This window comes from Maribellus maritimus (assembly GCF_022267315.1).
Classification (GTDB): Bacteria; Bacteroidota; Bacteroidia; order Bacteroidales; family Prolixibacteraceae; genus Draconibacterium; species Draconibacterium maritimum.
The window spans coordinates 1-57671 of sequence record NZ_JAIKLE010000031.1 but is presented as its reverse complement, the minus strand read 5'-3'; the positions used below and the strand labels follow the sequence as shown (position 1 = coordinate 57671).

The window sequence follows — 57671 nt, the reverse complement described above, 5'->3', positions numbered from 1 at the left end:
TTTTTCCGTTTAACGAGGCCCGGAAACTTTTACACCAACCAGGGATTCTCAGTTTTAGATTAAAAGGAACTGACGTTTCCGGGTCAATGGAAATGGCAATTTCTCCATCCCACGGGTAATTGGTTTTTTGGGTAAGATGAACATTTGTTTTTGCCAGTTCAACGTTTACTTCGTTTCCGATGTAGAGATTTACAAACACCTCGTTATCATTTTTCAGATAAATGTAACTTCCAATGGAAGGAACAAAACGTGAAATATTGCTCGGGCAACAAGCACACCCAAACCACCGTTGACGATGATGATCTCCATCTGATTCCAAGGGATTGACATAGAAAAACAAATTCCCTTCGAGGTTTACACCTGATAACACGCCGTTGTAAAGGGAACGCTCCAGTATATCAACATATTTGGCATCTTTTGATAGCAGGTTCATCCGGTTATTCCAGAAAACCATACCGATTGAAGCACATGTTTCACAGTAAGCCGTTTTGTTTGGCAGGTCATAATCCTCTGTGAATCCTTCATTTGACCTTGAACTCCCAATTCCTCCGGTAACATACATGTTCCTTTGGGTAACATCTTCCCAAACACGTTTTAATGCATCCACATACTCCGGAATATTCATCTCGGAAGCGACATCAGCCATACCTGTAAACAAGTACATCGCCCTGACTGCGTGTCCTTTAATGTCGGCTATTTCTGAAACCGGCACATCATCCTGACAATAAGCAGGTCCCCATTCTGATTCCCAAATACCTCCCTTGCCGTGACCATGTCCTCTTTCTTCGAGTAACCAATGAGCCAGATTGAGGTATTCTTTACTTCCGGTTGTGTGATATAATTTAACGAGAGCCAGTTCAATTTCTTCATGTCCGGCCACCCAGTGTCGTTTGCCGGGGCCAAACGTATTATCGAGATAATCTGCGAATTTTATAGCTACATCCAAAAAACTTTTCTTCCCTGTTGCCTGATAATGAGCAATTGCAGCTTCAATCATGTGGCCACCACAATACATTTCATGTTTTTCCATGTCTGTCCATCGCTCGTCGGGGTGGTTTAGCGTGTAAAAGGTATTCAGGTAACCATCTGCTTGTTGCGATTTTGCGATGTAACTGATCCAGTCGTCAAGCAGTTTCTCGTATTCAGGATTTGGATTATTTATAAGCGAGTAGGCGATTCCTTCCATCGCTTTATACACGTCAGAGTCGTCGAAATAAATACCCTGGTGTTGGCCTTCGAGTAATCCTGCCGCTTTTTTGAAGTTGTTTATTCTTTCCGTAGAATCTCTGGTTTGGTGTATGCAGGTTTGTAAAGTATTCAAAGAGTGCGATTTTAACCGGGGTGACCAAAAATCATCATCAATGCTCACCTGGTTAAAGGGGATGGGCTGAACCTGATACGACTGGGCAACTACTAATGAAGCACTTGTAATGCCAAATATTTGGAAAATAAGTAAAATGTATTTTTTCATCTGTTTAAATTTTTGTTACGCCTGTTTTTTGGCGAGATAAAACTTCGGTCATACTTGTTTGAACTACTATCTTATATCTCAGTCGTAGGCTGTTTTATTTTTTTAATTTGAATCGTTATTTTTTCTACTTTTTTTGAATTATGTTTTAGCTCTCCGTTAACAAAAATAGAAAATCCCTGTCCTTTCATATATTTTTGTCCGTTTTTATCCCAAATAATGGTGATTTCTTTGTCGTGATATTTTACTCTGTCGAGACAAAACCAATCCCAGTAATTATCAGGAACTAGCGGGTTTACGGTGAGCGTATTATCCATTGAGGGTTGGATGCCAATCAGATCAGAAATAATGATGTCACAGAATTCAGAATGGTTGTAATCTTTACCTCTTTCCTCGGGCTCATGTCCTCTTGCTTTTAACATTGTTCGCGAAATCCAGTCGCCGGTAAAAGGGTTGAGGTTCTCATCTATCCAGCAAAGTTTTTCTCCACGTTCATTTATTCTTCTGTGGCTATTGGAATATGTTAGCAATTGATTCACAAAATCATTTTTCGAAATTACCGACTGATTATAGTCTCTTAGGAGATTTCCCATTGCTTTCAAGGTTATAGAAGTTGCAAAAGGCCAACTCGGACCATTCCACTGGCAGGCGTGTCCTTCATAAACTACTTTGAATTCCGGGTGTTTTTGCTCGGCAGTTGTTGGTCCATAGGGAGCCTTAAATCCTTCGTCGCTTGCAAGGAATTTCCATGCCACAGAGTGTTTATCGTCAGGAATACTAAAATACCAAGGAGTATAGCCGTGAAGTTCTCTAATATCAACCAGGCTAAGCGAGTCTTTTTTTATTAGTGAAAAAGAATCGGAATATCTTTTATCAACCAATTTATTATACTCTTCAGGCGTTAATGGCAAAGTTTTAAAAAATTGGGCATCAGCATCCCATAATTTTGATAATAGCAATTCTTTTAGTGTTGAGCCTTTCCGGGAAAATGTTTCTTCAAGTACCTTGTTCCCGGCCATTCGAGCTATTTCAGCAATGGCTGCTGCGTCTCCAATCATGTATGAATTGATGGTTGCTCTTTTCCCTGAACCTCCAACCGATACTTCCATACCGTCCCGGTTATCAAATTGCCAGAATAAACCATCCTCAGCTAATCTTTCGTTTTCCCATCCGTCATAATTTTCAACAAAAAAGGGAAGCAATTCTGTAACTAATTTTTTATTTTGATGAACCGACGCAAATGCCAGTATGGAATTAGGAGCCCAAAAACTGTAAGAACGTAAACTGCCTCCTCCTTTAAACCAAAAATTAGCATAGTCAACCAAGTAGTTTTGGTTTCGCAACCACCTCCCTTCGTAAAAATGGTGCCCTGCAGGACAATTAATCGTATTGTATTTTCCGGCCCAGGAAACATCCGGAAGAAATTCGGTTATAACAAATCCGTCTGCTGTATTTTTTATATGTTTCCTGAATGTCCACCAACGGAAATAATAGGTTTTTTCCAATTCTTTGTCCGGACAATTAAAATAAGGGATATTGTTTTTTAAAAACTCTTCGGCCTTATCATTTGGAAAATATTGAGTGTACAGTTCAACGTCATTCTTATTAAATTCCTGAATATAGGGGCTAAAATCTTTCCAGACTAAAGTGTTCTTTTTTTCTTCTTTTACGATATTTTCTTTAGGTTTTTTTTTGCATCCACCTAAAAATGCAGGAAGTAAAAGGATTATAACCAGCGCTCTATACATGTTTTTTGAATTCATCGATTTATGGTTATGATGAGTACAAAGAGCGAGCAGTTATCTTGAAATAGATAACTGATCGCTAATAATTTATTCGTAGTTAGGGTTTTGAGCAAGATTGGGATTTGCATCTATTACTGTTTGCGGAATAGGAAATACCTCCGCTTTTTCGCCCTGAGGTTTGTGAGAGAGCCAGCTTTTTGTGGAATAGGTGCCAAATCGAATCATATCTCTTCTTCTTGCCCATTCACAAGCAAATTCGTATCCCAGTTCGTCATAGAATCCACCGAATTCTACAGGAGAAGTATCTCCATTTTCAACAATTTCATAATTTTCAACGTAGCCAAAATTGTACTTGCTGTTTGCGGTCAATTGAGTTCCGGAAACTGTAGCTTTTGCCGGAGCATCTTTGAAAGCTCTTTCTCTTACCTCTGTTACTATTGTTGCAGCTTCATCTGCCTGACCTTTTCGTAACAGACATTCGGCTTTCATCATTAACACCTGGGCGTAGCGAAAAAATGGCACGTCATTATTCATGTTGTATTGTGCACCCATTTCAGGCAGGAATTTTTTTATTCTGTATCCCTCGTCTTCGGTGGTATACATCCCGTCAGGCAGGTCTTTTGAATAATTAAGTTGTTCTCCGGCCCTGTCATAAGTACATAAAAGCGGTGTAACTCCGTCTGCCGCATATTGCAGCCCATGCTCCCATGTGTCGTCGAGGCGCGAATCATCCGGATCATAGGTGTCTATAAACTGGGAAACAGCTTTTGCACATCCGGCTCCCCAAGGTGTAGTGCCAAGATTGTATTTGTATCTCGATGAAGCGTGGAAGGTATAATTACTGTATAAACCACTGCCGTTTATTTCGTCATAAGGGATGGCAAAAATTGTTTCTGTTGAATTTTCATTATATGCAGTAAAACAATCAGCATAATTTTGTTCCAACTTGTATTTACTGGAACTAATAATATCGTTGCATTCTGAAATACATTTATCCCATTCAGCCGTGCCTGTGTATACTTCGGCATTTAAATACAGGTTTGCCAGCAGAGTTTTTGCTGACCACCTGTTAAAACGTCCATACATCAAAGTACTGTTCTCGTCGCTTAATTGAGATAAAGAAGTTGTAATATCACTAACTATCGATTGAAATATATCTTCGCGGGGTGTTGAAGAAGGCAATTCCTGCGATGTTGTTGTTACAAAAGGAACATTTCCAAAATTGTCAATTAACAACCAGTAATAAAATGCTCTGGCAACCTTCATTTCCGCAATTAAAGATTCTTTACTTAAATCTGACGGTACAGGAACAACATCTCCCTCTAACTGCTCAATTATTCTATTGGCATGTAAGACTCCTGGATATAATTTTGCCCAAAGATTCTTTACCTGAGGAGCTTCTGAGTTCCAGGTATGAAGATGCATCTTTTTGTATATCCCTCCGTCGTCCCATCCTGAGGCATTAGCCGGCATAACCAGTATATCGGTTGTCGATTCCTGCATTATTGAAAACCCGGAGTGGGAATGCAATCCTCTTAAGTTTTGGTAAACCGGGCCTATTACACTGTAAATTTCATCAGAGGTGTAATTATATCCATCTTCTGTTAATTCGGAATAGACAGTTTCAGTTAAATCGTTACATGAAAAATGACTAACCAATATAAGCGTCGCTATAATTATTTTTAATAAATTTTTCATTTTTACTTGTTTTAAAATTTCATTGAAAATCCGAACGTAAAGGTTCTGGTTGAAGGATATCTGTCTCTGTTATCCAGTCCGGGATCTAATCCTATACTATTTACCTCTGGATCTATTCCGCTGTATCCGGTAATTGTAAACATATTTGAGCCCGATAAATACAATCTCAGATTCTTAACTAAACTCCCTTTTAGATTGAGAGTGTAGCCCAGCGTAATATTATCGATTTTCCAGTAATCACCGTCCTCAATAAAGTAACTTACATACTGAAGTTCCTGATAATCATTAAGAGGTCTTTTTCCATAAATATTATCATAAGTGCTTGCCACTACGTTTCCACGGGTAAGACTAACCGGAACAGCATAAAACATCTTTGTCATATTTAATATTTGATAGGCAAAAGCACCGCGCATTGTTACGTTTAAATCAAATTGTTTGTAACGAATTGTATTGTCCCAGCTGAGGTAGTGTTTTGGTAAACCATTTCCCAAAACTTTTTTGTCATCTGGTTGCTGTTCCGCAATGGGTTTTGGGTTTCCGTCTTTCCCTTCAATAATCCAGTAGCCGTCTTCGTCAATGTCGATTGATTTAAAACCATAGAAATTTCCGATTGCCTCACCTTCTTCTACTCTGTGCGTAGTCGATTGTATTGGTTCTCCGGTAGAACCGGTATAAAAATATCCGCTTTGAAGTTGGAATTTATCGTTTGACAAGGATAGCAATTTATTACTGTTTGTAGAATAGTTTACCTTTGTAGTCCAGTTAATATCCTTTGTTTCCACTGGAATTGCGGTGATTTGAATTTCAAGTCCTTTGTTTTCCATTGAACCTGCATTTGCAAGTACACTGCTATAAAGATACGGAGGTGTTGAAACATTGTAGTTCCAGAGTAAATCTTTTGTTGTGCGTTTATAAGCATCTATAGCTCCGGAGATTCGGTTGTTAAAGAGTCCAAAATCCAGACCGATATTAACTTCCTCTTTTGTTTCCCATCTTAAGTCGGGGTTGGCATTGGAAGAAGGATATATTACAGGGATCCATTGACCGTTTAACAGATACTTATTTCCGTAGGTTAATCTGCTTAACGATTGGTATGTATTAGAAGGAGCTGTTCCCGTAATACCATATCCTACTCTTAGCTTTAATTGAGACACTGAATTTTGGAGGTTTTTCATAAAATCCTCCTTCATCAGGTTCCAACCGGCTGAAACGGCCGGAAATGCCCCCCACTTATGGTCTTTCCCAAATTTTGAGGAGCCCTCGTACCTTAAACTGGCCATAAGCAAATATTTGTTCTTGAAACTGTAATTCACCCTGCCAAAATAACTTACCAGTCTCGATGAGGTTTTGTTGGAATCCATTCCGGCTCTACCTTCTGTGAGAGCAGCTCCGTCTGACATATTATTGTATGAATATTTATCGCTTGGAAAGTCAAAGTTGTTCATCCAGTAGAATTCATACGTATCCTGTTGGAAACTGTAACCTGCCAGGGCGTTAATGTTGTGGTTGTCAAATGATTTTGAATACGTTGAAGTTAGTTCCAGCAAGTCATTTACATTTCTTGTTGTACCTTTGGATGCGAATCCGGTTCTTTTTTCTCTGATACTGTTCAAGTGGTTAAACGATTCAGAGTATCCGGCTGTTTTGTTGTAAATGTCTCTTGATGCCAGCGCCTTGAGCGTTAGTCCTTCGAGAGGATAAAAAGTTACTGTTCCAAAAGGTTTAAAATTTGTAATTGCAATTTCTCCTTCTGTTTCTTTAATTAAAGCCAGCGGGTTGGCATAGTTGTTCATTTCAGGATGTTCTGTCCAGTTTCCGTCTTGGTCTTTAACCGGATCGGTCGGATTGTAAATCAGCGCATTTCTGTATACATCGCCTCTCCAACTGTAACCATCACCTCCGGAGAAATATTTTTGATCGTAGCCAATAATATTACCATTAAGTTTTAACTTCCCGTCAAACATTGTATGGTTGGCTTCAATTCGGGTAGTCAACACATTATTATCAGAGCGCAACATCAATCCCTGAAGCTGTTTGTAATTGATGTTCATTATGTAGTTTGTGCTGGAGTTTCCTCCTTTCATACTAAAATTATGATTCTGGGAAATTGGAGTTCTGAAAATTTGGTCGATCCATTTTGTCGTGGCACCATAATCAATTGCTCCCGGTTTTTCTTGTGCAACCAGGTTTCGGTACTGATCTGCATTCATAAAGTCAATTGTTTTGGTAATAGTCTGTGTTGTTACGTAGCTATTCCATTCTATAGTTGCAGGAGTTTCGCCCTTAACTTTTTTCGTGGTTATAAGCACAACGCCGTTGGTGCCGCGGGTACCATAAATTGCTGCGGCAGAACCATCTTTAAGTACATCAATGGTTTCGATATCTTCCGGAGCAACATCGGTCAGAGAACCGGGAACTCCGTCAATTACTATTAATGGCTGAGTTCCGGCAGCTAATGTTGTTACTCCGCGTAAAACAATTTGTGAAGTTCCGGTTGGATCTGCGTCGGGATTTATAATGTTAACACCCGCAATTTGCCCTCTTATAAGCTGCGCTGCATCTTTTACAGAACCTTTTACAAAGTCTTCCGAGTTTACACTTGACACCGCATTTGTTAATTCCTCTCTTTTTAAAGTTCCGTAGCCAATGGCCACAACCTCCTCGATGCCAATAGCCTCTTCTTCCATTATTACATTAATTGTGGCTTTTCCTTCCTGCGGAATTTCCAGGGTCTTCATTCCTACAAATGAAAACAGCAACACGGCATTTCCGGGGATATCCGATAATGAATATTCGCCATTTGCATCAGAAACGGTACCTTTAGTAGTGCCTTTTACTACTACAGTTACTCCGGGTAACGGCAATCCATTGAGATCAGTGATTTTTCCTTTTACCTTATTACTGCCTTGTTGCTCAAATGAAAAAGGATCTTTTGTATTTGTTAACAATATTTGTCTTTCAATAACCTGATAACTAATTCCTGAGGAAACTAAAACCTTCTGTAATACCTCTTCTATGGTATTATTTGAAAAATAAGCGTCAACTTTACGTTCGACATCAATTTTAGTATCACTGTATAAAAACCTGAACTCACTTTGGAGCTCAATCTCTTCCAATACCTGTTTTATTGAAACGTTTTTCATATCCAGGTTAAATCGTCTGTTTTGAGAGTAGGTGTTTGCAGAAACATGGACTGCTGCAACAAGCATAATAAAGAATACTACTTTCATCATTTTTAAAATTTTACTCCAGGGAATAACACAGTTTTCCCATGAAGTTGAGACTCGACTTTTTTTCATAATTTTGTTTTATGGTTTAATACTTAATTTACCAGCTTCGACTTTGGTAAATTTGTTTAATCTCGGACAGGAGTATGTTGGCGCATATTCCTGTTTGTTTTTTAATTTTGTTTCATGTAAAATGTTTATATATCATAGTTTATAGTTATGTTTTCTCCCTTGATAGTATAAGTAAATGGTGTGACAAGTCGCATCAACTCAAGCATTTCTCTGCAGCTTTCTGTTTTTATTGTTAATGTATATCTCAGATTTTTAACTTTTTCGAAATTCGGAATAGAAATTGAAACTCCATACCATCGTTCTAATCGTACAATTAAATGCTGTAATTCTTCATTGTTTACCCTTAGAATGTTATCTTTCCAGCAGGTGTAATATTCAGGATCGATATGGCTCACCTGATATTTGTTTTCCTCATTAATATAAAATCGTTGATTTGGTTTTAGCTTTATTTCTTCGTTCTTACCGGTAATGACAGATACTGCTCCTTCTTCCAGTATAATTTCAGATGTAACCTGCTCTTTAAATGCCCTAACATTAAAACTTGTTCCATATACTTTTACCGTATATTTATCTGTTTCAACAAGGAATGGTCTTTTTTTATCTTTTGTTACATCAAAGAAGGCTTCCCCTTCCAGATGAACTTTCCTGTCCAGTTTGTTGCCTATAAAGTATGTTAGTGTGGAACCGGAGTTTAACCATACACTGGTCCCGTCGGCTAATATCACGTTGCTTTTCTGTCCGGGAGGAACGATGTATTGTGTTTTTTGTCCTTCCTGTACAGGATTTTGGCGGCTAAAATAGAAATATATGCTTATTGTAATAAAAGGGATAAGTAATATAACGGCAATTTTGTTCCACCAATTCGGGAACAGATAAATATTTTTTTCAGGTTTGTTTTGTTTTATAATCTTATGTTTCAATATGGTTAATGATGGAATATACTCTTCGCGGCTAATCGGTTTCTCTTCAAGATGGATGGATTCAACAATTTCTCGGGCGATTTGGACCGTTCCTTTTTTGTTGGGATTATTTTTTATAAATGTTTCCCAGAAAAACTGGCTCTCTTCATCGGGAGAAAAAATCCAGTTTCTGAATTTTTCATCCTCTACAAAGTCTTCATAGCCAAAATTATTATAGTTACTTTCCCTTTTCATAAAAGAAGTGACAAAATGTTTTTACTCGATAATGATGGTAAAATGATATTTATACTACCTGATAAATGTGTTTTATAACACATAAAAGGTAAGGTAGAATGTATTTTTTAGGGTTGAGGGATTGGTAAAAGAAAGAGTAACAATTGATCTCTATTGTTTCGAAAATCTTCTTTCAGCGAATGAAGAGCACGGCTCATTAAGTTCCGTACAGTTTGCATTTTGGTGCCGTAAACTTCAGCTATTTGCTGATAGGATAGGTTATTATAAAAACGAAGATAAATTATTTCCTGTTGTTTTTCTGAGAGTTTTCCAATTGCATTGATTATCTTTTTTTTACTTCCTTCTTCGACTTCTTTTGTGATTAACTGATGTTCAACAGATTCAATCAAACTAAATTCAATGTTCTTTTGAACTTCAGTCTCACCAATTAATTTAACAGGAGTTTTTCTTGTCAATTTATATCGGAGTGCCCTCAAAAGATAATAACGAATATTATCTGTTTTTGCCAGTCGATCTCCTGATTTAATCAATTCCAGAAATAGTTCCTGAATATTATCTTTTACAGTGTCTCTATCTTTTATAAATTTTAAACCATAATAATAAAGTGCTGAATAGTTTTCTTCATAGATAATTTCTAGAGCATCTTTATTGCCTTGCCTGAAACTATCCCAGAGAATATTTTCTTTGATGGATTTCAACGGGCTTTTATTAAAATGAACAAAGATGAAATAAAAAGAAGAAATTTCAAATATGATGACTCCAAAGGAAGAAGGTTTTCCGGAGTTTCGTTAAATTTCAGAAATCGGGAAAACCATCTTAGCTATCGATGCTATAGTTTACGCAAGTATATTTGTAAACTTAATGCCGGTAGCCTCTGTCGTATAAATATTGACAATGTTATGGCTTATTGCCAGTACATCAATGTATTAATTCGTTTTCGCAATTGTTTAATTACATTTTTTCTAATGTTATTTTTGGTTGTAATTTTCACTACATTTTTTGATCCCTTCTTCCGTCTGTTCAAACTCTCATTTTGCTATATATAGACGATTTCCTAACCTTCCCTGAATAATAAGTTTTGGAAAAAGTGGCTTTATTCAAAATACATTTTAAATTTTGTTAAATATATGTCCTTGTCACGTTGGGCCATGGATAAACCCCAATTGACTTTTTTATTATCAGAATCACTGCTAATGGCCGGACGGTATAGTCCGGGAGCTGCAGGGAGTGCATGAAGATTTTTATTGATTGTCTTAAAATCGATTCCGTTGGCGGCAAAATTTAGGGACTTGTTTAAACATGCCAGAGAAGCTATTCCTCCGTTTTGATTCCATATTAGTACTTCATGACTTCTGGCCAATACCGGAGATTTAAGTTTTTCATATGGTCCTTCGGGATTATTAGCAACTGCGATTCCCATTTGTGTATGACCCGGGCCTTGTTTCCCATAAATCCTGGATCTTCCCTTATAGTACAGCCAGATTTTTTCATCTCTGATATTTAATGCAGCGTCATCGATTCGATAACTGTCAAATGCTGAAGAATCTTTGCTAATTGTTAATATTGGTTGATTGGAGATTCTTGAAAATGGACCATCAGGGGCATCGGCAACGGCAAGGCCTATGGCTGTAATGTCTGATTCAGAATTGTTTTCAAATTTCTTTTCAGTATCTCCGGGTGTAGGTTTAACGCCTGTATAGTACAAGTAGTATTTTCCTTTAAATACAAGAATATTGGGCGTAAATACAGCATGGCTGTCAAATGTCCCATCGATACCTGGGGCAATTGCTTGCCCTTTCTCTTCCCATGATATACCGTTATTGGAGGTTGCATACCAGATTGTTCCGTAATAGCCAGAGTTGTATAAAGGTGTTTTTTCTCCGTTGGTTTTGGCAGGAATTTTTGTATACCAAATAAAATACGTATCGTTTACTTTGATGATATCGCTGGGGTCACGCCGGGTAACATCTGCCTCATAGCCAATACCGGTAATATTTTCATATTCAAACCAAATACTGTCAATTGTATTTTTTTGAACGGTTTTTCCCGGTTTCTGATAAGTTTCTTTTTTCCTTCCACAGCAAATAACCATGATAAATATGCTTGTTAAAAGAATTAGTCGGATTAAAATTGAGTGTCTCATTTTTATTTCAGAATTGTTGTTAATTGTCTCTTCGTTCAGGATAGGAGAGGGCTTTTTGTTCTTGCTCATTTTGATGTAAATTGCGATATGTTTAAGTTTAAATTGTCAGGTTATCAGGGCGTTAGTTGATAGGTTTGTTTGCCATACCTTTGAACGTAGTTATGATTTAGTATTGGTTTCTTGAAAAGTAGTTAAGAAAAATTATACAGCTCATCTCATTTTGTGATATTTGCTTTTGGTATTTCTGCATAACCTGGATTTCTTTTATTTTGTTCTAAATCTATTTTAAAAGCTGAAATTATCTCATTCAAAGATTTTGTGATAGCAGGAAAATCTGTATTCCGGTTTTTACTTTCACTTATATCTTCATCAAGGTTATATAGTCGAGGACTATTTCCAGGGAAATATTTCCATTTGCCAAGACGTAAAGCTTTAACCCCTTTGTCCTGATCGATATAAAAGAAAGTTCTCTGAAGCGTATCTTTATTATTAAGAATAAGTGGGCTGATATCTGTTCCGTCGATAATGTTATGATTCGTTAAATCGATATTTGCCAACCTGGCAAATGTAGGGTACAGGTCGATACTTGATGTGACCTGATTACAAATGCTTCCACTTTGTATTTTCCCTTTCCATTGCATAATACATGGAACACGTAAACCTCCTTCATACATGGATCCCTTTTTTCCTCGCAAAGGACCAGCGCTACCTGTGGCAGGTCCGTTATCGGAAGTGAAAATAACCAGTGTATTTTCAGACAAGCCCAGACTTTCCAACTTTTTTAGGACAATACCTACACTCCAATCCAATTCTTCTATTGCTGCGGGATATAGAAAATCCCTGCTTATTTTGTCTTCTCCCCGAATTGCTGCAAGCTGGGAGTCAGAGAATCTTATTTTAGCCAGACTGTCAGATACATGGCACGGCCGATGTGGCATATTATGTGCCAGATATAGAAAAAACGGATGATCTCTATTTTTCTCAATAAAAGAAACAGCTCGGTCGGTATAACGTTTAACCAGCAAATCCTGATCAGGATTGTACTCAATTACCTGTCTCCCTTCTATTAGTGGGAGAGGTTTAAACTCATACGGGGTGATCCCGGGGAGCATGTCATTGCTGTATGGCAATCCGAAATATTCATCAAAACCGTGATTCAAAGGCATAAAATCCGGCAGATCGCCTAAGTGCCATTTTCCGATACAGGCTGTTCGGTAATCTTTGGCTTTTAATAACTCGGCAAGGGTTATTTCGTCCGGATTTAATCCATAAGCCATACCATTTTTTTGTCCCTGCAGCATATCATTAGGAAACAATACTGAAGGTAGACCAACCCGTTGCGGGTAACAGCCCGTAAGTAGAGCAGCCCTTGAAGGAGTGCAAACAGAAGCTGCAACATAGAAATCAGTAAAAAGCATACCTTCTGCTGCCATTCTATCTATGTTGGGAGTTCTGATCGTTTTATTGCCGTAACATCCAACATCGCCATATCCCTGGTCGTCAGTGAAGATTATAACAAAGTTAGGTTCTTGTGCTGTACTGAATAATGTAAAAAAACTGAATATGAGAGTAATATATAACTTAAGTCGGTTCATATCTTATTTTTTATCCTGAAGTAGTTATTAGAATTATTCTATAATACCTTTATTTTAAATACTTTCGGCTTTTCTTCTGAAACATAAGGTCCTCCAAATGCTGTTTCATCACCATTTAAACGGTGATGGATTATTTTCCCATCTTTAAAAATCAGTTCATCAATAGAGATATAGGTATGAGGAGATTTACCTTGCTTATTAACTTTTGAAACCTTAATTAATATGTCTCCGGTTCCTGCAATTAAAAATTCATTTTCTTTTTGCTTAATTATGATTGCGGCCGCCGCGCTATTGCAAAGTTTGGCTTCAATACCAAATTTGCCTCCAGTTATTTCGAACAAATTACCTGGAGAGAACCGTTGAATAGTAACTTCATGTTTCCCAACCTTAACTGAGTTCTTTTCTTGTCCTTCTTCAAGGAATACCCCGTCAATATTATTGGCAGCCTGATTTTCCAGAATAATTTGAGATATATTTTTCAGGCACTCGTAACCTTTTTGCAACGAATGATCGTTTGGGGCAGCAGAATTAAAAAGACCTCCACCTTCAATCCCAAAAGGTGCAAATCCTATAGCCCGATATCTACCAAAAGCATAAAAACTTCTTGCTATCGCAGAAGAATCAATCTTTGTTTCAGGAATGAACAGCAAATTTCCCGACTGCAAATAATTTTGGCATACCCAATCAAATTCTTCAACCATATAAATATCAGGGGCAATAAAATCGATAGCAGGTGCTGCAGCACGCCAAATATCTATTACATGAGGTAAAGGCCCACCGGAGGGATATTTTCCGGGGATATTGGCTTTGGGTTGTTTTAGCCATGCGTTTACAAACATAGGCAAAGGATAGATCGATTTCCCTGCTTCGGCAATTGCTCCGACATATGTAGCATAATTCCACGCCATAAAAAGCTCGTCTGTAAACTTTGGATAACGTGTTTTCCAATCAGCTCCTATATTCAGGTCACCTTTACCAAATACATCTTCCCAACTGCCACTGGTTTTGAATCCATTATCACACCATGCTTTTTGGACTGCAGGATATAAATCATCTTTATTTTTTTTAAAATACTTAATTAATTGAGACGGAACCTCTTCAAAAGCCTGATTGGCCAATCCGGAAAAATCCCTTGATGCACCCAACACACCCATTTCATTTTCAACCTGAACCATTATTACGGTATGCTCCTTACTATCTATTTCCTTAATGTGTTCCATTAATTTTACAAAAGCACAGATATCTGCCTTTAAACTTTTGTTCCCCAGAGGAGACAGCGCATCTTGAAATTTCCCATTGGATTCTTCAATGAGAGGAAACCTCTTGGGATTTCTTTTTACCCATTCAGGAACATAGCTTGATTTGCCGTTTTTCCAGCTGCCAAACCATAGTATCACCAGTTTTAAGTCATGGTCTCTTGCTCCTGTTATCATACTGTCAACCAACGAAAAATCAAAAGAGCCTTCCTCTGGCTCTACTAATTCCCATGAAACCGGGGCTAATACTGTATTGAGGTTTTTCTCAGCCAAACGCTCCCATATCGGACGCATGTGACAGGCACTTCCAGCACTAGAATTATGCAATTCTCCAGCTAATAACAAAAAAGGTTTATTATTGACATAAACCTGTACACAACCATCTTTTTCAACTAAATGTGGGATGGATGTTGACTGAGCAAAAATCAAATTGCTGATCAATAAAAATATGACAGAATAAAAAAGCCTCATAATCATTTATTATTAATTAAAATCAAAAGAAATACTATTATTTTCTACTTCATCAAGAACAGTATCCTCAAATTCTTTAGAACCTAAATCTGCTAATGAAAATTTTGATAATTCAATTTGACCGTGTAAAATCTTAAGGGTGGCATCCTTTTCATTAACAGAACATGTTCCCCAAGCATATCCGTTGCTCCAAAAATAAGTGCCGGGGTGAGATGTAAAGCTCATTGATTTTTCGATAGCTGAATAATGAAACCCGCTTTCAGCAAGTACCAATGACCAACTTGCCATAGCCCTGGCATAATGGAAGCCACATTCAGTTTCATTAAATGGATTTCGTTTTTCTCCATCGTAGCGTTCCCGTATACTTTTTACACATTGCAATCCATTCTCTGTTAGATTTTCATAAAGCATCCCGGTTGCAGCGACATACTCGAAACCAGTCATCACTTCTGTAAAAAAATGGAAAGGTATTTTGGGTCTTGTTCTGGGATAAGCAGCCATTACAAGCCCCGCCTCATCCCCAACTGCGAAAGTCCGATTGCAATTAAAGTGCTCTGTAAGGTCAGCTTTATAATTGTATATCATTATACTTTGCAGGGTCTTTTTTACATTTTCCTTTTTCACTAGATATCCCAAACCACAAATATGGGCCAAATACTGTCCAACAAGTTGATCTACAAGACACCCTTCCCCAAGTTGATAATCGGGATTCATGTAATCCTTCATCCATGTGTTTACCAGCTGCTCTTTAGGAATTTGTCCTTTGGGAATACCTTGAATCTTGTGAATGTAATATTCTCCATTAAACAAATTTTCGTCTGTCCATTTGCTGCCAGACTTAAAAAGCTTTTTGCATTTTTTGGCCATCACAGTATCGTTCATGTAAGTTGCCATTTCTTCCATGGCCCGCAACGCTCCTAAATACCATATTGTCATTTGAGGATTTGGCCCAAAGTATTCAATATCCATCGTATTGTGTTGAGCCCCTTCCATCACTCCATCCTTGTTGGCATCCCAACCTCCTTCTTTCCATGCATATTTTGTTGCAGCTTTTGCTTTTGGGTACAAATCTTCTAAAAAAGTATCATCCGCTGAAAGCATCCATTCTCGGTAGAGCTTCATAATAGTTCCCATCTGCCCATCCGCAGCAACCTTATTAAATTTGTTTTTATCATCAAAAGGAAGTTTTGCCCTGAAACTCATCTGTCCATCATCAATCGTAGATTTATTAAACTCGACATTCCTCATTGTTTTTGCTAATTCACCAAACAAAAAAGGAGTAGCATTTTCATAATTCCAAACATGAGTACAGTTTCCAAAACAACTCCCTTCATAATCATTACATCCTTCCCATCCCATAAAATTACCATCAGATAAACGGAAACAAGTTTGTGTCCTTAAAGTACTTGCATTAAACAGGGCGGCTTCTTTTACTTCTTCCGATAAATCGCTCGTGCAAAAAGAATTGACAAATTCGATGGTTTTATCCTCAAGTTCGTCCATGGCAGGAATTGTTTTGGTAACTACATCCAATGCCCCGGTATATTTTGTGGTATAATAATTTTGCAACATCTCTTCAGACCAGGCTTTTCGTTTAGGAAAATACCAAGTTAGTATATACCTGACCGTATTAGAGGCATGAGGTTCTAACACATTACTGGCAGCCAGCGATGCTTTAGGCTTATCTTTATAAGTATTGTCCCTATTTTCAAGTTTTCCATCTTCAGAAAAGTCATCCCAAAAATCAAGTAAGGAAATTGGACTATAAACAGGTAACCACGACGTTCTATAAGAAATTGGATCCTGAGAAGTTGTTACTAATGCCATCTCCCCCCACTGTTCTTCCTTTTTATCAACTCCTTCCGATGTAAATAAAATCCCTTTAAAATTTTCTTTGTCAAAGAATAGATTTTTATTCTTTTTCGCTTTACCATTGCTCCCATCTTCCCCGATAAAGTTTTCCATGCTTCCACATACACTAAACTCAACTTTTTTATCGGAGGTATTGGTGAGCTCAATATCAATAATTGCAATTGGAATGCTACTATCATCTACTTCACCGGGAATAAATGGATTAAATGCTTTTATTTTTACCTGAACCGGAATTTGTGGAGTCGATAAATTGACCTGACCGAAAGGGTAAACTGTTTCAAAAGTTGCCTCTTTAAACCTTGGAATTCCGGCATTTGCGACACTAACACCATTTTTAGCTTCATATGTAAAATATGGGATCGGCCCCTCAAGTAAGCGTGAATCTTTCTTCCCGTCAATATTGGTATATAAAGTAAAAAACAGGCTATTCCCGGGATTATAACCTTTCGCAGGACGGTTCATTATCTCAATATCCTGAAAGTTTCCTCTTCCTCCTAAAGAAATTGTTCCAGTCCCGATGCCTCCTATTGGGAGGGCAATTCTCTGAATATGCTCCTTGTCATACCTTTTTAATACCGGCCAATCTCTTGATGTTACATTGTTTCCTCTAAAAAGAAGAAACATGGTAAAAAGCATATAAACCAGATACTTACTTTTTGTTCTATGTCTCATAGACAGTTTTTTTATTTGTTAATGAGATATGGCCCGTATATCATTTTTGAATAATAATCTTTAAAACATATCCCCTGACATGAGGTCGTTGCTCAGGTAAGCTTACTTTTAATCCTTCAGAATCCTGCTCCCATTTAAGTTTACTTTTGCTTCCGAGTAACCTCACTTTAACTATTTTTTCTTCCGAGCTGGCAAATGCTTTAATCAGGATATTTTTTGCTTCCGGCCATTTCAAAGACGTTGCATAAACGATGTTGTCTTTCTTTGAAAACCAGAAATCTTCGGAAGTAAAACCAGCGTTAAATCCTTCTTTTTCCCTGTTGGATGTCCCTTTTATCTCTGCGCTGTAGGGGCCTTCATGGTTAACTCGCCATTTGCAGGTTCCGTAAACAGATTCTCCATTTATTGACATCCAATCGCCTATTGCCTTAAGCTGTTTTATACTTTCTTCAGGGAATAATCCTTCGGAAGTTGGCCCAACATTTAACAGATAGTTTCCTCCTTTGCTGGTGATTTCGGTGAGCCAATACAATAGTTCATCTACCGATTTCCAATCGGTATCGTAATTTTTTATACCCCAGGTATTATTCAGTGTTCCCGGTGTTTCCCAGTAAACATTTTCACCCTCACCACTTTTAGGAATTATGTTATCACCAGGTATCCAGAAATCGCCCAAGCCATTCCCAACACGACTATTTACAAGACAATTAGGCTGTATGTCATAAACCATTTTGTAAAAATCAAAACTTTGTTCTCCTGTCATTCGTTTGGGAACATCGTACCATATTTCCTGCATTCCCGGAAATTTATGGAGTAACTCCTGCATTTGCGGTTTCGCCTTCTTTTCAAGGTATTCAGTAAAACTTACCGGAGCAGGGTCCCATTTGTTAGAAGGCCATTCAACCCATTTATCGGATTTGGATTTCTCCTTTTCAGAGGGGTGAGTAGCCAGATAATCTGCAACACCGGCATCGCCACCATCCATCCAATCGGTTGCATGGGAATAATAAATAGAAAAATTGATCCCATATTTTTTACAAGCCTTATACAATTCTTCCATGGGATCACGTCTAAAAGGTGTGGCTTCAACAATATTGTAATCAGTTACTTTTGAGCCGTACATGGAAAAACCGTCATGATGTTTGGGCATGGCTACTATATATTTCATTCCTGCCTGTTTTGCCAGTTTTACCCACTCTTCAGCATTAAATTGTTCGGGATTAAAATCCTTAGCAATGGCTCGGTATTCATCCCTGTTAATTTGGGCATGGTACATTATCCATTCGCCAAGGCCCCCTATTTTTTTACCTTTCCATATGCCTGCTGGCTTGGAGTAAAGTCCCCAGTGAATGAACATTCCAAATTTGGAATCGTTAAATTCTTCCAAACTTAGCTTTTTGCTTTTGTGCATCTTTTCCCATTCAGCTATATGACTTTCTGACTGGGCAAAAACAACGACTTGTAATAATGTAAAGGATACGATTAATAAAATCGTCGCTAATAATACTTTCCTACAGTGTAGCATATTGTTCAATTTAAAATTCATAATATAAAAGCTATTCCGAATTGTTACCCCGGTATAGTGGTGCTAGTTTAAAATTTGGTGATTTTGAAACTGCCGCGAATGTAATATCCGACTTACCGTGTAGATCCTTAACTATCTCTGAAGCATGCCATGGGAAAAACTTTGACACTTGATTATCTACTTTCCATAAATATGGTGTATCGCTAACAAAATCATCTAGCCCAACATATAGCCAAGGTCTCGCTGATAAAAACAGATAGTATTTATTATTTATTTTCAGCACTATTGGCATTTTGCATTGTTTTTTTTAATAACTCAGAAAGCAATCCGTCCAGTTCTTTTACCATTTTAGTTAATTTATTGGCGGGGTCTTTTCTTCTGCCATGGTACTTGCCCCGATAAACTTATATGTCTTTGCAGTGCTTTCCTTAACATTTTATAATGCTTGTCATTGGTATCTTGTAATTCATGTTGTTCACATTCATCGCTTTTTATATCATAAAACTGGAAAGGTTCGTATGCAGAATTTTGCAGAATTTTGTAATTACCGTAACGAGCTCCATAATAGGCCTGACCTCCGTATATTCCTCCTTCTCGTCTTACCCAGAACAAATAACGATTTTCCTTTTTAGGTAAGGTTCCTAATAAATCGCCTAAAATGCTGACACCATCAATTTCTCCGGGAACTTCTCCCACGGCAACTTCATAAAAAGTAGGAAACAGATCCATCAGTATTGAAACATTTGAAGCCACTGTACCTGGCTTAATTTTGTTTTTCCACATTGCCATAGCAGGAACTTTTATACCTCCTTCAAACATTTGTTGCTTGCCTCCTCTTAATTTTCCATTACTTTGTGAATAAGCCAGAGAACCACCATTATCAGAGGTGAAAAACACTAATGTATTTTCAATTAATCCTGATGATTCCAGGTAACTCATCAACCGTCCGACAGAAAAATCAAGATGTTCTATTAAAGCTACATTTTTCGCTCTTTCAATTGAAATCCCTTTTTCTCTGGACTGTACCTTCTTTAGATATTCTTCTGGTGGTTGAATAGGAAAATGTGGGGCATTATAAGCAAGACAAAGAAAGAACGGCTTTTCATCTTCTTTCCTTAAGCTTAGATATTCTATAGCCCAATTTGTAAAAATATCGGTTGCATGACCTTTGGGAGTAATCACAGAATCGTTATACCTCATCCAGTTAACTCCCCCTCTCAAATGTGTCCAGTAATCATCCATCATATCTCCCAAAAAGCCTTTAAAATAATCAAATCCCCTTGCATTGGGAGTATTGGGAGCCTCGTACCCCAAGTGCCACTTACCAATAATTCCTGTATGGTAACCTTCTTTCCTAAGTAACTCAGGTAATAATACAGCGTCTTCAGACAGGTATCCCCAACAATTATCTTCATTTTGCCTGACAACTCCGGGCACTCCAACCAAATCAGGATATTTCCCGGTAAGTAATGATGCCCTGCTGGGAGAACATACCGGGCAATTGGCGTAAAACTGTTTAAATAGAATACCTTGATTAGCGATATTATCAATGTTTGGAGTTAAGATATCTTCCCCTCCTTGACAAGATAAATCTCCATAACCCAAATCATCAGTCAAAATACAAATAATATTGGGCTTTTGGGCTTTGCTCATTAACATGATAAAGCTGAGTACTATGACAATACATAACTTAAGTTGGTTTAGGTTCATGTCCTTTTATATTGATTAGTTATTAATATGCGACACAATAATATTCACCTTAAGTAGTAATTTAAATTGGCCAATTCAAAATATTTTTGATTGAGGGAAAAGGTTATTGTAAAGCAGAAAAATCTGCTTCCCATCTCAACAGGTAACAATCTCCTCCTCCTTGTTTTCCATTCTCAAAACTTATTCCCCAGGTTACCCCTTCTGTACTGATTGAATAATAACAACCCGGATTCCTTAACTTCATCCCTTCCGGATGATCATATTTATTAAATTTTTTTCCATCAGATGACCAGTAAACTCCCTGCTCCATTCCATTCCCTTTTGATGTTTTTTCGTAATGACAGGATACAATTCCAACCCCTTTCGCGTGGGGCCAGACCATTATTTCATGACCTTCATTAATTACAGGATTTTTCTTGTAACGAGTCCAGGGACCTGAAGGTGTTTTTGAAAAAGCTATTCCGATTTTTGTATAGGCTATTGTTTTTGAATCAACTTTTCCCTCTGCATAAGGCCTTCCCTTATAATACATCCAGTATCTTCCATTCCTAAAAATAACAGATGCATCATCCACACGGTGACCATCAAAATCACCAGGCTCAGAACTTGGTGAGAATATTGGATTTCCTTCATATTTTTCAAATGGGCCTTCAGGATTTTCGGAAATAGCCACTCCTATATAAATTGGCCCCTGAGCCGCCTGGCTCTCTGGTTGCCCTGTAAAATACAAATAATATTTCCCGTCATTACCTTCCAGTATATTAGGGCAGTAAATAGCCCAATGATCCCATTCGCCAGTTTGGCCTTTCGCGACCATTTCCCCAATTTCTTCCCAGTGGATACCATTCCGGGATCTTGCCGCCCATACAGAACCTTGCCATTCTTCAAGAAATTTCTTCCAAAATGGGCCTTTGTTGTAATAAACATAGTAGTAATCCTTTACTTTGATCACATTACTATTATCCCTGCGATAACAACCTTCTTCATAACCAATTCCGGTAATGTTTGTAAGTTTATAGTCCTTTAACTGAGGGAAAGGAATTTTCTTTTTATTCCCTTTTGAAGAAGAACCTGTATAAAATTTAAATCCTGAAAAGAGAATCAGAAGACTGAGAAGACCTATTGACCATCTGAAAAATTGTTTCTTTGTTTGCATTAATTAATTTTGTTTTTTTATCGGGTTTGTTCTGTATTTTTTATGATTTCCAATCTTTTCTTCATTTTTTGAGCAACCTGAGGTTTCTTTTCAATTAAATTCTTTTTCTGAGAAATGTCTTTCTTAAGATTATACAACTGGGCATCAGCGGCATCATCCTTAAAAGCGCCATAAGCTATATCACTGTTTTCTTCATCAGCAAACTGGAGTGCTGCCGGTCCTCCCAGGATATGATCTCCAGGGTTGCCTCCATTCCACCCACCTCCACCCCGGGCACCAATATATATCCAGTCACCGGCTCTGATTGCCAGGTTTTCCGGATGAAAAGGAGCCAGGACAACATGATCCCGGAGCATATTTTTTGGATTTCCGGTTAGTGCTGGCAGCATATTGTAACTATCGGGAGCTACCCCTTCCGCTAACTCGTATCCAGTTATGGCAGCCAACGTTGCAAACAAATCAACATGGCATAAGAGCTGCCCGGATTTTGTTCCCTGTGCAATATGTTTAGGCCAACGTGCTATAAAAGGTATTCTGTGTCCGCCTTCCCATGCATCAAATTTAAAGCCAAGCAGGTTCCCATTTAGCCGATGTCCTGCCCTCCATGCTTCCTGCCCACCAACATTTAGCATTCCTCCATTGTCACTTGTAAAAATAAGCAAGGTATTATCCAGGATATTCAATTTCTCAAGTTCCGTTATTACCTGGCCAACAATCCAGTCGAGTTCATGCACAAAATCTCCATATCGACCACATTCACTGGTTTCCTGAAATTTTTTATTTGGGGTAAAGGGATGGTGTATGTTTGTTGTAGCCAGATATAGAAAGAATGGATTCTCCTTATTTTGTTTAATCCAATTCACTGCTTTACCGGCTAAAGTCATCCCGATTTTTTCATCTTCATATAAACTGTGAGCTTTTCTTCCTCCGGAAAAAGTGTTAGGAGATTTATCGGAATACTGAGGAGTTGGAGAAATAGGCTTACCATTCAATATTAACGGGTCATTAGCTTCCAGACCAACTACTCTGTCATTTTCAACATAAACATATGGGGGGCCGCTTGATACAAATGGAATTCCAAAATAGTAATCAAAGCCCAGTTGTAACGGTCCGGGGATCAGTGGTTTATTCCAGTCTGTCGGGCTTTCTTCTCCAAAACCAAGATGCCACTTCCCAATACAGGCAGTTGTGTAACCTTGATTTTTCATCAGTTTAGCAATGGTAAAATTGTTTGTATCAATTATTAATTTGTTGTTACGGCGAAGTGGTCCCCAAACTCCATTACCACCATCTGCTCTAAAAGGATAGCTTCCGGTAAGCAATGCGTATCTCGAAGGAGTGCACACTGCTGAAGCAGAATGTGCATCGGTAAACATTCTACCTTCCTTAGCCAATCGGTCAATGTTAGGGGTTTTGATTTTTATTGCTCCGTAACATCCAATATCGCCATAACCTACATCATCGGCAAATATAATAACCACATTAGGTTGTTGTTTTTGGGCTGTTCCTGTTGTAGCAATTCCAAAAATGATTATGGAAACAAGCAAATAGATAGCAGGCCTATTTTTATACATAAATTTCAATAATTAAGTGTTTAAAAATTAGGAAAAGGGCTGAGAAGAATCTCAGCCCTAAAAATTTCTTAATATCCCGGATTTTGCACAAGTGCATAGTTTTCATTAAGAATATCCGTTTGAATCGGATAATAATAATTGTTTAACAAAAAAATGCGATCGGCATTGTCCCCTTCGTTGGCTCCGTTATTGATAAAATATATTTCATATTTGTCTTCATCAAAATCGTATCGCATTTCTATACCTGCAAATTTTTTCCCGTTAAGTTCATCCACGGCAGTTCTCCAGCGACGCAGATCCCAATAACGATGACCTTCAAACATCAATTCAACATCTCTTTCCTGACGGATGTTATCCTGAGTTAATTCCGATCTTGCCGGCATGCCGGCCCTTTCTCTTACCATATTTAAATATTTTAATCCATCACCGCCTGAACCATTGATGTAAAAGTAAGCTTCCGCATAATTCAAATAGATTTCAGCCAAACGGAACACAATAAAATCAGAATAGCCTAATCCAGCTTCTTTTTGTGTTAAATCAAGATCTTCGCTTATACGCTTTTTCACGTGAAGGGCAGAGCGGCTTAAATCACGGCTTGCTCCCAGTGCAGGTACAGTGCGAGTTCCATCTGTAACTTCTCCAGTGGTAATATATTGTCTAACTCCATTTTTGTCTATTTTGTAAGTTCCTACATGAGTGTAGACTGTTGAGCCTTTCCATGGTGTTTCAGCAAAATAGAAAGTCGCTTGTGCACGCGGGTCCCTGTTATACCAAAAGTCGTCTAAAGAATATAGGTTATTAGGATCTCCTTGTACGAAATCTTCCGAATTTAAAACACCTGAACGACCATCTTTAAAATCAAACTTACCAAGAGCATTGGTAAAGCATTTTAAAAATGAACCGTAACCATTACGAAATTCATCAGGCTGCAGCCAAAGATCCCAGTCGTGCCCCCTGCTGCCAAGTCCGTCAAAACGTTCTGCAAAAATCACTTCTGGGTTGTCTTCTCCTTCAGCCTGGAAAAGTTGTTCAAAATTGTCTGATAAATCTGAATTTTCTTCGTACAAACGATAAGGACCATCTTCAATTATTTCTTTGGAAGCTTCCAGGGAAAGTTGCCAGTATTTGTTGGCATCTGTTATTCCCAGGGTGGTTGCATATTCTCCTGAACCGGTAGTCTGTAGCTCTCCAAATTCACCAATACTAGCCGCATAAAGCATGGCCCGGCTTTTTAATGCTAAGGCTGCCCATTCTGTTGCTCTGCCGTATTCTGTAAGGTTTCTTCCTTCCAGAAGTTCTCTGGAAGTATCGCAATCTTCAGCGATTGAATCATAACACTCTTCCTCCGAACTACGAGGGACGAATAAATCTTCATCGGGCTCATCAAGCGATTGCACCCTTTTTATAAGTGGAACGCCTCCGTAAGTCTTTACCATTTTAAAATAGATCCACGCGCGTAAGAAGTAAGCTTCTCCTAAACGAGTTTTTTTAAAGTCCTCATCTTCCAATAGCGAACTTTCATCTTCAAGCTTTTCAATAGCATCGTTAATGTCTCTTACCAATTCATAATCCCAGCAATGAAAAACCGCATAAGTTGACGACTGGTCAGCAGTTAAAACTCTCGATGTATGCTGGTATCCTTGTGGCCAGGGGCCCCATGTGCGACAAAAACCACTGTTAACTGCTTCTGACATACCAAAATTTGCAACTCTTGGTGCAAGAAAAAATTCACATCGACTATATAAATCCGCGAAGTACAAATCAATTAAGGTTTTGTCTTTCCAAACACCGTCTTCTGAAATCAGGTTTAAAGGTTCTTTGTCCAGCGGATCTTCACATCCTGCTATTAGAAAGTTAATTAGAAATATTATATAAATTATTTTTTTCATGATTTTCAATTTATGATATCACTATAATGTAACATTAACACCTGCAGAAAACACTCTTTGTATCGGATAGGTTTCCTGAGCATTTGAAGAGGTAATTTCCGGATCATAATCTTTAAAAATACCAAAATCGTAAAAAGTAAGTAGGTTAAGCCCTGATATAAAGAAACGCACTTTTTCTATTCCTGTACTATTCAAAAATGACATTGGCAGATTATAACCAATGGTTACATTCTTTAGCCTCATATATGTGGCATCTTTTACATACATATCATTCAAATACATATTATGGGCTTTAACACCGGCTACATTCGGTGCAGGCAATTGTGCATCTTCCGGATGATCAGGATTCCACTGATATTCCCACTGATAAGTTAACGGTACTCCGGCATTTGCTCGAAGGCCACCAATATTATTATCATTATTAAAACGAGATACGAAGCCTGAAGCTCCCTGCCACAGCATACTAAAGTCAAATCCTTTATAAGAAGCAGACATGTTAATTCCAAACATTGATTCGGGAGTTGTTCCTTTTCCCAAGACAACTTTATCGCGTTCAGTAATTATACCATCTCCATTATAGTCAACATAACGAATATCACCAGGCTCAATCGAAACGTTTCCTCCCTGATCCTGGTCAACAGTTTCGTTATCAATTTCTTCCTGAGAGTTAAAGAAGCCATCGGTAAGGTATCCTAAAGTACGGTTGGTCCATTTTCCACTTACTTTATGTATACGTTCATCATCGGCATCTTCAAAAGTTTCCCTTTCTTCATAATGAAGCCATTTTGCTCTGCTCCACGAGTAATTGGCTGTTATATTGTAGCTAAAATCACCCACTCGTCTTTTGTGATATAAAGTGATTTCAAATCCTCTGTTGTCCTGACTATTGATGTTTTCAGCTGGCAAGGTTGCTCCAAAAGTGTTGGCAACAGTCGATTCTCTGGTTGCCAATATGCCACTGCGTTTTCTGTAAAATACATCCAATTCACTTCCAAATTTTCCATCCAAAACAGAGGCATCGAGACCCAAATTATAAAGGTCTATTTTTTCCCATGTAATGTTTTCATTTGCCAATCCGATACTTTGAAGACGAGTATAGGTTTCGTCACCAAAGAGATATATGTTGTTTGTTTCTGTAACTAGTTCGTAGCCTGTGAGATAATCATAGTCTGATATAGCATCTCGTCCGGTTCTTCCGGCCGATGCCCGTAACTTTAGATTATTAAAAAAGCCGTCTTGCATAAAGGATTCTTCAGAAATTCTCCATCCTAGTGAAACACCGGGAAAAAATCCCCACCGTTTATTTTCGGCAAAACGGGGTGAACCATCATAGCGGAATGACACTTCTGCCAGGTATTTATTACTGAAAGAATAATTGAGACGTCCTACGAGGCTATGCCTGCCATCTTCGTATACTGCGTCACTGTTAAGTTGTGTATCTGTGCTGCCGGCGTACAAATATGGTAGTGAAGATGAAATCAGATTAGAGCGGGAAGCCCAAAAATTGTCCGACTTATCATAAATCATTTCATTTAGAAGAAGTCCTTTTATGCTATGGCTATTAAAATTTTTTTCGTAACGGAGTGCCAATTGGGCGGTAACTTTTTGGCTTCTGTAAGATGTTTTTCCAACATAATTTTCGCCTATTGTTCCGGCACTTGAATGGACTTGATTCTCATAATCGTATTCCCATACTTCAAATGTTTTTTGGAATTCATTCCGGTAACGGTTATATGACCACAAATCTACTTTTGAGTCAATTGATAATCCACTTACAGGTAGTTCATACTTAAGAAATATAGAACCGTTGAAGTAGTCTCTCTGGTCTTTTATATATCCCGACATACTTTGTGTTGACGTAGCTACAGGCTGGTCTTCAGTTGCCCGGGTAGGAGCAGCTACCGGGATAAGCTCCGGAGAAGGCCAATTTGATATATCAACTGTAGGATTGGCAAAATAGAGGTCGTTAAAAATTGTACTAAGGTCGTGAGGGTCGTCCCTGTCTTCCCTGCGCCAGCTAATATCGAACTGTGCTGACAATCTTTTTGATATATTTACATCGACATTGGAAGAAATGTTAAAACGTTGGTAAATACCATCGCCTGAGTGCCACATTGACCCCTGGTTTAAATATCCAAGATTAAAATAGTATTTGGTTACTTCATTTCCTCCATTGATATTTAAATTATGGAGTTGTTGGGGAGCCCATTCCCGCATTACCTGTTTTTTCCAGTTCGTACTCACATATCCAGGCTCTGTACCTTCTTTATATTTATCGATATCTTCCTGGCTAAATGTTGAACCTGAGCCAACACCTCCTTCGGCCTGGGTAAGCATTGATGCAAACTGATAAGCATTTACGTAATCGGGAAATGCCGTGGGTTGTGATACCGAAAAACTTGAATTGAATGAAATATTTGGAGCTCCTGATTTTCCTCTTTTTGTTGTAACCAATACAACGCCATTTCCAGCCCTTGAACCATATATGGAGGCAGAAGCATCTTTTAAAACTGTTACAGATTCTATTTCGTTCGGATCAAGTTGTGTAAAATTACGTTCTACTCCATCTACAATAATCAATGCGCTTCCAAACCCCCGAATGGAATAACTTGCTATATCGTTACCCGGTTGACCCGATTTTTGTTGCACAATTAACCCCGGCAGACGTCCTGCCATCATTGCAGTTGTATTGGTTGACGGTGCGATTGTCAGTTCTTTTCCTTCTATCGCGGAAACGGCTCCGGTAACAGCCCCTCTTTTCATCGTTCCATAACCAACGGCAACCACTTCCTCAATGCCAATAGCATCATTTTCCAAAACAACATTGATTTCGGATTGCCCTGAAAACGGTATTTCCTGAGTTTTCATTCCAACAAAAGAAAATTGCAGGACCGTCCCGCTGGAAATTTTGTCAAGGTTATACTCTCCGTCGATATTGGTAACGGTACCATTGGTGGTACCGTTTTCTATTACTGTTACACCAGGTAAAGGCTGTCCATCTGAGTCGGTGACCCGACCGCTAACCGAAACAGATTGTTGCTGCATCCATGGGAACGACATTTTATCTTCTGTATTATTATATAAAGCAATCTGGCGCCCAACAATCTTAAAAACGATAGATGTCCCTTCAAAAATTTCGTCTAAAATGTCAGCGATGTTCGAGTTCTTAAAATATACTGATACTGTTTTTTTTGTATCAACATCTTCGGAATAAAAAAAACGGAATTCACTCTTGTCTTCAATTTCTTTTAGAACGCTGTTTATACTAACGTTTCTCATTTCGAGTGAAAGTTTTGTCGATTGGGAATAGCTTTCAGAGGCTACAACTGAAAACGCAGCTAGGCAAACGATAAAAAGGCTTAGTTTCATAATTGTTAAAAGTTTTAGGAAGAAATTCCCAATAGGGATCTTCTCCAATCTCTTTTTTTTCATAATTTTGATTTGTAAGATTAATAATTTGGATTAATTATTTTTCTGAAGTGAGGAGGTTCGCGGCTTCCTCACTTTCATTTGGTTGAAATGTAGCAGATAAATAGGTACGTTTTATTTCATAGGCATACTCTTTTAGTTTTATGGTTGACTGCTTTTAATAAGCAGTTTTCGTTCGCTTTTTTTGTATTCAAATTTTAACGGTAAAGTAATCTCCAGCAATTCCATAATTTCGCTAATCGATTCGTATTCAATAGATGCATTTATTCTTTTTTGTTCAAGCCTTTCATCTTCAATATCAATAGAAATATTATACCAGCGCTCAAGCTTTTGAGCCACATTTCCAAGCATCTCGTTTTTGAAAATAAGGCGATTGTCTTTCCAGGAAGTAAATAATTCAGTCTCTACGCTATTTACAGAAATTGTGTTGGTAGTTGTGTTAATGACAGCCTGCTCGCCCGGCTGCAGCGTTTTTTGCTGGTTTGATTTTGTGCTCACAATTACTTTTCCTCTCTCAAGAGTTACTTCGGGAAGTGCATCTTTGTATGCCATTATATTAAAGGCTGTTCCCAAAACATTAACCGTTAACGCTGAAGTTTCTACTTCGAACGGATGGCTGCTTTTTTTGACATCAAAGTAAGCTTCTCCGGTTAATTTTACCAGTCGTTTTTTTTTCGTAAATTTTTCAGGAAAGCTTAACGAAGAACCGGCATTAAGGTAAACCATTGAACCATCGGGTAACTTAAAGTTTGTTTTAGAAGCCAGTGGAGTTGAAACGGTGTGGGTTTCGATTTCAGAAGTGAGATTTTTCTGAACTGCAAAAAAGAAAGCGATAGCAAGCGGGATAAAAAGTATGGCAGCAATCCGTGTTAAGTATCTGGTAAAATTTCTAATTCCTGGTTCAGGTTTATCTTGTTTATTTATTTCGAAATGAATTTTATGGAGCGTCGGTAACAAGTCAGGCATTTTTTTAGTGGTACGATTCCTTTTCCAGTCCTCCTTCATATTCTTTGCCAACTCCTTTTGGTTATCTGCTTTTAAAAAAAGATTGATAAACGTTAGGAATTCATCTTCAGAACACCGGCCTTCCAAATATCTTCTAAAATAGTCCTTCATGTGGTTTCTTTGTTCATTTTTATAAACGTTTCAGCCTGCAAAAACCCCTGCTCTTTTTTTGTGAAATTGATTTTTCTAATTCAGTAAACGAAAAGAGCATCCGCTGTTCATTAAAGGAAATAAAACATTTTTATACTTTTGCAAAGCCGGGTAAACTAATTGAATATGGATGAGGATAAACGCGTCAAACGATTGATTTCTGGTGATAAGGCAGTGGTAAATGAACTTTATGACGATTACAGCTCCAGGCTTTATCATTTTGCATTCGGCTATTTAAAGTCAGAGGCAGATTCGCTTGATATTGTTCAGGAAGTGTTTGTGAATCTTTGGAATAGCAGAAAGAATTTAAAAAAGAACTCAAATCTGGAAGCCTATCTTTTTACTGTAGCAAAAAATACCATCATCTCCGTTTTCCGAAAAAAGCTTTCTGAAAAAAATTATCTTGAAAATTTGAAATTTGAAGTTGTTGATAATAGTATTGATACAGAGTCGAAAGTTAATTATGATCTGTTAGCTGAAAAAGTGCAGGAATTGATTGAAAAACTTCCTCCCCAAAGGCAACGTATTTATGTGATGTGTAAAGAAAAAGGATACACGAATCAGTTTGTAGCAAATGAATTAAATATTTCATTAAAAACAGTGGAAGATCACATGACCAAAGCACGAAAGTTCCTAAAAGAAAATCTAAGCGAATACGGATTTGTTGCGTTGTTGTACTTTGTACTTTTCCTCTCATAATTCTAATACCGGTAGAATTATTTTGCCTTTAGCAAACGATTTGTTTTGAAGTTTTTATCAATTACCTGGTAGCTTAAAAAATTAATATGCTCCTTGTTCCATTTCAACAGGAAGGCTTTTAAAATCACTGATGTCGATTACCCGGCCTTTAATAAGGTTTCTAATTTGTACATTTCCCTGTTATAAAATTGAAGTGCAAATTATAGCTACAGTGCGGGTCGTTTGTCTCCCTTAACAATGTTAAATGGCCTTTTTAAAATGGCCGGTAGTTTTGAAAACCCTCCCGGGATGCATTGCCGTGAACATCTCCAATTGCATTTGTATTAGTTAACGATGCATCAAAATTTATTTGTTCAATGGTGCCCTTTACAAATTCGCCAGAATGAGCAGAAGGATCAAATTTTTTTCATGAAATCTGTGTGCGAATCCGGGAGCTCCCGGCAAAGTCCGGATATCGTATGGTAACCCCAGCCGAAAAAAAAAGGGAATAAAACTCTGCCATGGCACGAATAAAATCATCGTTAAATCCTTCATGTTCTCAGCCTTTACGTTAACATTTATAGGTTCTTCTTTTTCATCTGCCGACATCCAGTTAAATTTCCAATCATAATTGTTTGAAACCTGGTTTACAAATTTCGCATCCTTTGTGGAAAATGAAGTGGTTGTAAGTCCCAAATCGGTAAATCTCCATTGTTGGGTAGCTACCTGGCTTTGCTGAAATCTTTACTTTTGCGCCATAGAGGGGATATTAACCTGGAGTTTCCATGAAGTTTACTGGGATTGATATTTCCTTGGTATTAATTCTAATTACTTTGGGGTTAGTTCCCCGCTGCTTGCAGCGAATTGACGAACTCATTCCTTTGTGATACCCCGTCTGCTTGCAGCGGGGTAGTTCATTTTGTGAATTTGGTAACCGTGGAAGCTTCAGTCGCTACAGTCTGTAAGACGACTGAATAAAAACGATTTTTGCTTGAAAGATTACTTTGAGCTAAAATGGAAGAGGAGTCGGGGGCTGTTTTATTTTAATCCTTTTCTATCGTTGCGGATTATTAACCCAAAAGATTTAGTGTTAGCCAAAAATACAAATCCGATCTATTTTAGAGGCCTGGGATTGACTCCTTCAAAAGTAATTTTTACCGGTTTTATGTGGCCTTTCTCATCAAAATCCATTCGGTCGACACAAGTTACACGATGGTTGCCATCGGTTTCGCTTAGGGGGCGACGATGGTAAACGATGTAGTACTCGTCCTTTCCCGGAATTTGAATTACTGAATGATGACCGGCTCCGGTTGCAACCTCAGGATCCTGTTTCAATATTTTGCCAATGCGTTTAAAAGGGCCAAACGGAGAATCTGCAATCGCATATGCTACGCTGTAATTCGGGCCGGTCCATCCGCCTTCACTCCACATAAAATAGTACTTTCCGTTTCGGATGAACATAACCGGGCCTTCCACGTATCCTTCGGGTGTTATTTCCTTAAAAGTTGTGCCGTCTTCAAAAGGTACAAAACCGGTAAAGTCATCTTTCATTTTTACAATGTTACAATGTCGCCAGCCCCCGTAAATCATATAGTATTGTCCGTCTTTGTCGTGAAAAATAAACTGGTCGATGGGTTGCGCCCCGTTATAAAATTTATCAAGCAAAGGTTTTCCGAGATAGTCTTTGTAAGGCCCTTCCGGTTGTTCCGCAATTCCAATTCCAATACCTCCCGTTTCTTTGTTGCTTTGGATATCGTTAGCAGCGAAAAACAAAAAATAGTGTCCGTCTTTTTTAATAATTGCCGGCGCCCACATGGCTTTTTGTGCCCATTTTACCGCCGTAGTATCGATAATGTGTTTGTGTTTTGTCCACTGAACCAAATCGGGTGAAGAAAAAGCATCCATAAAAACCTGTTCTTCATAAGGTGCTGAGTAGGTGGGATAAATCCAATAATTGTTATCAAAAATTATTCCTTCCGGATCAGCATACCAACCTTCAAATACCGGGTTTCCAGAGGTTTTTTCCTGGGCCTTTCCGTTTACTGCTATTAAAGCAAATACTGAAAATAGTAGAAACAAACTTGTAAAATTTATTTTTTTCATAAGAAAATGTAATAGTTGTATCATGTTGACAATCAATAATAATATTCAATTTTTAAATTGTTAAAACGGAAGTCGTTGTTTACATCACCTTCCACAATAAAACCGGCACGTGGCGAGTATCCCCATTGGGCGATAAATGTGCCATCAAGCTGGTATTCATTTCCAACATTAACGGGGAGCCATTCTTCGCCGTTTTCAGACCAAAAGAATTCAAAATATTTGCCATTTGTGGCTTCATATCTTAAATAAACCGCTCCCATTTCATTGATTGGCTCTGCAGCCAGAATTTCTTTTTTCCCTTTTTGAATCTTGAAAAGAACTAACTCTGATTTATTAGTAGTAAGTGCAATCAAGTAGTCGCGGTTGCTGTATACTCCTATGCCCCCCAAACCATTAGTTTGAATCGTTTCCGCAGTCATTCGGTAATCTCCGGTTTCAGGACGAAGCCCCAGAAAATTTACCCCGTCTTCTGCCGGGGAAACAATCATTTCACCATCAACTACCTGGATTCCGGGTTTGGGATGATTGACCTCCCATTCCCAAAACGGCAAATATTTGTCAGAAGAAAAGTCGTCATTAAAAATGGTATCCTTCTTTTGTACGGTGTTTGTAAACGGAACCTCAGCAGTGACAGTTGGTGTGCTGCTTTTGAAATAAGGCCATCCGGTTTGGGCATCCCAGAGTACTTCGCCCAGCATTCCCTGTCTTCCAATGTATTCGAAATCGACAGCGTTATATGAGTGGTACAAATAGAAATAGCGGTTGTCGGGTGTGTTTACCAAAGTACCGTGCCCGGGACAACGCCATTCCTCCCCACCTTTTAAAATTGGTTCAGGATATTGTTCCCACCCCGACTTAAGGTTTTTTGAACGGGCGACACGAACACGGTAATCACAACGATTGTCGCAGCAACCTCCAACCGAATAAAACAGGTAGTAATAGTTGTTGTGTTTTACCAGGCACTGGCCTTCGTCGCCGGCACCCTGCCAACCTTTGTTGTGATCGGTGAGCGTAAAATGCGAACCTTTTAAACCTAAACCATCGTCACTTAATTCAGAACCCAGTATCTCGATATCCCGGCCTTGGGTCAAACCATAAGCTTTCCATGTGATGTACAATTTCCCATCGTCATCACGAAATACGAACGCATCAATAGCCTCTTCTCCCCATTCGATAATAATCCCATGGTCAGTAAAACCCTTATGAATGTTTTTTGTAGTTGCCACTCCAATACATGCCACTCCGTTGTCTTTCCGTTTGGTTGTATAATACATGTAAAAAGTCTCGTTGTGCCAAAATAGTTCAGGAGCCCAAAAATCCTCAGAAGCCCACTCCGGTGGCTGATTAAAAACAGCGCCAGTTCGTTTCCAGTTGATGAGATCTTTTGATTCGTAGACCGGATAATTTGGAGCAAAATCGTTACTTGTTCCGGCAGCATAGTAAGTGTCTCCTACTCGAATAATGGTGGGATCCGGAAAATCACCGGCAATAACCGGATTCGTATAAAATGCTTTCTTTTTTTCTTTTGCCGGCTTTGTGCAAAAGTTAAGTAGCATTAATGTTGCCAGGAGTAGTATAGTTCGTTTCATTATTTTTAAAAGTTACCATTTTTTTCCATTTCAATTTCTCCCGAAGGTCTTTTAATTTTTTTTCCTGTCTCAATTGCTTCACCAAAATTTGGCGTTCCTTCTCTGTTCCAGGTAAAAGGCTGCATTCGCACATCACGATTCCAACCCGGGACGGTATCTTTTTTTGAATGATAAACAATCCAATCCTCTTTATCGTCGGGCGATTTTACAAATGATACGTGCCCCACACCAAATACTTTTTCGTTTCCTTCGAAAACAGGGCCTTTTTTTGTCCAGTTTTCAGGATTGAGCGGATCATCTTCCGGATGTTTTAGTTGCAGCATTCCCTGGCGGTACTCTTTTAGCCACGATTCACGACAGGAATAAATAATAAAAATCTGGTCATCGTGTTTGAGAACTTCGGGGCCTTCATTTAAATTCAGTGGACCTCCGGTTTCCCATTCTTCTTCCGGCGAAGACAACAAAACCCGCTTCCCTTTTAAGGTATAGGGATTTTCCATCTCCTGAATGTATAAATGTTGCGGAGTAGCGTCGGTATCAACTTGCTTTTGCCATCCTGACCAAACAGCATATAATTTTTCGTGATATTCAAAAACAGTCATATCAATGGCCCAAACATTTTTTGAAATATCATCCGGATCACCACCGGTGTTTAATACTCCCATGTCTTCATAATCGCTAAAAACATCACTGGTTTTTGAACGCAACACGCCAGTTCGCTGATGGATGAAAGGCGGTCCCGATTTGCCCGCTGCATAATAAACATACCAATGTCCTTCGATAAAATGAATTTCAGGTGCCCAAATGCAGTTGCTGTTCCAACCGGTTTTTGGGGCATGCCATATTTCTTTTGCTTCTCCTCTTTTTGTCATTAATTTTGAGCGGGAAACCAAGATTCCATTATTTGAGGAAAAACAATAGATATAATTATCACCTTGTTTAACCATCCAGGGATCAGCTCCTTCCCAAACGGGATTTGTGAAAGTTTCATCAATTTGTACGGCCTTATTTTCTTGAGGAGTTGTTTTATGATGACACGAGATAAAACTTGTAAAAATGAAAAGAGAAAATAAAAAAAAACGTTGCATTATTGCTTGTTCAAAAATTATTTTTCCAGCATTTTAATAAAGTAGCCTCCAACAACTGATCGCGCCTGGAAACCAACCTGCTTAGCATCCGGGGTTTCGTACCAGTCGGACATAGGAACACGGTCGGGTGTATCTGTAACAAAGCCATACAGCGGATCTATAAATTTTTGGAAAGTAGCCTTGTCGTTTGCCAGTGTAGCTGTCCAGACAATCCAGTCGGCTTTGGTATAGGTTCTTCGGTTATCCAACGGCAAACCATATTTATTCTGTTTGGTTAGATAATAAGCTATTTCTTTTTGCGCTACCGTTTCCGGGAAGATTCCAAGGTTCAGTAATTTATCCCAAACCAGGTTGTATTTCTGGCTCCAGGTTCCCGGCTGGTCAAAAGTTAACCGAAAGTGGTCGCCATCTTCAGCCATTTTTATCCATTCCTGCGCCATTTGTTTTGCTTCCGTGGTGTATTTTTCTGCAATATCTGTTTTGCCCAGTGTTTCCGCTAACTTTCCATATCCGGCGATTCCCATAATGGCTTTTGCCGAAAGGTTTACATTGTGCGCAAAGTGTCCGGCAAAGTCATCTGTACAAAGTTGGTTTTCCGGATCAAGCCCATTTTCCATCAGGTAATTTGCCCAGGTTGTTAATACTTCCCAGTGTTTGGCTGCGTAATCAGCATTTCCTTCGGCATCGGCAATTGCGGTTGTAAGGATTATCATATTTCCGCACTCTTCCACCGGCATATCGCCGCCATAGGTTTGCCCGTTGGCTTTGGGGTAAGTTCCCACATCGTGTGCCGCAAATGGTTTGGTCCATTTCCCGCTTTCAGAATAATAAAAAATCGGGTTTAGCATTCCTTTTAATAACTCCGGATTATATTTCAGGAATAAAGGAGCGGAAGGATAAGTTACATCCACTGTTCCGATAGAACCGTTACTGAAATTTTCTTTGGAAAGGAAAAGCGTGTTTCCTTCTTTATCTTTTGTCAGCTTGTGGGCTGCAATGGATTGACGGTACGCCAGCAAACAAAGCCGCGCGTAATTTTCGCCTCCGGCAGACAATGCTTCCTCGTAAATTTTTGTATCCACAGCATCACATTGCAACATAATACTTTCATAATCATTCGCAGCAGATGTTAAAGCTTCGTCAAAACCCACGGCTCCTTCTTTTGTCCACCAGGCTTTCAGGTTATTCCCAAAATACTGAATGGATTCAATGTCGTTGTATGCCAGCATAACATAACCCTTTGCCGGTTTTGAAGAAACTTTTCCAAGGTTGTCAGCGCAGGCCAGTACCGGCATTGATTTGGTCATAACTGTTGTGATTTTATTTTCAGAAGAGCTTAAAGTTCCATTATCCGCAAATGAACTTTTTATGGCATCAAAATCACCAACTGCTATTGTATTGCCTTCTTTTTCCTGTGTTGCCAAATAAAAGTAGCCCCAATCGATTCGTACATTGTCGCCTTTTTTCTCTAAAACAGGCTGCTCTGTTGTTCCGGTTTTGGCAAAGTTGATGTTGCCGGTTTTGCCAGTTGTTACCTCTACTTCCTGGCTCAGTTCATTTACGGCCCACTCAGGAGTGGCTTCAAAGTAAACTTCTACTTCATGGTTTTTCCCGTCATTGGATGCTACTTCATAGTTTATATAATTCACCGGACGGGAAAGAATATCCAAATCGTTCATCAATAATGGCGAAACAAATTCAATATCCAGGCTTACAGGGCCACAGGAAAAGTTATACTTGGTTTGTGTGGCAGTAATTTTTACACTGTTTTGAATGGCTGTTTGTGCAAAAATTTGTTTTTGTTCGCTTTCTTTAAAAATGCCAAAGTCGACATAGGCCAACCCGCCACGGTCTAGACAGTGAGCTGCAATTGTGTTTTTGCCCTTGTTTAGTAAACTTTTGTCCAACTCCAGAACAACATTACTTTTTGCATTCCGGCCTGTATTTACAATCTCGGTCCCGTTCAGATAAAGTTTAAAGTCATCGTCGTGGGAATAGACCATGTACAGTTTTGTTGCGTCATTTTCCGGTAAAGTAAATTCACGTCGAACCCATATTTCAGGGGTTTCCCAAACTGTACGCGCCTGCTCCATTCCTTTTGTTCCAAAGGCTGCTTCTCCGGTTTTCCAGTTGTTGTCATTAAAATCTGTTTTTTCCCAACCTGCTCCCGGTTTTTCAGTTACAAATTTTCCCTGCCATGCTTCGTATTTTGCATTGGGAAGAACAGGTTGTAACGGAATTTCTTCTTTTCCTAAAAAACGGTACGTTTGTCCGTCAACGCGCACTGCTCCAATTAATGAATGATTGCGGCCTGTCCAGTGTTTTACCGGAGAATCGAAAAGCTGATCTGTTGTTGACCAAGCACTGGTATAGGGATCGATGGTAATTAAAGGATAAGCCGGTGCACGGAATTCAGCTCCCGCTTCTTCTTCTTTTTCCGGTTGCTGAGACACACATGCCCCAAGAAAAATTACGGTAATAAAAATTGCGACGATTCGATTTAAAGATGATTTTAACATATCGTTTATTTCCAAAGGTTATTGTTTATATTGAATTCTGTTTCAAAGGGAAACAGAATTTGTATGATGCCAAATGGTTATAAGTAAGATTTGTAAAAACCATCTGATACTTACAGATGGTTTTTAATGTTGCTATTCTTTATCTCCCGTCAAAATGGAAGGTGAAAAAGTTCTGTTTTGAACCTTAGGTTTCTAATAAGTTTTCTTTTCCTTCGTTTACCAATCTCAAAATTAATTCACCAAAGAGCGTATTTGCCCAGGCAAACCAGGAACGGGTGAAATTGGCTGGGTCATCTTTATGAAATGTTTCATGCATAAAACCGGTATCTGCATCTGTGTTACGCAAGGTTTTTATACACCACGCTATTTCATTGTCGGAGGAACTGGTATTGGCTCTCATAATGATACTCATTGGCCAAACCATATTATACCCCACATGCGGACCGCCAATGCCTTCGGCTGCTTTTCCTTTAAAAAAGTATGGATTATCTTCACTCCAAACCAGTTTGCGTGTGTTCTGGTAAATTTTGTCGTTTTTATCCACTAAACCAAGATAGGGGAGTGCCAGTAGACTCGGTACGTTGGCATCGTCCATAAATGTGTGGTTGCCGAATCCGTCTACTTCAAAAGCATACACTTTTCCGTATTTGGGATGCTCTACGACGGCGTATTTTTTTATTGCATTTTCTACTTCATTTGCAAGTTCGTTGCATTCTTTTGCAAAGGTTTTATTGCCTGTAATCCCGGTACTAATTTCCGCCAGTTGTTTTAATGAAACGACTGCAAATAAATTTGAAGGGATTAAAAAGCCATATGTCGTTGCGTCATCGGACGGACGAAATGCAGAGTTGATCAATCCAACCGGGTTTAACGGACGCCCCCAGCCGTTATTTGATAGAGTATCTAACTGTTTAGCGGTAGTTCTTTCAAATTTATACGGGCCTAAACCATCTTTTCGTTGCTGTGTTTTAAAGGTGTGAACAATTGTTTTGGCGGCTTTTTGCCAGTCACTGTCAAAAACAGAGTCGTCGCCGGTTGTTTTCCAGTAGTTGTATGCTAACCTGACGGTATAACAAAGTGAATCAATTTCCCATTTTCGTTCATGCAGACCTTTTTTCATGTCCGTGTGGTCGCTCATCCAGTGAACCTCTTCTTCTTCTGTTTTATTGAAGGCATTGGCGAAAGAATCGAGCAATACACACTGTGTCTGACGATTGACAACACCCGCAATCAGTTTTTTTAGTTGCTCATCCTCGCTGGTTAATGGTAAATAAGGCCAAACCTGTGCTGTTGAATCGCGAAGCCACATGGCATGAATATCTCCGGTAATGACAAAAGTATCAGGTTTTCCGTTCTTGGTTCCAAACTCCACTGTTGTGTCTAATGTGTTTGGATAACAATTTTCAAACATCCAGGCCAGTTTTGGGTCTTTAATTTTTGCCTTTGTTTCTGCAATGGCTTTTTCCACGGCTTTTGATGTGAAGTTACGCTTGCTCACTGCCGGTCTGTTGCTTGTATAGCCTTTTTTACCCGAAGCTGCCAACACTCCTGAAGTTCCGGGAAAAGCCAATCCTGCTACGGTTAAGGTCCCGGTTTTTATAAATTCTCTCCTTTTTGTCATCTTTCAGTATCTTAATATGGTTGATTATTCTGTTTTGATAATAATATTTCCTCCTGTTTTCAATTGCTTGTCTGAAATAAAATAGCCGTTAATTCTTTCTTCATTAAAGGTTATCTCTTTGATTTTTTTGCCATTATTTTCTTTTTGAATGACAGATTTTTTTTCACCGGTTAAATTTAACTCAATCTTATCGAATACAGGAACAGAAACGATATATTCTGCATTCGCGGGAGAATAAGGATAAAATCCCATTGCAGCAAAAACATACCAGGAAGACATTTCACCGGCATCGTCCATCCCGCAGAGTGCCAGTCCGTGTTCCCCCATTCCGTAAAAATGATTTATAATACTGTCGAGTATAGCCTGCGATTTTTCCTGCTTGTCAATAAAAGTGTACAGATACGGTGCACTGTGGGCCGGTTGGTTTCCATGGCAATATTGCCCGATAAAAGACGAAACATTTCGTGCGATATAATTTCCGTTCCAGGGAATTGAAAACAACGAATCAAGTTTGTTTTCAAATTCTTCTTTGTTTGAATAAAGGTCAATCAGGCCTTTGGTATCGTGTGGTGCAAAAAAGGTAGATTGCCATGCGTTGGCTTCACGGTACATGTATTCGTAATATGGATATTCAGGATTAAAATTACTGACCCAGTTTCCGTTTTCCAAACGCCCACGCATTAATCCGGTTGTCGGATCAAACAGATTTTTATAATTTTTTGTACGGTTTATTAGCATTTTGTAGTCGTCTGTTTTTTCCAACTCTTTGGCAAGCAATGCTACCGCATAATCGTCATAAGCAAATTCCAACGTTTTGGTAACTCCTGCTTTTGCTTTGGTTTCCACATGTGGATTTTCAACTTCAGGCGTTGAAATGTATCCTTTTTCAATGTATTCTGAAATATGTGGCCGTGTGCCACCTTCTTTGGTCGCATTATTCAGCAATAACCCGTAAGCGCTGTTTACGTCATAATTTTTTATTCCGCGTAAATACGAACCGGCAATAAACGGAGCAGCATGGTCGCCATGAAAAAAAGTAGGCATAAACCCGGTTTTTTCTCCTTTATCGATTAGCGACTGAATAATATCGGCGGTAACATCGGGCGACAGCATTCCCAACAGAACCAGTTTGTTTCGGTAGGTATCCCACAATGATGGATTGGTGTAATAACGAAAACCTTTATTAACAACATTTCCGCTGGCATCGGTAAAATCGCCGCTGACATCGCTGCGTAATGCCGGCCATAAAAATGAGCGGTATAATGAGGAATAAAAGAGTTCTTTCTGGCGTTCGGTTCCACCTGTAACCTTTATTTTTGAAAGCAGTTCTTCCCATATTTCCGAGGCTTCTTTTTTTACTTCTGCAAAATCTTTTTCTGAAAGTTCAGCTTCCAGGTTTTGTTTGGCATTTTCTGTACTTACATACGAAAGAGCTATTTGAATTTCCAAAGTTTTGCGTTTGTTGGAACTGTCAAATGAAATTACGGCGATTTGCTGACGTTCTTCACCTAAAATTTCAAGGTTCGAAATTGGCTGGTTTGCTTTGGCATAGAAATAAATATGATCGCCTGTGTTTTGAAAGCCTTTAAAAACATTGTCTCCTTCCTGTTCAATATTCCAGTCGCGTATCCTTTCGTTTGACTGCGAGAGATTTACAATCAATTTCTTCGGTTTTTCCTCAGGATATTCATATTTATGAAAGCCACAATGTAATGTTGTTGTCAGCTCTGTATTAATTTCATAGCGTTCCAGATAAACCTGATAATAACCTGGTTCAGCTGATTCATTTTCGTGACTGAAAGTAGAACCAAAATCGTTTGTTTCAAAATTTTCAGTAACTGGCAGAATTGGAATATGGCACAAGTTCCAGTGGCCTTTATTGGTGTGTGTAAAAGCATAAATCGTTGTGTCTTCGTATTCGTAACCGGCGCCACTGTGCCATTCGGTAATCGGGCTTAACTGAACCATGGCATTTGGCAATGAAGCGCCGGGGTAGGTTAGTCCGGCCCAAACACGCCAGTCTTTTGGAGGATTGTAGCCAACGTCAACACTGTCAGTAAGAGGTGCAGTTCCCAAAAATGGATTCACGTATTTTGTAAGTTGTTTTTCAGAAAGTGAGTTACAGCTTGCTAAAACAACGATGGTTGACAGAATAAAAAGAATTGGTTTCATAGTAACAGGTCGAATTTTAAAGCTTTGATTATGGATACAGGATTTATTTAATTGGTTTGTGTTTTTAACAGATTATTCCGATAATAGTCCTTTCTCATTTAGCAAAGCAGCTGCTTCAATTAGCATTACTCCGCTCGTTTGTGTGGTTAGGTCGGTTGTGGTGCCTGGTTTCGATTTCCAATATGTTCCGTATAAAATCAATTGTTTGTTTGTTCCTGTTGTCCAAAGTGTTTCTGCGTTGTATTTCAAAAATTGCAGATAGCGGTTTTGTGTTCCTGCTGACACATCGGGGTGAAGAATTAGTTGGGTAAAATATCTTACGAATATTCCTTTAAACAGACCGCCGTCGCCATTGCCTTCATCTTTTAACAAACGGTCGTTGCTGTTAACCAGATTATTCAGTGTATAATCGGCGGCTTTTTGAGCATCGTTTAAATAGCCTTTTTCCCCGGTAATATTATAGAGTTCCAATGCCGAGCCAAGAAACGTTCCCTGGTTGTAAGTAAAAATCCAGGAAGTTTGTATGTCTCCGGTTCTGCTGTCAATGTTGTCGTAAACTGCACCATTGGCAGGGTTGAACAGTTCTTCTTTTTCCCAGTCGTAAATTTTTATTGCCCATTCTTTATCGGCTTCGTCGCCAAATTGCTGGTACAGTCGGGCTGCCAAAATACAAGCAGGTCCGTTGGAGCATGCATTTTTACTGTAAGGTTGGTCTTTTTTCCAGGCAATTCCACCACCTGCATTGTCGTTCCAGCCGGTTTTTATGTCTTCCCAAACCGAAAGAGCTGCTGTTTTGTAACGCTCATCGTTGGTAGCATTGTATGCACGGAGCATTGCCAATGCGTTCCATTCCATATCATCGTAGAATACATTGAAAAAAGTGTTTCCGTTTTTTGCATTCACACCTTCATACCAATCATCGATTGTGGTTTTATATAAGTTATCACCTGTGCGCAAATAAGCATCTATAACTACATCTAAAGCATGTGCCTGAGGCCAGTAATGAAAGTCGGTTGAGCTATTATTCCCATAGTTGAAATATTTGTCTGAAGTATTCCAGAACGAATAAATAAAATTTTCGCTGCTACTGTCAGCGGCAGTGATCCAGTCTGTTACATCATCTTCGCCGTTGTCAATTATCGTCTCTTCTTTTTCGCATGCCTGAAAAATCGCCAGAACTGCAATTAATATGAAATAATATATCTTTTTCATTACTGTAACTTTATTTTATTAAAATAATTTTGGGGCAGACATTTAAGCCTGCCCCAATTCAATATGTTTTTTATTTCAGCTATTGATCTCCCACTTTTTCAATTTTGTGAGTGTATGGTACTTCGGCAGTGAAATATACGGTTACATCAACGATAGCCATGTCCATTTCACCGGCAAATTTCCATTTATCAGCCCAGATATCGTCGGTTGCCGGAGCCATGTAATAATAAGAATCAGGGCTGTCGGCATTCGGGCGACTGTCGGTAGAATTTAGTGTTCCCCACCATTCTGTCACAGTATCTCCTGCACTGTTAACAGTTGTCAGCGAAAATTTGTATCGTTCGTCGCGTCCCCAACCTTCCTGTTTGAATTCGATGGGTTCAGAATTGGCTTTCCAAACTCCACCTCCTTGATAATCAAGCGAGAATAATGCTGTGTTTAAGGGTGAGAAGAACAACTGAACATCAGTTATTTGGGTATAGACTGCTGAACCAACATTAAAATCAAGGTTGATACGGTAAACACCTGTTTCTGCAACTGTACTGGATGATTCGCCTTCTTTCAGTAATCCGTCTTCAGTATAAAATTGTCTTGGTGTTCCTGAATTATTATCGGTAAAGTAGTAAGCTTCGCCGGCAGTAAGTTTGGTATAAATTTCATATTCTCCAACTGCTGTGCCTTTCATTATACTTGCCTGCGACAAATCGTCGCCACCTTCAGAACCTTCGCCGGTAACATAAACATCAACCGGTACATCGGCAAAACCTGCCAGGCGTGTAATTTCGATTGTGCGTATCTCGTTGGCCTGAAGTTCATTGATTCCTTTTGAAGAAAAAACAGTCCAGATTAATGTCCCTGTTTCCGCAGAAGGAATTCCTGCCAGTTCACCAATTTTATTTAATTGTTTATGTGAGATGGTAGTGTGGTTGTATCCACCTGTATTGTCGCTGGCCATTTTATAAATTGGATTTGTGAAATCGCCGCCTTCAACATCAAAGGCGACTTCGTATAAAACCATTCCGCTGTCTTCAGCTTTGGCCGGTTCCCATTCAAAATAAACGGAAGCCGATGCTGAACTTTGTAAAATTACTGATTTGCCATCGGCAGGCTCGTAAAAAGCGTTAACCGCAGTTACGTTGGTATCTCTCAGATGTTCATCTTCTTCACAACCAAGGAAGGCAAAAATTAGAGAAGATAATACTGTTAGTTTGAATAATATCTTTTTCATGATTCTATCAATTTTTAATGCTAATCTAGTTTGAATTTGTTTTTTTTAGTATCCGGGATTTTGACCGAGATTTGGATTTAAGTCTTTCTGTGATTGCGGAACAGCCCACAGATAATCGCGCTCCGGATTAAAGGTACGCTGGTCGAGGCGAATATAACCGCCATCAATGGATGAATCTCCGTATTGGGCTCCGTGAGGATAGCCATTCAGTACGTCTTCAGCGATTTCCCAGCGGCGGAGATCAAATATTCTCAATCCTTCCAATGCCAGTTCAACGCGTCTTTCATTTCTGATAATAGACCTTAAATCAGCAGTACTCCATGAAGAATCAAAAACCAATGCTTCAGGATCGGTAAAACCGGCACGTTCACGTATGGCGCGTATGGTTTCGTTCCACACTGTTTCATTCATTTCACCCAATTCATTTTTAGCTTCTGCATACATCAGCAACACATCGGCATAACGGATGAGGATGAGGTTTAAACCTGAGGTAAAGCTCGCCAAAGAAGTTGGGTCGTAATACTTTCTCATATAATACCCTGTAGATGTTGAATTTGTGCCTTGCCCCTGGTATTCGTCAACAGCGGCTGATTCGTCGGGCGCTGTTCCCGGTTGGATATAAATGGTTTGAATGCTGCCATCCGGTTTTTGCCAGGGAAATTCATGATAGACCACAGTTCCTGTCAACCGCGGATCCCGATTTACATAGGGATCATTTTCGTCATAACCCGAGCCGGTTGCATCAATTGGTTTTCCATTTAACATTACATAGCTGTCAACCAATTCCTGGGTAGGAGCCATTTGATTTACACGAGCACCCACAGAAAGCGGGGCATAGTCATAATAATCCCCCCAAGTTCGTAAAGAAGCTACATATGCTAAATCAAGAATCACCTCATCATTATATTCATTTTCCGGCAAAAACAGTCCTTCATATGAAGAGAAGAGATTATAGTCACCATAACTATCTGAATTAATCAGCATTTCGCAATTGGTAACCACATTTTCCCAATCGTTGCTGTACAAATAAGTACGGGCTTTAAAAGCAGCAACAGCTCCTGAAGTGATGCGGCCAACATCTTCACCTGCATATTCTTCTTTTGTTGGAAGAATCGTTTCTACCGCATCTAACTCGTTTCGAACAAAAGCCAGAACATCTGCCTTTGGAGTTCGGACAAGTTCTTTTGATTCGGACAATGTTAAGTCGTGATCGAAGAGTGGCACATCTCCAAACCAGGTGGTTAACCTGAAAAATAAATAGGCTCTGATAAAACGGGCTTCTGCTACCATTCTTGTTTTTAACGCTTCGTCCATATCCGGAACACGATCAACGTTTTCTAAAAATGTATGGCATGTTTTTATCCCTCTATAGCAATCAGCCCATTCTTTTGCAAAACGCCCGTTTGATGCGTCTGCCTGACCCGAGGAAATAGCCTTTTCATCGGAAGATCCTCTGCCTTCATATATATTATCGGATAATGCTTCTGTCTTGAAAAAGTAATTATAATAATCACTATTGGCGTTTTCGGGATTGTTTACATTATTATACATTTGACTGTAAGCCATGTTTAAGACCATATTGGCTTTTTCGGCTGAAGTCCAGTAGTTGTCTTCTGTAAATTTGTTCGTGGGAGCAAGGTCCAAATCATTACACGATGTAAACGTAAGTAGAATGGCGCTTGCTATCACTGCACTATATCTTAGAAATATCTTTTTCATTGTCATTCTTTTTTAAAATTCCAACTCTAAACCAAACCCATAGTACTTTAAGGTGGGATAATTTCGACCGCTGTTTGCACCTGTGCCTCCGGTTCCACCCATATTGCTTCCAAATTCTGTTGACTCAGGATCGATGAACGAAACTTTTGCCAGTGTAAATAGATTTTGTGCGTTGGCACTGATGCGTAATTTCTGAATACCCACGCGAGAAGTAATTTTTTGCGGAATAGTGTATCCTAACTGAATGTTTTTCAGACGTACATATGCTGCGCTGAACATATAAATATCCGAACTTTTCTGGTAGTTGTTTGTATTTGAAGCAGAGCCCGGTGCTGATAAACGTGGCCACTCTGCATAGGTATTGGTGGGCGTCCAGTAGTCCAGCTGGTGGGTGTACATTACATAGGAGTAGTTGGCATGGAAGGGCTCCACCAATTCACCACGCAAAAACATATCACGTTTTCCTACGCCCTGAAAGAGCATGGACAAATCAAAACCTTTCCATTTCAAATCGTATGTTAAACCAAAGGTGTAACGCGGGAAAGCATTCCCTAAAATCTGTCGATCTTTGTCGTCAATAACTCCGTCGTTATTGGTGTCAACATATTTTACATCGCCTGGTTGAACAGTTGCGCCAATAGGTAAGGCACTGTTTTCAATCTCTTCGTAGCTTTGAAACAGCCCGTCGGTTTTGTATCCAAAATAGGATCCCAGCGCTTCTCCTTCCCGGATGATTTTTAACATTTGGTCGCTGGAGTCAATTTGTTCGTTGCCGCCAAAATCAGTCACCTCATTTTTAGCATCAGCAATGTTTAAACGGACGTTATGGTTAAAAGCTCCGGTTCTGGTATTATAGCTAATTGTGGCCTCCCAACCGGTATTTTTCATTTCACCGGCATTTTCTTTAGCTACAGCGCCGCCAAAAGCAGATGGAACAACCGGTGTTAACAAGATATTAGATGTAACTTTGTTGAAATAGTCAAACGAGACATACAATTTGTTTTGAAGGAAAGTAGCATCAAGACCAACGTTGAAATTGGCTGATTCTTCCCACTGTAGTTCGCTGTTTCCAAAATCGAAACCAGTACCTGATACTGAATTATTGCCAAATCCGTAGGTGTTTGTATACACGGTGTATGTAGTGAAATAAGAATAGTCGTCAACATTCTGGTTTCCTAGTACACCATATGAACCACGGAGTTTTAAATCGCCGAAGCGGCTTTTGTAATTTTCCATAAAACTTTCTTCAGATAAACGCCATGCACCAGAAACTGAAGGGAAGAATCCCCAGCGGTAATCATCCGAGAATTTTGAAGAACCATCGTAACGGAAACTGAATTCGCCATAGTATTTATCCCGGTATGAATATCCTGCTCGTCCGAACAGCGAGTATATACTTCGTTCCTGTGTTTGAGCCGGTGTATTGTAACTGCTCGGATCTATTTCTGTTTCAGATTCAGGAAGTCCAAGATCGCGGTCAGTATACTTCATTTTGATTTCGTTGGCCTGCCGGGTGTATGATTCATTTGAAACACCAATCAAACCAGAAACATTATGAGCATCGTTGAACGTACGATTGTAGTCGAGCAAAAACTGGGTGTTTAAAATATATTTTTTCTCGTTATAGTCTTCCGTGTTTCTGGTGCTGTTTGCGTAAGAGTTGGGTATAGTTGCTGTTTCACTGGAATAGAACGGAACCTCAAGTCCGCGGATATAACGGTGGTTCGCACTCAAGTCCAATCCAACAACTCCTTTTGCTGTTAAGCCATTTGCTATTTCCAGTTCAAGATTTAAATTTCCTAAAAAATTGTCATTGTCTTTTTTCTGAAATCCACCGGCTTCAAGCAATCCCAAAGGGTTAAATTCCGACAAAACATCGTTAATAAGGTAGTTGCCATTTTCGCCTTTCATTTTATAATAATAGTATGGAGGAATACGCCCTCCGTCAACAATGAGTGTTCCTGCACTTGAATTTGGCGCATTTTGCATGGTACGGTTAAAAGCCATCAAAGCTCCAATTTTTAATTTGCCATATTCGCTGGTAAGATTGGTTCGGAAATTATAACGTTCAACACCAAAATCACCTACGAAGTTACTTTTCTGGTTGTAATATCCGGTCGAAATCATATAGGTTGATGTTTCGCTTCCACCTGAAATACTGGCGTTATAGTTTTGCTGAACAGCTTCTTGCATAATTCCGTCGAAAAACCATTCGCCATCTCCATTTTCTTGTAAATCGCGAATTTCAGCCGGTGTAAAAACCGGAGATGAACCGCCGTTAAGCAATGCCTGATTTTTTAACAAGGCATTTTCGTAGCCTTTAACCGGGCTGTAAAGCAGGTTCGGAACCTGAAGGCCGACCATTGAATTAAGGCGAACCGTTGGTTTATCGCCTTTTTTACCCTTTTTTGTTGTAACCAGTATTACCCCGTTTGACGAGCGTGAACCGTAAATTGCGGCACTACCGGCGTCTTTTAAAACAGAAATATTTTCAATGTCGGCCGGGTTAATTTCATTTAAGCTTTCAACCTCAGTAATCATTCCGTCAATTACAATCAGCGGGTCGTTGTTATTCATGGTACTGATACCACGAATATTAATGTTCATGTTGTTGTCGTTTGGGTTCATGCTTCTTTGCTGAATAACCAGGTTTGCCGAGGCTCCCTGTAAGGCCTGCATGGTGTTTCCAACCGGTCTTTCTTCAATAAGGTTTGAGCTTATCTGATCGACAGAACCAATCAGGTTTTTCTTTTGGCGGCTACCATATCCAATGGCAACTACTTCTTGTAACCCGATTGTTTCTTCCTCCATAATAACATCAATTGTTGTTTGATTATTTACCGCAACCTCTTGTGTTTTCATTCCTACAAATGAAAATTGCAGAATCACATTCTCAGGTACTTCGGAAAGCGAATATTCGCCATCAAAATTTGTAACCGTTCCGTGGGTAGTTCCTTTAATAATAATTGAAACGCCTGGCAACGGTTGTCCTTTCTGATCTGTAATTTTTCCTGAAACTGTTTTTTCCTGCTGGAGCGATGTGCTTTTTGTTGTCTCTGATTTTTTGGTTCTCTCAATTAAAATCAGGTTGTCGTTTACCTCTTTAAAAGTATAGGGTAAATCAATAAATGCGGCTTCGAGAATGTCACCAATCGACTTATTTTCCATTTTAATGGAGACCTTCCGGTTGACGTCAATGTCTTCATTGTTGTAAAAAAAACGGTAGTTGCTCTTGTTCTCAATTTGTGTGAAAAGCTCCTGGAGAGTAGAGTTCTCAACTTTTACATTCATTTTTGTGTTCTGCGACCAAACTGACGCAGACACGTTAAATGTTAAAATGAAAATCAAGAATCCTGTTATCCTCATAATAAGAAATAATTTTTTCACTGCCTTTCCCGGTTCGCCAGGTAGGCATCTTCGACTAAAATTCATAAATTAGATCCTTTAAAATTGTTAAACTTCGGTTTGATTATTTAGTGGGGAAGTGTACGAGACTTCCCCATTTTTTTGAAGTGTTTTTTTGAAATATTTTCTATGTTTTCATTGTTTTAGTTATTTATTGGATTGATTAAAAAAAGTTACTTTATTTCCATCTATTTTGTATTCAACTGATTGTGCAAGGCTGAAATACGACATGACTTCCAGGATGCTCTCCCTTTCAATTGTTCCGGTGTATCTTCGTTTTTTAACCTGATCGTCGGCCAGTACGATATCAACGTCAAACCAACGCTCCAGCTTTTTTTCCAATTCTTCCAACGATTCGTTTCTGAATACCAGTCGGCCGTCTTTCCATTCAGTTTCTGGTGAAGTATCTGAAAGTTCAAACAAAGCCATCTCTTTGGTTTGATTGTCGTATTTTAACTTTTGACCGGGTTTGATTATCGTAGGATTTTCTAATCCGCTTACTTTCAGGCTTCCTTCAACCAAGGTGGCTGAAACATGGTTTTCATCGGGATAGGCTTTTAAGTTAAATTCGGTACCAAGTACTTCAACCTGAATATCGCCGCTTTTCACTGTGAAAGGATTTTTTTTGTCCTTAACAACTGAAAAGTATGCTTCGCCTTCAAGGAAAACCTGACGTTCTCCTTTTTTAAAATTGTTGCTAAATTGTAAAGTGCTTCCCGAGTTTAACCAAACTTTCGAACTGTCTGGAAGGTAAATCATCGATTTGTCGCCAAGTACACAAGTTACAGTTGAAAAAGAATCAACAATGTTGTTGTGTTTGCCGGCAAAATAACTGAGGGGGATACCAACAATCAGCAGAAAAATAGCCGCGTATTTAAGCACATTAAAAATAACAAGGCGACCATCGTTTTGCTGTTTTTTATAACCTGCCTTTTCTCTGAATTCCTGAATTGCCTGCTCTAGGTTATACTTGTCGGCATTTGTTTTAATACCGCTGGCAAGCCACAAGTCTTTCAATTCATTGTATAGCTGTTTGTTCTCATCTGACTGGTTTAACCAGGCCCTAATCGATTTCTTTTCTTCAGGGCTGGCTTCACCTGTGAACAATCGGATTATCGATATCTGAATATCTTCGTTAAAGTTCATTCTTAAGTTTATTCATTACTATGATGTGGTTTCATAAAAAACCCTGTATCGAAAAGTTAATTTTTTCAATTTTTTTATTATCAATCGGGAGGTTCCTTTTGTCGGGAGGTTTGTTTTACTGGCTTTTAAACAATATAAAGAAAAGAAAGTCGGGAAGTGAATTTTTTAAATCTTCTCGCAGTTTTAGTGTGGCTCTCGATAAGTGCATTTCTACTGTTTTTATTGAGAGTCCCATTGCCTCCGCAATTTCTTTATTTTTCTTTCCTTCGAACCTTTTAAGTTTAAAAGCTTTCTTTTGTTGCTCGGGGAGTCGGTCTACTGCTTCTTCAATTTTGTCTGAGACATTGCTTTTTATAATGCTTTGTTCCAAAACCTCTTCTGGTGAGAACGAAAATTCAATATTGTTCACTTCTCTGTCGCTAAAAAACTCTTTTAGCTTGTTCTCTTTTTCCAGCTTTCTTAAATAGTAAAGAGAGTTGTTTACTACCGATTTAAACAAATAGGATTTTAGAGAGGTATTTATTTTTATCTTTTTACGGTTTTCCCAAAGGCTAAAGAAGATATCAGAAACAATTTCTTCGGCTATGTCTTTTCGCCCGACATATTTTTGAGAATAAGCACAAAGCGAAATATAAAATTCATTGAAGAGATAAACGTAAGTGTTTTCATCTCCTTTTTTCAGTCCCCTGATTATTTCTCTCTCACTTGTTTTCATTCCCAAATAATGGCGCAAATATAGAAATAACAATACAAAGTTAACCTTATATTTAACAGCAAGTTGAACTTAATGGGTTGAAGTATATTTACTTAATTTAAAAAATCAGCTACAAGCGAATGTTTTATTCCTGTATAAAAGTACGCTGAAAATAGCGGAATTGATTTTTTGACAGCATCTCAAAAAAATCTTTTTACAGAGACGATTATCAAAAGGAAACCTGGCAATGTTGCAGGTTAGTGGGACGAATAGTTTTCTGGAGTGTTGCAGATTCTGGCAGATTGGACAATTGAAATCTACGGGCATAATAATCCTATGTGTGAAAATTATAAGTTGGGTCAAATTTGAGCTTTTTTCGATTTCAGTTTTACAGAAATTACTTTCAAAAAACTAAAATGGAAATCGAAATGACCTTTTCAACTTGCTTACAATAATTTCAATCACACCATTTGCTTGAAAAACTTTATCTACTCTATAAAGTTTATGGTTTAGGGAAATCTTGTTCCCTGTTTCAGGTATTTCCAACAGATTTAGCTCTCTGATAAATTTTCTCGATTTACTAAATCTTTGGGCATAAATTTTAACTTTTGGCATCCGTCCTTCCGTATTCGGGCGTAAAAATATAAAATGAAAAACAAACTCCAAATTGTTCGTTTAGTTGTGGTGTGCTGAACCATAAATGATTAAAGATTTTATTTTAATTCGGAGTTTTAACTAATGGCAAAAAAAAAGAGCATCGTTAAAATGCTCTTTTTTTTGTTTCCTTTTTATAAGAGTGGTGCCACCTGGAATCGAACCAGGGACACACGGATTTTCAGTCCGTTGCTCTACCAACTGAGCTATGGCACCCCTTTATTTTGGTGTGACAAAAGTAAACAAATTTTCAAAATCACAAAGAATTTTTTTTTCAAATCAGAAATTTTACAAAAAAAATGAAATGAGTGACGTTTGTTTGTGTTCAGTCTTTCTTTTCTTACTTTTGCAGGCTTATTATTTTGATTAATGGTAGATACTGATTTTCTGACATATACATTGAAGAATGGCATCCGTGTTATTCATCAGTTTGCCGATTCACCGGTTGCGCATCTTGGGATTTTAATAAACACGGGCTCGCGCGACGAGACGGAGATGGAACATGGTTTGGCACATTTTATTGAACACTCGGTTTTTAAAGGAACAAAAAAACGAAAAGCTTTTCATGTGTTAAGCCGGATTGAAGATGTGGGCGGTGAACTAAATGCTTATACCACTAAAGAAGAAACTACGCTGTATTCTACCTTTTTGACCGAGTTTTACGAGAGGGCAGCCGAGTTGCTCGCGGATATCTTGTTTAATAGTACCTATCCGGAAAAAGAACTAAACAGGGAAAAGGAAGTGATTGCAGAAGAAATTAATTCATACAAAGATTCCCCTTCAGAGTTGATTTTTGATGAATTTGAAGAGTTGGTTTTTGATGGTCACCCAATTGCACGAAATATTCTGGGAACAACAGAAAATATCAATAAATTCAACAGAAAAACGATTTTGCAGTTTATCGAGAACAATTACTATACAAATCAAATGGTAATAAGCTCGGTTGGTAAAATTGATTTTGAAAAGCTTATCAAAATTGTAGAAAAATATTTTGGTGAAGTTGAGGAAAAGAAAAGGGAAAACAAACGGGAACGATTTGAGTTGTATGCTCCGGTTGAGAGATTCCTCGAAAAAGATACATTTCAAACCCATTGTGTTGTCGGGAATATTGCATTTGATATAACTCATCCAAAACGTAATGTGATGGTTCTTTTGAACAACCTGCTTGGAGGTCAGTCGATGAATTCGAGATTGAATCTCGCTCTTCGGGAACGAAAAGGAATGGCGTATAATATTGAATCAAATTACACCGCCTATTCTGATACCGGATTGTTTAATGTGTATTTTGGAACCGACAAAGAAAATTTTGAAAAGGCTTATAAACTTGTTTTAAAGGAATTTAAACTTTTACGCGATAAAAAGCTTGGTGCGGTTCAGTTAAGTAAAGCAAAAAAACAACTTGTCGGGCAAATTGCCATTTCAACCGAAAGCAGGGAAGATCTAATGCTGACCATTGGTAAAAGTTATCTTTTATACAATAAAGTAGACCCGTTACGGGTTATCTTCGACAAAATAGAATCTATAACGGCCGAAGAACTAATGGAGGTTGCCAACGTTGTATTGGATGAAAAGGGTTTGAGCCGATTTGTTTATCAGTAATTATGAATCGCTTAAAAGAAATTGACAAATACATTCTGGCACATATTGAACCGGAAGATGAGGTATTAAAAGAGTTGGACAGGGAGACGCATCTCAAAGTACTTGGTGCAAGAATGATTTCGGGGCATTTACAGGGGCAGGTTTTAACCATGCTTTCAAAAATGATACAACCTGAGAAGATTCTGGAACTGGGAACATTTACCGGCTATTCCGCAATTTGTCTTGCAAGAGGACTAAGCGAAGGAGGAAAATTAATAACCATTGAGATTGACGATGAGCTTGAAACATTTGCTGCAAAATATTTTGTTAAAGCCGGTGTTGAAAATAAAGTAGAACAAAAGATAGGCGTTGCTTTGGAAATTATTCCAACTTTGGATAATAACTTCGACCTTGTTTTTATGGATGCAGATAAACGTGAATATGTTGATTATTATCAATCGGTTTTTGATAAGGTAAAGTCGGGAGGTTATATCATTGCAGATAATACATTGTGGAACGGGAAAGTATTGGAAAAACAACCTGCTGCTGATGACAGGCAAACAAAAGGAATTATTCAGTTTAATACGTTGGTGAAAAATGATAACAGAGTTGAACAGGTAATCCTACCTCTGCGTGATGGTATGACAATTGTCCGCAAGAAATAAAATTCCGTACAAATCCGGATTCAACTTACCTGAAAAAATGAGCCTCTTTAGTTGTCTTGAAGTTGGCTATTATATAATAAGCTTTTCAATATCTTCAACTTAATTTGAATAAGAGCTTATTTGTAAAAGAAGTAAATAAAGACTATTTTCAGCCTTTGATACAAGCGCTTTTTAAACACGTTATGATAAAACCACTAACTAATGATAATGCTACAGTTGCAGGCATCTGTCAGTTTCAAAAAATGATCAGGAAATATAATGTTTTAAGCATGTTTGGGGAGTACACTTGTAAATAACTTTAATCATTAATAATGAGATACAAAACAAGTGCAGATGAGATACTAAAAGTATTGCCTGTAACTTACTATGTGATTAATTATGATTCGAGGAAAATAATACAGTCGAACGATCCGAATGTTGCGGTAAATAAAAGTATTTGTTGTGAGTATTTGTGTTTCAATGATAATGCTTGTGAAAAGCCGGAAACCTGTGTTTGTCACAAAGCCTTGGAGAGCGGAAAGTCGAGTTGTATTATCGAGAAGGGAAACAGCAATAGTAAAGAATTTTATAACGCTGAATTTTCACCTCTCGGGAAGGAGCATTTAGTGGTTAGCGTAAGAAATGTAACAGATGAATTTTTTACAAAAAAAGAGCTAAAAATAAACACCAAACGATTAAACAGAGCAGAAAGACTGGCTGATTTTGGAAATTGGGAGTTCAATATTGACGATAAAATAATGATTGCTTCTGATGGTGCTGTTAAAATTTATGGAGCTCGAGCCAATCAGTTTTCACTTGAAGAAGCACAAAGCTTTCCTTTAAAAAAATATAGAAAAGAGCTGGATAAGGCGCTGAAAGATTTGATAAATATAGGTAAGCCCTATAATGTAAAATTTGAGATAAAACACCCGATTGACGGGAAAATACGTCGGATCAGGTCGATCGCTGAATACCGGGAAGACAAGCGAATGGTTTTTGGTGTGATACACGATATTACAGAAACCGAAGAAGCGCAAAAAGCCCTGGGCGAAAGTGAAAATAATCTGAAACATTTGTTCAAAAATATGAACAGCGGTTTTGCTTATCACAAAATCATTACAGACAAAAACGGAAAGCCAGTTGATTATGTTTTTCTCGAAGTTAATAGAAAGTTTGAAGAAATCATCGGGCTAAAACGGGAGGAGATATTAAACCGACGTGTTTCGGATATTTTACCAAATACTGAACAATTCTGGATAGAAAGATACGGTAAAGTTGCACTTACCGGCAAACCTGATAATTTCTCTGAATATGGTTCATACACAGGTAAATATTTTGAGGTATCAGCTTATTCTCCAAAGAAAAAGTATTTTGCCATCACTTTTACTGATATTACCCAAAGGGTACAATCCGAAATTGATTTGAAAGAGAGTTTGGAAGATTTAAGAATGGCTCAAAAATATGCCAAGATAGGAAATTGGAAATACAATGCAAAAACCGAAAAAGTACAATGGTCGGAACAAGTTTTTGAGATTTTTGAGAGAAAGCCATCTTTAGGGGTTATCAAGCCATTTGAAACTCCAAAGTACCTTTCGGAAAAAGATATAAAAAAGCTGGACGTTGCCGTAACCCGGGCTTTGGTAAATAATACTGCGTCAGAATTACAGGTTCGGATAATACTACCCGGAAATAAGACGAAATGGGTTGAGATAATATGTCAGCCCGCGATAAATGATGATCAAAAAAGCGAAGGACAAATAGTACAGGGGACGATTCAGGATATAACCGACAGCAAAAATGCAGAAGAAGAGTTAAATACTACAAATAAACTTCTTCGCACAGTAATCGACAATATTCCAGATGCAATTTATATGAAAGATACTCAATATCGTAAGTTGATTGCAAACAAAGGAGATGCATTACATTGTGGCGTTAACGACGTAAGTGAGATCATCGGGAAATCAGATTATGATATTTATCCCAAAGAAGTTGCGGACATTTATACTGAGGATGACCGGAGAGTAATAGAGAAGGGAGAAACAATCATAAACAGGGAAGAACTTCTTCCTTCGGGAGATAAAAACAGGATCATTTTAACATCTAAGTTCCCTTTAAAAAATGATAACGACAAAATAATTGGTTTAGTTGGTATTGGGCGCGATATTACCGAACTGAAAGAAAGCCAGTCGAAATTAAATTTGTTCCAATACATTATCTATCAAACACCATTGTCGGTAATGATTACTGGTATAAATGGAGAAATTGAATATGTGAACCCCGGCTTCACTGATGCAACAGGATATAAACCTGAAGAGGTTATCGGGAAAGAACCGGGATTTTTAAAGTCGGGCTTTACTAAACCTTCTCATTATAAAGAGTTGTGGAATTCTATTTGTTCAGGAAAAACCTGGCATGGTGAATTTTTGAACAAGAAAAAGGATGGTACTTATTTTTGGGAGAATGCCATCATTGCACCAGTTTTTGATGATGATGGAAGAATAATACATTTTGTGGCTATTAAGGAAAATATTACTGAAAAGAAACAGATTATTGAAGACCTTAAGATTGCTAAAGAAAAGGCGGAAGAAAGTAACAGGCTAAAGAGTACCTTTTTAACCAATTTAAGTCATGAAATACGTACGCCTTTAAATGGGATACTGGGTTTCTCAAATCTTATTTGTTCGGGGATTGCCGACGCTGAAAGATTGAAATATTATGGTGAAATAGTAGAAGCCTCTGGTCGGAGACTAACAAAAGTGATTGAAGATATTATCGATATGTCTATGCTTCATTCTAATCAACTAAAATTTGAAATTTCTGAATTTAACTTAGATGATGTTTTTGAAGAATTGTATAATTCGTATAAAGAATCATATAAAGGTAAATTAGCGGATATTGAATTTGTTTTTAAAGTTGTAAAAAATGAGAATTCTATCGTAAAATCAGATAGAGTAAGAATAAAGCAAGCCTTAAGCAATATAATTGAGAACGCATTTAGGTTTACTGAAAAAGGATTTATTAAATTTGGATATTTTGGTTCAGACGATGAACATGTTATTTTGTTTGTTGAAGATTCCGGGATTGGAATTGAAGGTAATAAATCGAAAATAATTTTTGAAGCCTTTCGGCAGGGAGAGGAAGGGGATTCAAGAAAATATGAAGGCTCTGGACTTGGTTTGACTATTAGTGAAGCAATAATGGAAAAGTTGGGCGGAGGTGTTGAATTTGAGTCAAAAAAAGGAGAGGGGAGTGTATTTTATTTAAAGTTTAAAAAATAGAAAAATTAAATAGGCCTTTAAGATGAAACGAATTGTATCAATAGAAGACAATCCTGCAAGCGCTGAATACATAGATATAGCGATTGATATGCTTGGATTTGCACACAAAAATTTTGACAATGCAAAAGACGGTATCTCTTTTATTGAAGAAAACGGTGCAGATCTGATTTTAATGGATGTTCAATTGCCTGAGCTAAATGGATATGAAGCTACAAAAATATTAAAACAAAAGTTTCCCCATATCCCCATAATTATTCAGACTGCTTATGCTATGAAGGGTGACAAAGAAAAAGCTTTCGAGGCAGGCTGTGACGATTATGTTGCCAAACCCATCTCTCTGAAAACGTTGAAAGAAAAAATAATTGCTCAAATTGAGAAATAACTGATAATATTATCTTTAGAAGTTAGCGCTGACGAACCTTCTTTTTTCTGTAATTTAGCACTATCTCATAAACTGTGTAAATAGGAATACCGGGGGTTGCAACCCCCGGTATTTTTTGTTTAATTTTAAACTTTATGCAGTAATGAAAAA

General features: G+C 38.4%; 35 protein-coding genes and 1 tRNA gene (1 of these 36 running past the window's edge). 5 read left to right on the top strand and 31 right to left on the bottom strand.

Features of this window, described 5'->3' with window-relative positions:
* From K5G00_RS22000 to K5G00_RS21920, 17 genes are all read right to left on the bottom strand, one after another.
* A protein-coding gene (locus K5G00_RS22000; RefSeq protein WP_238768552.1) for a glycoside hydrolase family 127 protein crosses the window boundary here: on the bottom strand, window positions 1-1471 show its 5' portion. It extends 407 nt beyond the left edge of the window; 1471 of the gene's 1878 nt are visible here — the first part of the coding sequence; it begins with the start codon at window positions 1469-1471; its stop codon lies off the left edge, out of view.
* A gap of 71 nt (window positions 1472-1542) precedes the next feature.
* Entirely contained in the window at window positions 1543-3231 is a 1689-nt protein-coding gene (locus K5G00_RS21995; protein WP_238768550.1) for an MGH1-like glycoside hydrolase domain-containing protein, read from the bottom strand.
* A 69-nt stretch (window positions 3232-3300) separates the two neighbouring features.
* A complete protein-coding gene (locus K5G00_RS21990; RefSeq protein WP_238768548.1) occupies window positions 3301-4911 on the bottom strand; it encodes a RagB/SusD family nutrient uptake outer membrane protein in 1611 nt (536 codons plus the stop codon).
* Window positions 4912-4922: 11 nt separating this feature from the next.
* Window positions 4923-8210 carry a SusC/RagA family TonB-linked outer membrane protein gene (locus K5G00_RS21985; protein ID WP_238768546.1) on the bottom strand — a complete coding sequence of 1096 codons (3288 nt, stop codon included), beginning with the start codon at window positions 8208-8210 and terminating at the stop codon, window positions 4923-4925.
* A gap of 125 nt (window positions 8211-8335) precedes the next feature.
* Window positions 8336-9364, bottom strand: coding sequence for a FecR family protein (locus tag K5G00_RS21980; RefSeq protein ID WP_238768544.1), 1029 nt, complete (start codon window positions 9362-9364; stop codon window positions 8336-8338).
* A gap of 107 nt (window positions 9365-9471) precedes the next feature.
* Window positions 9472-10062, bottom strand: a complete 591-nt coding sequence (locus K5G00_RS21975) for an RNA polymerase sigma factor (RefSeq protein WP_238768542.1) — start codon at window positions 10060-10062, stop codon at window positions 9472-9474.
* 395 nt (window positions 10063-10457) lie between these two features.
* Window positions 10458-11576 (bottom strand): family 43 glycosylhydrolase, encoded by a 1119-nt coding sequence (locus tag K5G00_RS21970; protein ID WP_238768540.1) that lies wholly within the window; start codon window positions 11574-11576, stop codon window positions 10458-10460.
* Between the two features lie 146 nt (window positions 11577-11722).
* A complete protein-coding gene (locus K5G00_RS21965) occupies window positions 11723-13102 on the bottom strand; it encodes a sulfatase family protein (RefSeq protein WP_238768538.1) in 1380 nt (459 codons plus the stop codon).
* 38 nt (window positions 13103-13140) lie between these two features.
* Entirely contained in the window at window positions 13141-14829 is a 1689-nt protein-coding gene (locus tag K5G00_RS21960; protein ID WP_238768536.1) for a GH35 family beta-galactosidase, read from the bottom strand.
* Window positions 14830-14841: 12 nt separating this feature from the next.
* Window positions 14842-17373: a GH116 family glycosyl-hydrolase gene (locus K5G00_RS21955; RefSeq protein WP_238768534.1), complete on the bottom strand. Its 2532-nt coding sequence runs from the start codon at window positions 17371-17373 to the stop codon at window positions 14842-14844.
* A gap of 40 nt (window positions 17374-17413) precedes the next feature.
* Entirely contained in the window at window positions 17414-18898 is a 1485-nt protein-coding gene (locus K5G00_RS21950; protein ID WP_238768532.1) for an alpha-L-fucosidase, read from the bottom strand.
* A gap of 357 nt (window positions 18899-19255) precedes the next feature.
* The gene (locus K5G00_RS21945; protein ID WP_238768530.1) at window positions 19256-20608 is read right to left on the bottom strand and encodes a sulfatase family protein; all 1353 of its coding nucleotides are present in this window, start codon (window positions 20606-20608) and stop codon (window positions 19256-19258) included.
* Window positions 20609-20711: 103 nt separating this feature from the next.
* On the bottom strand, window positions 20712-21764 hold the full coding sequence (locus tag K5G00_RS21940) for a family 43 glycosylhydrolase (RefSeq protein WP_238768528.1): 1053 nt from the start codon (window positions 21762-21764) through the stop codon (window positions 20712-20714).
* Between the two features lie 17 nt (window positions 21765-21781).
* Window positions 21782-23338 carry a sulfatase family protein gene (locus tag K5G00_RS21935; RefSeq protein ID WP_238768526.1) on the bottom strand — a complete coding sequence of 519 codons (1557 nt, stop codon included), beginning with the start codon at window positions 23336-23338 and terminating at the stop codon, window positions 21782-21784.
* Window positions 23339-23406: 68 nt separating this feature from the next.
* A complete protein-coding gene (locus K5G00_RS21930) occupies window positions 23407-25227 on the bottom strand; it encodes a RagB/SusD family nutrient uptake outer membrane protein (RefSeq protein ID WP_238768524.1) in 1821 nt (606 codons plus the stop codon).
* 21 nt (window positions 25228-25248) lie between these two features.
* A complete protein-coding gene (locus tag K5G00_RS21925) occupies window positions 25249-28659 on the bottom strand; it encodes a TonB-dependent receptor (protein ID WP_238768522.1) in 3411 nt (1136 codons plus the stop codon).
* A 138-nt stretch (window positions 28660-28797) separates the two neighbouring features.
* The gene (locus tag K5G00_RS21920; protein ID WP_238768520.1) at window positions 28798-29772 is read right to left on the bottom strand and encodes a FecR family protein; all 975 of its coding nucleotides are present in this window, start codon (window positions 29770-29772) and stop codon (window positions 28798-28800) included.
* Window positions 29773-29937: 165 nt separating this feature from the next.
* On the opposite strand from K5G00_RS21920, the gene K5G00_RS21915 reads away from it, so the two are divergent.
* Window positions 29938-30510 carry an RNA polymerase sigma factor gene (locus K5G00_RS21915; protein ID WP_238768519.1) on the top strand — a complete coding sequence of 191 codons (573 nt, stop codon included), beginning with the start codon at window positions 29938-29940 and terminating at the stop codon, window positions 30508-30510.
* Between the two features lie 366 nt (window positions 30511-30876).
* On the opposite strand, the gene K5G00_RS21910 is transcribed toward K5G00_RS21915, so the two are convergent.
* From K5G00_RS21910 to K5G00_RS21845, 14 genes are all read right to left on the bottom strand, one after another.
* Window positions 30877-31185, bottom strand: coding sequence for a hypothetical protein (locus K5G00_RS21910; protein ID WP_238768517.1), 309 nt, complete (start codon window positions 31183-31185; stop codon window positions 30877-30879).
* Between the two features lie 417 nt (window positions 31186-31602).
* Window positions 31603-32592 (bottom strand): glycoside hydrolase family 43 protein, encoded by a 990-nt coding sequence (locus K5G00_RS21905; protein ID WP_238768515.1) that lies wholly within the window; start codon window positions 32590-32592, stop codon window positions 31603-31605.
* A gap of 32 nt (window positions 32593-32624) precedes the next feature.
* The gene (locus K5G00_RS21900) at window positions 32625-34181 is read right to left on the bottom strand and encodes a glycoside hydrolase family 43 protein (protein ID WP_238768514.1); all 1557 of its coding nucleotides are present in this window, start codon (window positions 34179-34181) and stop codon (window positions 32625-32627) included.
* A gap of 5 nt (window positions 34182-34186) precedes the next feature.
* The gene (locus K5G00_RS21895; RefSeq protein WP_238768512.1) at window positions 34187-35269 is read right to left on the bottom strand and encodes a glycoside hydrolase family 43 protein; all 1083 of its coding nucleotides are present in this window, start codon (window positions 35267-35269) and stop codon (window positions 34187-34189) included.
* Window positions 35270-35286: 17 nt separating this feature from the next.
* Window positions 35287-37788 (bottom strand): glutaminase domain-containing protein, encoded by a 2502-nt coding sequence (locus tag K5G00_RS21890; RefSeq protein WP_238768510.1) that lies wholly within the window; start codon window positions 37786-37788, stop codon window positions 35287-35289.
* Between the two features lie 184 nt (window positions 37789-37972).
* Window positions 37973-39409: a glycoside hydrolase family 125 protein gene (locus K5G00_RS21885; protein ID WP_238768508.1), complete on the bottom strand. Its 1437-nt coding sequence runs from the start codon at window positions 39407-39409 to the stop codon at window positions 37973-37975.
* A 24-nt stretch (window positions 39410-39433) separates the two neighbouring features.
* The gene (locus K5G00_RS21880) at window positions 39434-41581 is read right to left on the bottom strand and encodes a GH92 family glycosyl hydrolase (RefSeq protein WP_238768506.1); all 2148 of its coding nucleotides are present in this window, start codon (window positions 41579-41581) and stop codon (window positions 39434-39436) included.
* 72 nt (window positions 41582-41653) lie between these two features.
* Window positions 41654-42793 (bottom strand): glycoside hydrolase family 76 protein, encoded by a 1140-nt coding sequence (locus tag K5G00_RS21875; protein ID WP_238768504.1) that lies wholly within the window; start codon window positions 42791-42793, stop codon window positions 41654-41656.
* Between the two features lie 79 nt (window positions 42794-42872).
* Window positions 42873-44021: a SusE domain-containing protein gene (locus tag K5G00_RS21870; protein ID WP_238768502.1), complete on the bottom strand. Its 1149-nt coding sequence runs from the start codon at window positions 44019-44021 to the stop codon at window positions 42873-42875.
* A gap of 45 nt (window positions 44022-44066) precedes the next feature.
* On the bottom strand, window positions 44067-45740 hold the full coding sequence (locus K5G00_RS21865) for a RagB/SusD family nutrient uptake outer membrane protein (RefSeq protein WP_238768500.1): 1674 nt from the start codon (window positions 45738-45740) through the stop codon (window positions 44067-44069).
* Between the two features lie 12 nt (window positions 45741-45752).
* Window positions 45753-49031 (bottom strand): TonB-dependent receptor, encoded by a 3279-nt coding sequence (locus tag K5G00_RS21860; RefSeq protein WP_238768498.1) that lies wholly within the window; start codon window positions 49029-49031, stop codon window positions 45753-45755.
* 261 nt (window positions 49032-49292) lie between these two features.
* Window positions 49293-50291 (bottom strand): FecR family protein, encoded by a 999-nt coding sequence (locus K5G00_RS21855; protein ID WP_238768496.1) that lies wholly within the window; start codon window positions 50289-50291, stop codon window positions 49293-49295.
* A 115-nt stretch (window positions 50292-50406) separates the two neighbouring features.
* The gene (locus tag K5G00_RS21850) at window positions 50407-51006 is read right to left on the bottom strand and encodes an RNA polymerase sigma-70 factor (protein WP_238768494.1); all 600 of its coding nucleotides are present in this window, start codon (window positions 51004-51006) and stop codon (window positions 50407-50409) included.
* A 776-nt stretch (window positions 51007-51782) separates the two neighbouring features.
* A tRNA-Phe gene (locus tag K5G00_RS21845) sits at window positions 51783-51855 on the bottom strand.
* Between the two features lie 153 nt (window positions 51856-52008).
* On the opposite strand from K5G00_RS21845, the gene K5G00_RS21840 reads away from it, so the two are divergent.
* The 4 genes from K5G00_RS21840 to K5G00_RS21825 all read left to right on the top strand — a co-directional run bounded on the left by K5G00_RS21840 (window position 52009) and on the right by K5G00_RS21825 (window position 57521).
* Window positions 52009-53238, top strand: coding sequence for a M16 family metallopeptidase (locus K5G00_RS21840; RefSeq protein ID WP_238768492.1), 1230 nt, complete (start codon window positions 52009-52011; stop codon window positions 53236-53238).
* A gap of 2 nt (window positions 53239-53240) precedes the next feature.
* A complete protein-coding gene (locus K5G00_RS21835) occupies window positions 53241-53882 on the top strand; it encodes an O-methyltransferase (RefSeq protein ID WP_238768491.1) in 642 nt (213 codons plus the stop codon).
* 311 nt (window positions 53883-54193) lie between these two features.
* Window positions 54194-57139 (top strand): PAS domain S-box protein, encoded by a 2946-nt coding sequence (locus tag K5G00_RS21830; RefSeq protein ID WP_238768489.1) that lies wholly within the window; start codon window positions 54194-54196, stop codon window positions 57137-57139.
* A 22-nt stretch (window positions 57140-57161) separates the two neighbouring features.
* On the top strand, window positions 57162-57521 hold the full coding sequence (locus K5G00_RS21825; RefSeq protein ID WP_238768487.1) for a response regulator: 360 nt from the start codon (window positions 57162-57164) through the stop codon (window positions 57519-57521).
* Window positions 57522-57671 lie beyond the last annotated feature (150 nt).

Bases quoted from the DNA above. Each gene is read 5' to 3' on its own strand.
- K5G00_RS21950 (WP_238768532.1), bottom strand. From the start codon at position 18,898: ATGCTACACTGTAGGAAAGTATTATTAGCGACGATTTTATTAATCGTA.
- K5G00_RS21835 (WP_238768491.1), top strand. From the start codon at position 53,241: ATGAATCGCTTAAAAGAAATTGACAAATACATTCTGGCACATATTGAA.
- K5G00_RS21990 (WP_238768548.1), bottom strand. From the start codon at position 4,911: ATGAAAAATTTATTAAAAATAATTATAGCGACGCTTATATTGGTTAGT.
- K5G00_RS21960 (WP_238768536.1), bottom strand. From the start codon at position 14,829: ATGAGGCTTTTTTATTCTGTCATATTTTTATTGATCAGCAATTTGATT.
- K5G00_RS21895 (WP_238768512.1), bottom strand. From the start codon at position 35,269: ATGCAACGTTTTTTTTTATTTTCTCTTTTCATTTTTACAAGTTTTATC.
- K5G00_RS21855 (WP_238768496.1), bottom strand. From the start codon at position 50,291: ATGAACTTTAACGAAGATATTCAGATATCGATAATCCGATTGTTCACA.
- K5G00_RS21860 (WP_238768498.1), bottom strand. From the start codon at position 49,031: ATGAATGTAAAAGTTGAGAACTCTACTCTCCAGGAGCTTTTCACACAA.
- K5G00_RS21880 (WP_238768506.1), bottom strand. From the start codon at position 41,581: ATGAAACCAATTCTTTTTATTCTGTCAACCATCGTTGTTTTAGCAAGC.
- K5G00_RS21840 (WP_238768492.1), top strand. From the start codon at position 52,009: ATGGTAGATACTGATTTTCTGACATATACATTGAAGAATGGCATCCGT.
- K5G00_RS21980 (WP_238768544.1), bottom strand. From the start codon at position 9,364: ATGAAAAGGGAAAGTAACTATAATAATTTTGGCTATGAAGACTTTGTA.
- K5G00_RS21995 (WP_238768550.1), bottom strand. From the start codon at position 3,231: ATGAATTCAAAAAACATGTATAGAGCGCTGGTTATAATCCTTTTACTT.
- K5G00_RS21920 (WP_238768520.1), bottom strand. From the start codon at position 29,772: ATGAAGGACTATTTTAGAAGATATTTGGAAGGCCGGTGTTCTGAAGAT.
- K5G00_RS21945 (WP_238768530.1), bottom strand. From the start codon at position 20,608: ATGAACCTAAACCAACTTAAGTTATGTATTGTCATAGTACTCAGCTTT.
- K5G00_RS21935 (WP_238768526.1), bottom strand. From the start codon at position 23,338: ATGTATAAAAATAGGCCTGCTATCTATTTGCTTGTTTCCATAATCATT.
- K5G00_RS21955 (WP_238768534.1), bottom strand. From the start codon at position 17,373: ATGAGACATAGAACAAAAAGTAAGTATCTGGTTTATATGCTTTTTACC.
- K5G00_RS21970 (WP_238768540.1), bottom strand. From the start codon at position 11,576: ATGAGCAAGAACAAAAAGCCCTCTCCTATCCTGAACGAAGAGACAATT.
- K5G00_RS21890 (WP_238768510.1), bottom strand. From the start codon at position 37,788: ATGTTAAAATCATCTTTAAATCGAATCGTCGCAATTTTTATTACCGTA.
- K5G00_RS21870 (WP_238768502.1), bottom strand. From the start codon at position 44,021: ATGAAAAAGATATTATTCAAACTAACAGTATTATCTTCTCTAATTTTT.
- K5G00_RS21885 (WP_238768508.1), bottom strand. From the start codon at position 39,409: ATGACAAAAAGGAGAGAATTTATAAAAACCGGGACCTTAACCGTAGCA.
- K5G00_RS21830 (WP_238768489.1), top strand. From the start codon at position 54,194: ATGAGATACAAAACAAGTGCAGATGAGATACTAAAAGTATTGCCTGTA.
- K5G00_RS21940 (WP_238768528.1), bottom strand. From the start codon at position 21,764: ATGCAAACAAAGAAACAATTTTTCAGATGGTCAATAGGTCTTCTCAGT.
- K5G00_RS21825 (WP_238768487.1), top strand. From the start codon at position 57,162: ATGAAACGAATTGTATCAATAGAAGACAATCCTGCAAGCGCTGAATAC.
- K5G00_RS21915 (WP_238768519.1), top strand. From the start codon at position 29,938: ATGGATGAGGATAAACGCGTCAAACGATTGATTTCTGGTGATAAGGCA.
- K5G00_RS21850 (WP_238768494.1), bottom strand. From the start codon at position 51,006: ATGAAAACAAGTGAGAGAGAAATAATCAGGGGACTGAAAAAAGGAGAT.
- K5G00_RS21900 (WP_238768514.1), bottom strand. From the start codon at position 34,181: ATGAAACGAACTATACTACTCCTGGCAACATTAATGCTACTTAACTTT.
- K5G00_RS21985 (WP_238768546.1), bottom strand. From the start codon at position 8,210: ATGAAAAAAAGTCGAGTCTCAACTTCATGGGAAAACTGTGTTATTCCC.
- K5G00_RS21925 (WP_238768522.1), bottom strand. From the start codon at position 28,659: ATGAAAAAAAAGAGATTGGAGAAGATCCCTATTGGGAATTTCTTCCTA.
- K5G00_RS21905 (WP_238768515.1), bottom strand. From the start codon at position 32,592: ATGAAAAAAATAAATTTTACAAGTTTGTTTCTACTATTTTCAGTATTT.
- K5G00_RS21965 (WP_238768538.1), bottom strand. From the start codon at position 13,102: ATGAACCGACTTAAGTTATATATTACTCTCATATTCAGTTTTTTTACA.
- K5G00_RS21930 (WP_238768524.1), bottom strand. From the start codon at position 25,227: ATGAAAAAAATAATTTATATAATATTTCTAATTAACTTTCTAATAGCA.
- K5G00_RS21865 (WP_238768500.1), bottom strand. From the start codon at position 45,740: ATGAAAAAGATATTTCTAAGATATAGTGCAGTGATAGCAAGCGCCATT.
- K5G00_RS21875 (WP_238768504.1), bottom strand. From the start codon at position 42,793: ATGAAAAAGATATATTATTTCATATTAATTGCAGTTCTGGCGATTTTT.